50 protein-coding genes (1 of these 50 running past the window's edge) are annotated in these 57,671 nt (G+C 65.0%); 20 read left to right on the forward strand and 30 right to left on the reverse strand.

Translation table 11 applies throughout. The features are described from left to right. The first annotated feature begins 481 nt into the window (after positions 1-481). The 6 genes from CH296_RS27245 (at position 482) to CH296_RS27265 (ending at position 3,641) form a co-directional block, all read left to right on the forward strand. The gene (locus tag CH296_RS27245; RefSeq protein ID WP_094686133.1) at positions 482-742 is read left to right on the forward strand and encodes a hypothetical protein; all 261 of its coding nucleotides are present in this window, start codon (positions 482-484) and stop codon (positions 740-742) included. Between the two features lie 128 nt (positions 743-870). Then, positions 871-1,800, forward strand: coding sequence for a hypothetical protein (locus CH296_RS27250; RefSeq protein ID WP_094686134.1), 930 nt, complete (start codon positions 871-873; stop codon positions 1,798-1,800). Positions 1,801-2,037: 237 nt separating this feature from the next. Next, positions 2,038-2,250 (forward strand): hypothetical protein, encoded by a 213-nt coding sequence (locus CH296_RS27255; protein ID WP_094686135.1) that lies wholly within the window; start codon positions 2,038-2,040, stop codon positions 2,248-2,250. Positions 2,251-2,372: 122 nt separating this feature from the next. Further along, positions 2,373-2,537, forward strand: a complete 165-nt coding sequence (locus CH296_RS29145) for a hypothetical protein (protein WP_179277843.1) — start codon at positions 2,373-2,375, stop codon at positions 2,535-2,537. A gap of 85 nt (positions 2,538-2,622) precedes the next feature. After that, positions 2,623-3,462: a hypothetical protein gene (locus CH296_RS27260; RefSeq protein WP_094686136.1), complete on the forward strand. Its 840-nt coding sequence runs from the start codon at positions 2,623-2,625 to the stop codon at positions 3,460-3,462. Next, positions 3,459-3,641 (forward strand): hypothetical protein, encoded by a 183-nt coding sequence (locus CH296_RS27265; protein ID WP_094686137.1) that lies wholly within the window; start codon positions 3,459-3,461, stop codon positions 3,639-3,641. Before CH296_RS27260 ends, CH296_RS27265 begins: the two co-directional genes overlap by 4 nt. 155 nt (positions 3,642-3,796) lie before the next feature. Here the strand turns inward: CH296_RS27265 and CH296_RS27270 are convergent, their stop codons facing one another. Next, positions 3,797-4,756 carry a LysR family transcriptional regulator gene (locus CH296_RS27270; RefSeq protein ID WP_094686138.1) on the reverse strand — a complete coding sequence of 320 codons (960 nt, stop codon included), beginning with the start codon at positions 4,754-4,756 and terminating at the stop codon, positions 3,797-3,799. Between the two features lie 134 nt (positions 4,757-4,890). On the opposite strand from CH296_RS27270, the gene dnaE reads away from it, so the two are divergent. The 4 genes from dnaE to CH296_RS27285 all read left to right on the forward strand — a co-directional run bounded on the left by dnaE (position 4,891) and on the right by CH296_RS27285 (position 10,048). Next, the gene (gene dnaE, locus CH296_RS27275; protein ID WP_094686206.1) at positions 4,891-8,454 is read left to right on the forward strand and encodes a DNA polymerase III subunit alpha; all 3,564 of its coding nucleotides are present in this window, start codon (positions 4,891-4,893) and stop codon (positions 8,452-8,454) included. 356 nt (positions 8,455-8,810) lie between these two features. Further along, positions 8,811-8,951, forward strand: coding sequence for a hypothetical protein (locus tag CH296_RS29150; RefSeq protein WP_179277844.1), 141 nt, complete (start codon positions 8,811-8,813; stop codon positions 8,949-8,951). Positions 8,952-9,183: 232 nt separating this feature from the next. Then, entirely contained in the window at positions 9,184-9,417 is a 234-nt protein-coding gene (gene nrdH, locus CH296_RS27280; RefSeq protein ID WP_094686139.1) for a glutaredoxin-like protein NrdH, read from the forward strand. Between the two features lie 31 nt (positions 9,418-9,448). Next, positions 9,449-10,048 carry a DnaB-like helicase N-terminal domain-containing protein gene (locus CH296_RS27285; protein WP_094686140.1) on the forward strand — a complete coding sequence of 200 codons (600 nt, stop codon included), beginning with the start codon at positions 9,449-9,451 and terminating at the stop codon, positions 10,046-10,048. A gap of 131 nt (positions 10,049-10,179) precedes the next feature. Here the strand turns inward: CH296_RS27285 and CH296_RS27290 are convergent, their stop codons facing one another. The 3 genes from CH296_RS27290 to CH296_RS27300 form a co-directional block, all read right to left on the reverse strand. Further along, positions 10,180-10,515, reverse strand: a complete 336-nt coding sequence (locus tag CH296_RS27290; RefSeq protein WP_094686141.1) for a hypothetical protein — start codon at positions 10,513-10,515, stop codon at positions 10,180-10,182. Beyond that, positions 10,512-10,988, reverse strand: a complete 477-nt coding sequence (locus CH296_RS27295) for a hypothetical protein (RefSeq protein WP_256980598.1) — start codon at positions 10,986-10,988, stop codon at positions 10,512-10,514. The genes CH296_RS27290 and CH296_RS27295 overlap by 4 nt, the downstream gene beginning before the upstream one ends. An 84-nt stretch (positions 10,989-11,072) precedes the next feature. Then, entirely contained in the window at positions 11,073-12,011 is a 939-nt protein-coding gene (locus CH296_RS27300; protein ID WP_094686142.1) for a hypothetical protein, read from the reverse strand. A gap of 27 nt (positions 12,012-12,038) precedes the next feature. Here CH296_RS27300 and CH296_RS28685 point away from each other — a divergent pair, with 27 nt between their 5' ends. Continuing rightward, positions 12,039-12,416, forward strand: a complete 378-nt coding sequence (locus tag CH296_RS28685) for a hypothetical protein (protein WP_143546442.1) — start codon at positions 12,039-12,041, stop codon at positions 12,414-12,416. 20 nt (positions 12,417-12,436) lie between these two features. Here the strand turns inward: CH296_RS28685 and CH296_RS27310 are convergent, their stop codons facing one another. Next, the gene (locus CH296_RS27310) at positions 12,437-12,943 is read right to left on the reverse strand and encodes a hypothetical protein (protein WP_256980599.1); all 507 of its coding nucleotides are present in this window, start codon (positions 12,941-12,943) and stop codon (positions 12,437-12,439) included. A gap of 128 nt (positions 12,944-13,071) precedes the next feature. Beyond that, entirely contained in the window at positions 13,072-13,608 is a 537-nt protein-coding gene (locus CH296_RS27315; protein WP_094686145.1) for a hypothetical protein, read from the reverse strand. A 272-nt stretch (positions 13,609-13,880) separates the two neighbouring features. Here CH296_RS27315 and CH296_RS27320 point away from each other — a divergent pair, with 272 nt between their 5' ends. Beyond that, positions 13,881-15,155 (forward strand): hypothetical protein, encoded by a 1,275-nt coding sequence (locus CH296_RS27320; RefSeq protein ID WP_094686146.1) that lies wholly within the window; start codon positions 13,881-13,883, stop codon positions 15,153-15,155. A 73-nt stretch (positions 15,156-15,228) separates the two neighbouring features. Here the strand turns inward: CH296_RS27320 and CH296_RS27325 are convergent, their stop codons facing one another. Together CH296_RS27325 and CH296_RS27330 are read right to left on the reverse strand one after the other, a co-directional pair. Beyond that, on the reverse strand, positions 15,229-15,879 hold the full coding sequence (locus CH296_RS27325; protein ID WP_143546443.1) for a M48 family metalloprotease: 651 nt from the start codon (positions 15,877-15,879) through the stop codon (positions 15,229-15,231). Beyond that, positions 15,879-16,166, reverse strand: a complete 288-nt coding sequence (locus CH296_RS27330) for a hypothetical protein (RefSeq protein WP_143546444.1) — start codon at positions 16,164-16,166, stop codon at positions 15,879-15,881. The genes CH296_RS27325 and CH296_RS27330 overlap by 1 nt, the downstream gene beginning before the upstream one ends. A gap of 175 nt (positions 16,167-16,341) precedes the next feature. Between CH296_RS27330 and mobF the strand changes: the two genes are divergently transcribed. From mobF to CH296_RS27355, 6 genes are all read left to right on the forward strand, one after another. Beyond that, positions 16,342-22,074 carry a MobF family relaxase gene (mobF, locus tag CH296_RS27335; RefSeq protein ID WP_179277845.1) on the forward strand — a complete coding sequence of 1,911 codons (5,733 nt, stop codon included), beginning with the start codon at positions 16,342-16,344 and terminating at the stop codon, positions 22,072-22,074. A 180-nt stretch (positions 22,075-22,254) separates the two neighbouring features. Further along, entirely contained in the window at positions 22,255-22,893 is a 639-nt protein-coding gene (locus tag CH296_RS29730; RefSeq protein ID WP_256980600.1) for a hypothetical protein, read from the forward strand. Between the two features lie 3,212 nt (positions 22,894-26,105). Further along, positions 26,106-30,107 carry a helicase-related protein gene (locus CH296_RS29735; RefSeq protein WP_256980607.1) on the forward strand — a complete coding sequence of 1,334 codons (4,002 nt, stop codon included), beginning with the start codon at positions 26,106-26,108 and terminating at the stop codon, positions 30,105-30,107. A gap of 112 nt (positions 30,108-30,219) precedes the next feature. Beyond that, a complete protein-coding gene (locus CH296_RS27345; protein WP_094686151.1) occupies positions 30,220-30,678 on the forward strand; it encodes a hypothetical protein in 459 nt (152 codons plus the stop codon). Positions 30,679-30,724: 46 nt separating this feature from the next. Continuing rightward, a complete protein-coding gene (locus CH296_RS27350; protein ID WP_143546445.1) occupies positions 30,725-31,597 on the forward strand; it encodes a zeta toxin family protein in 873 nt (290 codons plus the stop codon). A gap of 276 nt (positions 31,598-31,873) precedes the next feature. After that, positions 31,874-32,389 carry a hypothetical protein gene (locus CH296_RS27355; RefSeq protein ID WP_143546446.1) on the forward strand — a complete coding sequence of 172 codons (516 nt, stop codon included), beginning with the start codon at positions 31,874-31,876 and terminating at the stop codon, positions 32,387-32,389. Positions 32,390-32,450: 61 nt separating this feature from the next. On the opposite strand, the gene CH296_RS27360 is transcribed toward CH296_RS27355, so the two are convergent. Further along, the gene (locus CH296_RS27360) at positions 32,451-33,296 is read right to left on the reverse strand and encodes a hypothetical protein (protein ID WP_094686154.1); all 846 of its coding nucleotides are present in this window, start codon (positions 33,294-33,296) and stop codon (positions 32,451-32,453) included. A gap of 32 nt (positions 33,297-33,328) precedes the next feature. On the opposite strand from CH296_RS27360, the gene CH296_RS27365 reads away from it, so the two are divergent. Together CH296_RS27365 and CH296_RS27370 are read left to right on the forward strand one after the other, a co-directional pair. Further along, the gene (locus tag CH296_RS27365; protein WP_143546447.1) at positions 33,329-34,258 is read left to right on the forward strand and encodes a hypothetical protein; all 930 of its coding nucleotides are present in this window, start codon (positions 33,329-33,331) and stop codon (positions 34,256-34,258) included. A gap of 198 nt (positions 34,259-34,456) precedes the next feature. Beyond that, positions 34,457-36,139, forward strand: coding sequence for a hypothetical protein (locus tag CH296_RS27370; protein WP_143546448.1), 1,683 nt, complete (start codon positions 34,457-34,459; stop codon positions 36,137-36,139). Between the two features lie 123 nt (positions 36,140-36,262). On the opposite strand, the gene CH296_RS27375 is transcribed toward CH296_RS27370, so the two are convergent. The 21 genes from CH296_RS27375 to CH296_RS27470 all read right to left on the reverse strand — a co-directional run. Further along, on the reverse strand, positions 36,263-38,833 hold the full coding sequence (locus CH296_RS27375; RefSeq protein WP_179277846.1) for a DEAD/DEAH box helicase family protein: 2,571 nt from the start codon (positions 38,831-38,833) through the stop codon (positions 36,263-36,265). A 160-nt stretch (positions 38,834-38,993) separates the two neighbouring features. Continuing rightward, on the reverse strand, positions 38,994-39,500 hold the full coding sequence (locus CH296_RS27380) for a thermonuclease family protein (RefSeq protein ID WP_218830278.1): 507 nt from the start codon (positions 39,498-39,500) through the stop codon (positions 38,994-38,996). Positions 39,501-39,553: 53 nt separating this feature from the next. Beyond that, positions 39,554-39,952 (reverse strand): hypothetical protein, encoded by a 399-nt coding sequence (locus CH296_RS29155; RefSeq protein WP_179277848.1) that lies wholly within the window; start codon positions 39,950-39,952, stop codon positions 39,554-39,556. A gap of 30 nt (positions 39,953-39,982) precedes the next feature. Then, positions 39,983-40,822, reverse strand: coding sequence for a DUF4913 domain-containing protein (locus CH296_RS29160; RefSeq protein WP_179277849.1), 840 nt, complete (start codon positions 40,820-40,822; stop codon positions 39,983-39,985). Continuing rightward, positions 40,812-42,776, reverse strand: a complete 1,965-nt coding sequence (locus CH296_RS27390; RefSeq protein ID WP_094686159.1) for a type IV secretory system conjugative DNA transfer family protein — start codon at positions 42,774-42,776, stop codon at positions 40,812-40,814. Before CH296_RS27390 ends, CH296_RS29160 begins: the two co-directional genes overlap by 11 nt. Further along, positions 42,776-43,183 (reverse strand): hypothetical protein, encoded by a 408-nt coding sequence (locus tag CH296_RS27395; RefSeq protein ID WP_143546449.1) that lies wholly within the window; start codon positions 43,181-43,183, stop codon positions 42,776-42,778. Before CH296_RS27395 ends, CH296_RS27390 begins: the two co-directional genes overlap by 1 nt. Positions 43,184-43,194: 11 nt before the next feature. Further along, a complete protein-coding gene (locus CH296_RS27400; RefSeq protein ID WP_094686161.1) occupies positions 43,195-43,743 on the reverse strand; it encodes a hypothetical protein in 549 nt (182 codons plus the stop codon). Continuing rightward, positions 43,740-44,423 (reverse strand): hypothetical protein, encoded by a 684-nt coding sequence (locus CH296_RS27405; RefSeq protein WP_094686162.1) that lies wholly within the window; start codon positions 44,421-44,423, stop codon positions 43,740-43,742. Before CH296_RS27405 ends, CH296_RS27400 begins: the two co-directional genes overlap by 4 nt. A 44-nt stretch (positions 44,424-44,467) precedes the next feature. After that, positions 44,468-46,090, reverse strand: a complete 1,623-nt coding sequence (locus CH296_RS27410; protein WP_094686163.1) for a M23 family metallopeptidase — start codon at positions 46,088-46,090, stop codon at positions 44,468-44,470. Positions 46,091-46,094: 4 nt separating this feature from the next. Next, positions 46,095-46,364 (reverse strand): hypothetical protein, encoded by a 270-nt coding sequence (locus CH296_RS27415; protein ID WP_094658377.1) that lies wholly within the window; start codon positions 46,362-46,364, stop codon positions 46,095-46,097. Position 46,365: 1 nt separating this feature from the next. After that, positions 46,366-48,141, reverse strand: coding sequence for a hypothetical protein (locus tag CH296_RS27420; RefSeq protein WP_094686164.1), 1,776 nt, complete (start codon positions 48,139-48,141; stop codon positions 46,366-46,368). A gap of 1 nt (position 48,142) precedes the next feature. After that, on the reverse strand, positions 48,143-49,660 hold the full coding sequence (locus CH296_RS27425; RefSeq protein WP_094686165.1) for an SCO6880 family protein: 1,518 nt from the start codon (positions 49,658-49,660) through the stop codon (positions 48,143-48,145). Next, on the reverse strand, positions 49,657-51,456 hold the full coding sequence (locus CH296_RS27430) for a hypothetical protein (protein WP_143546450.1): 1,800 nt from the start codon (positions 51,454-51,456) through the stop codon (positions 49,657-49,659). The genes CH296_RS27425 and CH296_RS27430 overlap by 4 nt, the downstream gene beginning before the upstream one ends. Continuing rightward, positions 51,450-52,331 (reverse strand): hypothetical protein, encoded by an 882-nt coding sequence (locus CH296_RS27435; RefSeq protein WP_094686167.1) that lies wholly within the window; start codon positions 52,329-52,331, stop codon positions 51,450-51,452. The genes CH296_RS27430 and CH296_RS27435 overlap by 7 nt, the downstream gene beginning before the upstream one ends. Further along, positions 52,328-52,957, reverse strand: coding sequence for a hypothetical protein (locus CH296_RS27440; protein WP_094686168.1), 630 nt, complete (start codon positions 52,955-52,957; stop codon positions 52,328-52,330). Before CH296_RS27440 ends, CH296_RS27435 begins: the two co-directional genes overlap by 4 nt. Positions 52,958-52,983: 26 nt before the next feature. Continuing rightward, positions 52,984-53,259: a hypothetical protein gene (locus CH296_RS27445; RefSeq protein WP_094686169.1), complete on the reverse strand. Its 276-nt coding sequence runs from the start codon at positions 53,257-53,259 to the stop codon at positions 52,984-52,986. Next, positions 53,259-53,552 carry a hypothetical protein gene (locus CH296_RS27450; protein ID WP_094659256.1) on the reverse strand — a complete coding sequence of 98 codons (294 nt, stop codon included), beginning with the start codon at positions 53,550-53,552 and terminating at the stop codon, positions 53,259-53,261. The genes CH296_RS27445 and CH296_RS27450 overlap by 1 nt, the downstream gene beginning before the upstream one ends. A 12-nt stretch (positions 53,553-53,564) precedes the next feature. Continuing rightward, positions 53,565-54,206 (reverse strand): hypothetical protein, encoded by a 642-nt coding sequence (locus tag CH296_RS27455; RefSeq protein ID WP_094659255.1) that lies wholly within the window; start codon positions 54,204-54,206, stop codon positions 53,565-53,567. After that, on the reverse strand, positions 54,203-55,342 hold the full coding sequence (locus tag CH296_RS27460; RefSeq protein ID WP_094686170.1) for a MinD/ParA family protein: 1,140 nt from the start codon (positions 55,340-55,342) through the stop codon (positions 54,203-54,205). The genes CH296_RS27455 and CH296_RS27460 overlap by 4 nt, the downstream gene beginning before the upstream one ends. Before the next feature lie 25 nt (positions 55,343-55,367). Then, on the reverse strand, positions 55,368-57,104 hold the full coding sequence (locus CH296_RS27465; RefSeq protein WP_094686171.1) for a cutinase family protein: 1,737 nt from the start codon (positions 57,102-57,104) through the stop codon (positions 55,368-55,370). Continuing rightward, positions 57,104-57,671, reverse strand: partial view of a hypothetical protein gene (locus tag CH296_RS27470; protein ID WP_143546451.1) — the 3' portion only. The gene runs 263 nt beyond the window's last position; only the last 568 of its 831 coding nucleotides appear in the window; its start codon lies beyond the right edge, outside the window; its stop codon occupies positions 57,104-57,106. The genes CH296_RS27465 and CH296_RS27470 overlap by 1 nt, the downstream gene beginning before the upstream one ends.

A 57,671-nucleotide genomic window follows, 5' to 3' on the forward strand; every position in this document is an offset into this window, starting at 1 on the left:
TCGTCGTCGATGACCGACCCGTCGATATCGTCCACCAATTGGGTTGTCACTCGTTTGGCCACAGCCGGAAAACCTTTCATCGACACATTCGCAATGCGCAACCGCATTCGTCTTCTCGAGGATAACCAGCGTCGATATCCGCATTCTTCATCGACATGGTAAATCGAGCGGCATTCGATTTCCCGGAAACGGACATACAGGCTGCGAGAAAGTAATACAGCTGGGCCCGCTGGTGAGCTATTGAAGCAGCCACAGACTTTGCAGTGCAACAGTATTCGGTCGCGTGAACGCGTCCGCACGTCCCCTTCGGGGCCGCCCCATATGGGTCACCATTTTGGTCGTACGAGTCGCCCGAGTCTGACATGCCGGGGACCCCGACCAGTCAACCCACGGTCGCAAGCTCCCTCTTCGGGGTTGACAGGCCACCCTCGTCATGTCGATCGGGGACGTCTCATCCGAACCTTTGGAAGGTGTCCCTGACATGAAGAACTGCGAACTGCTCAACGATCACCAGATCATCACCGGCCTCATTGGCGAAGCCGCTCAGCTCCCCGCCGAAGATCCGCGCGCGGCCCGGTGGGCCACCGAAGCGCTCGCGCTCGCCAGCGCAGCAGAGCTGCCCCTCCTCATCGAGGAGGCCGAAGGAGTGCTCGGACGGATCGAGCACGACACCACCTGCCGGTGGTGCGCCGGGCAGCCGGGAGCAGCCATCCCGGTCGGGTCCTTCTGGTGCACCCACTGAGCCAGCCCCCACGGGGGTCCCGGTCCCACCATGGGGCCGGGACCCCCCCTTTTTTTTGCTCCTATTCCGTTATCGCAACGTAATGAAATGAAACGTAACGATATGAAATGAAATGGTAGAGTTCGGTCATGACCGCAGCCGAGCCGCCCCGCAAGCCAGGCCGACCCCGCATCCACGCCAGCGCGTCCGACCGGGTGCGGGCACACCGAGCCCGAGCAGCAGAAAAGGCCGGCAAAGGCGCGGCAGTTGCCGGTGTCGACGAAGCCGACACCGCAACCCCCGAACTCGCCGTCGCCTCCCTCGCCGCTGTTCTGCCGGCCCTGGCCACGCAGGCCGAACAGATCACCGCACTGGTCCAGCGGGTCGAATCCGCGATCGGCACCGTCTCGGACCCCAAAGCCCTCGACCAGCGTCTTGAGCTGATGCGCGCCGAAACCGCACGCACCGTCTCCGCCGCCGAAGAGCGCGCCGCGGCCGCCGAAGCGGCCGCGCATGCTGCGACCGTCCGCGCCGACGCCCTCGACGTCGAGAACGACGAGCTCCGCTCCGATGCCGCCGACGCATGGGAGCAGACCGAAGCAGCGGAGCAGGCAGCAGCGCAGGCCCGTACCGACCTTGAGGAGCAGAAGGCCGCACACCGGCGCACTCTCGACGAGCTCGATGCTCGCCAACGCGCCGAAATTGGCGCCCTGGAGGACACCCACGACTCCATCGTGGCTTCGCTCAACACCAGCCACCGCGAGGTGATCGACCGGTACGACGAGAAGGCTCGCCGCCTTGAGGCCGAGCTGGCCGAGCTGCGCGCCGAAGCGAAAAGCTTGCGTGCCGATCTCGCCGCCGAACGCTCCGCACACCAGGACGACAACCGCAGTAACGCAGCAACACTCGCCCAGCAGCGCACCGACGCCACCAAACGCGAGGTCGAGCTGCGCCGCGACTACACCGAACGCATCGACGAACAGAAGACGATCGCCGCAGACCTACGCGAAGAAATCTCTCTGCAGCGCGCCGAACTCGACCGACTCCGTGGCCTTGAGGAAGACCGCCGCCACAACTGAAAGACCCGGGTGTCGGGGACGGTCACGCGGGGGGAGTGGACGTCCACTGCATTACCTCGCCGCCTCCGGCGTCGCCCCATATGGGTCACCAAGGGGGTCGTACGAGGACGCCGAGTCTGACATGCCGGGGACCCCGACCAGTCAACCCACGGTCGCAAGCTCCCTCTTCGGGGTTGACAGGCCACCCTCGTCACGTCCGATCGCTGCGTCTCATCCGAACCTCGAAAGGATCTCGCCATGCTTCCAGATCGCCTCTCCGCCATCGCATCCGCCGCTCACAACCGCGGCGCAACGATGGCCACCCACAACCTAGGCGGACTGCACGCGGACGTGCACCACGCCACGATGTGCGGACAGCGGGTCGCACCCGAGCAACTCGACACCCGCACCTGGGAATGCCTACTCGGCAAACACCGCACCGACGAACCGATCCAGCCCCTCAAGCTCTAGGCCGGACGGCCCCGCCCACACCGGGCGGGGCCACCACCGGTCCCTCGTTCGGCGCTCGTCCAGTCATTCACGCGAATGACTGTTGCCGGAACCAACTCGAGCCCAGCTGCGTCCAAGCATGTATGGACCACGACGAACGAGCCGCCAGCCTAGACGAGGGCCACGACCCCGACCACCCGGCCGTCGTCACAGCCCTCGACCAGGTCAAACGAACGCTGCATCTGTACCGGCACCTCGCGTGGACCTTCACTGCGTCCGACCTGGACGGCCACCGCCTACCCCGCTGAACTGTCTCACCAGCGCATTCGACAGTCGAACACCCGTTCGATACTCTGGCGGTAGTTCCTACCGGCACGGCGAAAGGTCGATCCCATGGCCACCGTCGACGCCGTCGCCGACCTCACTGGACTCGACAAGAGCGCCCAGCTCGACGTCCTCCGTCGCCGGATGGCCTCCGTACCCGGTGGCCGTCGCGACCACGCACCCGCCGACCTGCCCACCATCACAGCTGCCGGACCGGCGGAATCGGTCGCGCCCATCATCGACGACGATCCAGAACCACTCACCGCCGCTGTACGCGGCAAAACCCTCCGCACCATTCCCGTACCCCCACCACTCGCCGCTCTGCTCCCACGCGGGGCTCTGGCCCGCGGAACCGCCATCACCGTCACCGGTGCCGGGTCCATACTCATCGCTCTGATCGCCGAAGCATCCGCAGCCGGCCACCACGTCGCCCTCATCGGCCAACCCCGCCTGAGCCTGCTCGCCGTCCACGAACACGGCGGCGATCTCGCAAAAGTGCATCTTGTGGATCCAGGATCGACAGACCCTCTCGACGCCGCCTCGATCTGCCTCGACGGCCTCGATCTTGTCGTGACCACCGTGCACGGCCGCGACGTACCACCCACGCGCGCAAGAGCTTTGCTCGCACGCAACCGCAGGCACGGCAGCATCCTGGTCATCACGGACGGCCGAATGCCCGGTATCGATCTCACGATCGCATCGACCGTCCACAGCTACGGCGGCATCGAGCAGGGGAGAGGCCGAATCCGGTCCATCACCCTCGAGACCACAGTCCACGGACGCGGAACGCAACAACGCACCGGCCGCCACACCCTCACCGCCCCGAGCTTCGGCGAGCAAGGCCTGCGCTGGACACCCGCACCCGCCGACGACCTCGCCGGCCACCGCCCCGTCGCGGTCGCGCAATGACCACCGACAACGAGGCCGGCATCTTCGATGCCTGGCCCACCACCTTCGAGCCACCCACCCGACGCATCGTCGACCCACCGAGGTCAGTGAAAGTGAACGTGGCGCTCGCCATCGGACGATCCGGAGGCGGACGATTCCGCGACACCACTGCGTTGAAAGTCCGGGCCGAGGGTCTCTAGCCAGTGGAGTGTTGTTGTTGCGATCGCTTTGACTGATTGCGGGTCGCGGGCGTGGTGCTTACCGATACGGTCGTTCATTGTCGATAGCGTTGTAACGCAACGGCTTTCGGTTGAACACCGTGAGGGTAATGCGCACGTGCGAAGTGCGGCGGTCGTCATTTTCGGAACAATGCGCGATCTGGTTCTGGTAGCCATATTGAGCTGGTTTCGTTGCTGCGGTAGCTGTCGGCGACGAAGTCGGTGAGCGAGTTGAGTGCAGGATGGGAGCTTGCTGTCTCTCGCCACAGCAGTGCCATGGGGTAGGCGGGCGTGGGGTTCACTATGGGTACACGACGAATATTGGGGTGCCACGGCGTTGTGGTTCCTTCGCCGCCGAAAGTGACCAACGCCTGGGAGTCCGCGATGCGGTCGAGAATGTTGGTGAAACCTATCCCGCCGGGGTGCCGATCGGAGTTGATTGTGACGCCGCAACTGGCGCTCAGCTGGCGGTAGAAGTCGCCTACTTCGGAGTCGAATCCGGCTCCGGGCACCCATGCGGTGAGGTCTACGAGGTCGTCGAACTCGATGTGGTCACGCCCTGCGAGTGGATGGCCGCTACCGACCAACAGATGCAGAGCGTCGAGGTAGGCCGGCGCAGCATTGACATAGGTCGGCAAACGATGAGCACTCCAGTTATGGCGGGCGAATGCAACATCCACTCGGCCGGCGACCACCGCGTCTCGCGATGTCTTCGACGGTCCCATCATGATGAGCTCGATCTGGGCGTCCGGGTGCCTCTCCAAGTAGAACCTCATCAGGTTTCCGTCGACGATCTGGGCACCATGCACCGCGACACGGAGTACCTGCAGTTCTCGCACCGCTGCGATTGCAGTGTCGGCCGATGTGAGGACTGTGCGCGCGTGCGGCAGAAAGCGGGCACCGTGAACGGTCAGCGCGACGTTGCCGGTCTGCCGCTCGAACAAACGAGTGCCGAGTTGGCCCTCGAGCTTGGCGATTCGCTTGGACACCGCCTGCTGACTTACGCCCAACAGAGACGCAGCCAGACTGAACTGACCCTCATCGGCAATAGCGACCATCGCGCGTAGCGCGGACAGATCCAGATCCAACTTCGCCACCTGCTCTACTTCCAACAGTTGTTCGACTACGCGTGTCGATTGTTCGACTCGGTGTGACTCTAGCTGGTCATATGGCTGCTGGGGACGAGGTGATCCCGACAACCAGTAGGCGTTTACAACTGATCGGGGTGACCATGGGTCGAACGTCGTTCGTGCATTTGCACAACCACACCGAATATTCGATGCTCGACGGTGCCGCCAAGATCGGGGCCATGTTCGCCGAGGCGGCGCGGTTGGAGATGACGGCGGTCGGGATGACCGACCACGGCAACATGTACGGAGCAAGCGAGTTCTACAACGAGGCCAAGAAGGCCGGTATCAAGCCGATCCTCGGCATCGAGGCCTACATCGCCCCGGAGTCTCGGTTCAACAAGAAGCGCGTGCTGTGGGGCGATCGTAGCCAGAAGTCCGACGACGTCTCCGGTAGCGGTGCGTACACGCACATGACGATGGTGGCGGAGAACGCCACCGGCGTCCGGAACCTGTTCAAGTTGTCGTCACTTGCGTCGATCGAGGGTCAGCTCGGCAAGTGGGCCCGCATGGACGAGGAGATCATCGCTCACCACGCGGAAGGCATCATCGCCACCACCGGCTGTCCGTCCGGAGAGGTACAGACTCGCCTGCGACTCGGCCAGGATCGTGAGGCACTGGAGGCGGCCGCGAAGTGGCGCGAAATCTGGGGGCCGGACAACTTCTTCCTCGAGTTGATGGATCACGGCCTGTCCATCGAACGTCGCGTCCGAGAGGGCCTGCTGGACATCGGCAAGAAGCTGTCGATCCCGCCGCTGGCGACCAACGACTGCCACTACGTCACCAAGGACGCTGCCGAGAACCACGAGGCGTTGCTGTGTATTCAGACCGGTAAGACGCTCAGTGATCCCACCCGATTCAAGTTCGACGGGGACGGCTACTACCTCAAGTCCGCCGCCGAGATGCGCGAGCTCTGGGACGATCAGGTGCCCGGCGCCTGCGACAGCACGCTCCTCATCGCCGAGCGAGTCCAGCCCTACGACGAGGTGTGGGCACCCCGCGACCGGATGCCCATCTTCCCGGTTCCCGAGGGCGACACCCAAGGCAGCTGGCTGACGAAAGAGGTCGACAGAGGCCTCGAATGGCGTTTCCCCAGCGGTGTGCCGCAGGAGTACCGCGACCGCGCCAAGTACGAGATCAGCGTCATCCTCGAAATGGGGTTTCCGGCCTACTTCCTCGTCGTCGGTGACCTCATCAACTACGCCCGTTCCGTCGGTATCCGGGTCGGCCCGGGCCGAGGATCCGCGGCCGGATCGCTGGTGGCCTACGCCATGGGCATCACCAACATCGATCCGCTGCCCCACGGTCTGCTGTTCGAGCGATTCCTCAACCCCGAGCGCGTGTCGATGCCCGATATCGATATCGACTTCGACGATCGTCGCCGCGGCGAAATGGTCCGCTACGCCACCGAGAAGTGGGGCAGCGACCGCGTTGCTCAGGTGATTACCTTCGGCACCATCAAGACCAAGGCGGCCATCAAGGACTCCGCGAGGGTGCAGTTCGGCCAGCCGGGCTTCGGCATCGCCGATCAGATCACCAAGGCGCTGCCGCCGCCCATCATGGCCAAGGACATCTCGGTGGCCGGCATCACCGATCCGTCGCACGAGCGCTACAAGGAAGCCACCGAGGTTCGAGCGCTCATCGACTCCAACCCCGACGTAGCGACGATCTACAAGACGGCCAAGGGCCTCGAAGGCCTGATCCGTAACGCCGGCGTGCATGCCTGCGCGGTCATCATGTCCTCGGAGCCGCTCACCGACGCAATTCCGGTGTGGAAGCGCGCGCAGGACGGTGCGATCATCACCGGCTGGGACTACCCGTCGTGCGAGGCCATCGGCCTGCTCAAGATGGACTTCCTCGGCCTGCGCAACCTCACCGTCATCGGCGACGCGATCGACAACATCAAGGCCAACCGCGGAATCGACCTCGACCTCGACACCCTTGCACTGGACGACGCGGCTACCTACGAGATGCTCGCCAGAGGAGACAACCTCGGTGTCTTCCAGATGGATTCGGCTGGTATGCGAGAGCTCCTACTTCGCATGGCACCGACCGAATTCAACGACCTCATTGCATCGAACGCCCTGTATCGACCAGGTCCGATGGGGGTCGGAGCACACTGGGCGTACGCGGACCGCAAGAACGGCCGCGAGGCAGTAACCCCGATCCATCGGGAACTCGAGGAACCACTCCGCGAAATATTGGGAGAGACATATGCCCTGATCGTCTATCAGGAGCAGATCATGCAGCTCGCGCAGAAGGTGGCCGGCTACACGCTCGGGCAGGCCGACCTTCTCCGGCGAGCGATGGGTAAGAAAAAGCCCGAAGTTCTCGCCGCCGAGTTCGAGAACTTCCGAAACGGCATGCGCAGCAACGGATACAGCGACGATGCTGTTACCGCACTGTGGGAGGCCGTTCTGCCGTTCGCAGGCTACGCCTACAACAAATCACATGCCGCCGGATACAGCCTGGTCATGTACTGGACCGCCTACCTCAAAGCCAACTACCCAGCCGAGTACATGGCGGGCCTACTCACCTCGGTCGGCGATGACAAGGACAAAATCGCCGTCTACCTAGCGGACTGCCGCACCAGAGGCATCGTCGTGCTGCCCCCCGACGTCAACGCCTCTCGCGTCGACTTCGCCTCGGTGGGCAAAGACATCCGATTCGGCCTCGGTGCGGTCCGCAACGTAGGAACCAACGTGGTCGCGTCGATCATCAGGGCACGCGAGCATAAGAGCAAGTACGCCGACTTCTCGGACTACCTCGGCAAGATCGACGCCACTGCCTGCAGTAAGAAAGTCACCGAATCCCTCATCAAGGCCGGTGCGTTCGACTCACTCGACCATCCACGCAAGGGCCTGATGCTCATTCACGCCGACGCGATCGACGCGGTGATGGGCACCAAGAAGGCCGAGGCAATAGGTCAATTCGATCTGTTCGGCGGCGAGGACGCCGACGAGTCCATCTCCGCAGTGTTCAACGTCCGAGTGCCGGACGAGGAATGGGACACCAAGCACAAGCTCGCACTGGAACGAGAGATGTTGGGACTCTACGTGTCCGGCCACCCGCTCGACGGCATCGCCACTTCGCTCAGATCGATGACGGACACCTCCATCGCGGCTGTGCATGCCGGAAAGGTTCGTCACGGCCAGAAGATCAAGATCGGCGGCATCGTCGCCGCTGTCGACCGTCGCGTGAACAAGAAAGGTGAGTCGTGGGCCATCGTCGAGATTGCTGATCTCGACGCTGCCACCGAGATACTGGTGTTCTCGACGACCTACGCCGGCTCCCAGCATGCGCTCACCGAGGACTCCGTCTTACTTGTTACCGCAAACGTCAGTATTCGCGAAGGTAGAACGTCAGTCGTTGCAGTCGACATCTGCGCACCTGAGCTGGGGAATGCCGACCCATCACTCTCCCCGATGACCCTCACCCTCGCGGTGCACTCCTGTACACGACCGAACATCGAAGCCCTCCGTGAAACTCTGCAACGCCATCCCGGGAACACCGACGTCCACATCGCCCTGACCGGCACTACGACGACACGGTGGGCAACCGATCCGAAGTTTCGAGTACACAAGACACCAGCCCTATACGGCGATCTCAAAGCCCTGTTCGGAGCCAACTGTCTGACAACCTCCCCGGCCAGCGCAGCGAATGCGTAGATCCCCGGACGACGATTTTATTCCTGAACGGACACGCTTCCCCTACGGGCTGCACCGAATCGAACTCCGCTGCGCTCCGCACTCAAAAGAGCGAAAAGAATCAAATTTTCTTTCGACGTAGGTGGCTTCTCCGAGCATCCATCACCCGTGCCCGCCGGCTCAACCCCCCGCTCCGCTGCGCTACGGCCAAGGCTCCGAACACTTTTCGTCCCGTACTCGCTGCGCTCCCACGAAAACTGTCCGAGACGAGGGGTTGCCCCGTCGTTCCCGTGCGCTGGTTTCTCTCCCCAGCCACCACGGCGAAAGAAATTCGGCAGGGCAGAAGGTCCGGCCACGTTTCCGAGGAAGAGGTCACCATGCGCGCACAACACCCCACCACCGCCGACGAAATCGACATAATCGTCCACCGACGCGGCCATCGCAAAGTCCGGCGCACCGTCAAACGCGCCAGCGCACGCCGCGACCGCCGCACCGCACGCCGCGAACTACGCCACTGAAAACCATACGCAGATCGACCCGAAGGAACGGGGCGAAATAAGCCCCGAAAGTCGTACGTCAACAGCAATTCCCGAGATCCGATAAAACCCAGTTCAGAAGGTTCGGTTGATGTGCGAATAGGTAAGTAAGACAATAGAAATAGAGAGAATTTCGAGTCGAATTAGTCTGGCAAAGCCACCGTAAATGCCCTAGGATAGTAGCCAACAGAACAATTCCCACAAGGAGAGAACTATGTCCATCACCGTCTACACGAAACCGAATTGCGGACAATGCGACGCAACGAAACGACGACTCGATAAACACGGCCTCGACTACCGGACCATCGACATCACGCAAGACGACACCGCCCGCCACTTCGTCACCTGCGAACTCGGCTACCTCCAAGCCCCCGTGGTGGTCGTCGACGGCGGGGAGCACTGGTCTGGGTTCCGGATTGACGCCCTCGACCAGCTCGCTGCAGCCTGAGACCCACCCGAGACGAACAGGAGGGTCCGCGATGACACCGCTACGCGCAGTTCCCACACCCGGCGATGACGTCGAAGCGCAGGCCCGCGCAGACCTCGCGCCCGTCGAAGATCTTGAGACGCTCACCGTCGAGCATGGCTACGACCCGGCCACAGACCCCGAAGCAATGCTCCTGTGCGCACTGATGGATGTCCGCAACCAGTCCACGGACGGCGCGGACGTCGAGCGGATCACCGCCACGCTCACCGCGACGGACTTCGAGGACCCCGCGCACGCACGCATGTACAGCCACATCGTCGACCTCATCACCGCCGGCCAACCCCACGACTTCGCCTCCGTCACCGGCGCACTCATCCGATCCGGAGCAGACGGAGCCAAAGACGCACCGCTACGCAAACGCCTCATGGGCATCGTCACCGCCGGCGCGCACTCCGTCGCGGCCGTGCACTACGCCGACAACGTCCTGTCCCAGTCCTACCGCCGCAGCTTCCACATCGCCGGCCAACGACTGACCCAGGCCGCCGAAGAAGCACCCGAAGCCGACCTGTTCGACTACATGGTCGAACTCGGCATCCGACAGCGCGCAGCCTTCAACCGGCTCAACAGTTTTCGGCAACCACCTACATCCTGAACCGCCCGGGTTCCAGTGGACGCAACGACGACCTCGAAATCCCATAGGCCACAAAGATGCGGTAGCCAGACGAAGAAACCCCCGACCACGCGCGCTGGCCGGGGGTTTCACCACGTCGGGAGGAGCCGTTGTCAGTCCTGGTGGATGGTCCGCAGGAGCTGCGCGAGAGCGAGCGCGGTGATCGGATCGTCGAGCGTAGGCGCGGCCCCGACGACCAACGCGAGGTCGGTCGAATTGTCGACCGCCGCGAGCAGATCCAACGATGCGGCAACGGCGAAGTCCGGCCCGGAAAGTTCGTTGATGATCGCCAATAGCTCGACGAACCGCGCAGCGGTCTCCGGCCGAATGCTGCTGTGCAGCATCTCGAACGCGGCAACCGCTTCCGGCGATCGGAGCTCGGCGAGGGCCGCCAACTCCAGTGTGTCGACTTCGGTGAGAACAGCGGTGGCGTACTCGGGTGTGCTCATGGTCGGAGTCCTTCGGTCGAGGGCGCGTCGATGTCACTGGGCTGCACGTCAGGGTGCGCGAGGGGTAGTCGGGTCACGTCGTGATCGGGGATTCCGAGACGATGCGCGACGGTGGACACGGAGCCGGTTGCCACCATGCCCGTGACCAGATCCACGCGGATCCGGGCAGCGACACGGTGCTGGTGCGCGAGGTAGGCGAGTAGCTCGGAGACGAGCAGCGCGGCACCGGCAGGTCCGCCGTATTGCTGCGCCCACTGCTCACCATCGCGATCAGGGGAATGCAACAGTCGGTTCGGATCGGTGAGAACCTCGTCGAGAATCTCCGCCGTGATACCGCACACCCGAAGCCGCTCGACAATCTCGGGAATCTCCTCGGCCGTGCGGTGTCCGGCCAGTCCGATAGACCAGCCGGCCTCGATCACGTCGCCGTGTGCGGCCGGCGGAGTGATCGAGCGAGGATCAACGGTGCCCATGATTGGTCCTCACGGTGGGGAAGCAGGTCACAGAGCTGGCGTAGGGGATGGAGACGACGTTGGCCCGGACGAGGCTTCGATCGGTCAACGTCCGAGATCCTGTGTGGTGCGCGCTTGAGGTGATGGCACCGGTGGGGTTGCCTCGCGGGGGTGATTCGGTTGTCGGTTGAGCACCGTTCGCAACGAGGGGGGCATTGATGTTGTCGCGTTCTCACCGGTCAGTTGCCCGCGTAACTGAGCGTGCGCCGCCGGGTCGTCCATCGGCACGCCGTCCGGACGTGGCTCGAACGACTGTGTGTGCTTCCGCAGATCGTCCAATTCACCATTGAGCGCGGCGACGTGGTCGCGGTCCCGCACTGCGTCCAGAGTTGCGATGTTCGCCCGAAGCGATCCAATGCGATGACGTCGTTCGACTGCCTCACTCTCGTGCACGGTGATCGGTGCCGCATGGCTGACGGTCAATCTCCGGCTCTCGGGATCCGCAGTGACCGAACCGCCGACCCGTTCGGCGATCGCGGAGGCAATGCGCGCCGCGTCCGCGGTCGAGTACACCCCGACCACGGTCCGGGAATCGGGAATCGGCTCGGGACGGGTCGATTGAACCCGCACCTCACTCACGTCTGGCTCGGTCGGGGCGGCGTCGATGCGCGACGGAGCCGAGTCCGCGAATCGAGAGATCACCTCGGCCACCGCAGGCGGGGCCGGCACCTGTGCCCTGCGTACCCCCGATGCGTACCCCGGCTCGCTACTGAGCACCACCGCAAGTTCGTTGGGCGTGCCGATGAAGGGCAGCTCGGTGTGCGCTCCGTCGCCCGCCCGGACACTGACAGTGGCCGCGATACGGTCGACCTCCCGGCCGGCGGACAGCATCGCGGCCTGACCGACAGCGAAGGTCGCAGCCGCTGTCCGGGAAAGGAATTCGGCGCGGGCGAACACGTGCCCCGGATCGTTGTGCTGATCGAGGGATGCGACCTCGACCGTGATGCGCTCGGAATGGGTGGGACGATTTCGTGCAGAAGTCATGACGGTTGATCCTTTTTCGTCGTGCGCGTGAGGATCTCCCAGAGAGAGATGACACGCGCGGAGGAAGAGCGAAAGGGCGTCGGTTCAGAGGGCGTCGACGCGCCGGCTGTAGCCGCGTGCCTCGAAACCTGTCGGTGCCGTGGTGTCTACTGGCCGCCACACAGGGCGACCCCCAGAACGAGAAGCGAGGTGATGATCGTGGTGATGGCGATAGTGGTCGGCATCGTTTTCGTCGTTGCGGTGTTGCGCGCCGGCGTCACCGACGACGGCGGCTGGCGATTTGCACCGATGCGCGCGACCGGAATGGTGTTCGGCATGGGTTTCCGGCTCGTGAGCGTGGTGGTCGGCGTCCTGTTCGCGATGGCCGTGGCGGTCGTAGCCAGTGCCTTCAGCAGCTCCCTATGACCTTGCGTCCAGCCGTGGTCTCAGAACAAGGTCGGCGTAGCGCTCTCCAATAGGGCTGCCTGTACCGCTGCGTCGTCCCAACCATGGCGTACCGCCGCACGAAGCCGTCGCGAGCGAGCAGCACGTGCGGCTCGATCCGGCCCGTACCAAAGCCCGGGTTGGCGACGTCCACCGCCGCGACCTTTCGCTGCCATGTCGCGCAGATTCTGCGACTGGTTCCCGTCGACCACGTGCAGTGGCTGTTGCTGCGCCTCGTCCAGCGTCACTCGTACGCAGATCGGGTTGTCGCACATATGCAACGCGTTCACCGACTCGTCGATCGACCCACCGAGCGCGATCGCCAACGCGTAGCGATGCGGGCGAACCACCCGCGGTCGTCCACCGCGGGAGACCCAGAATCTGCCGTACCCGTCGTCGGCAATAGCCCCGATCCAGATCGCACACGACGACCGACGCGGCCCATGCACGACGTAGCTGCGAAACCGAGCTCGCTCGTCGGCGTCGCCCACTACCAACGGTTTCGGCACCGACTCCCAACCCACCTAACGCTTCCCGGCCGGTCGGCCTGTCGTGAACACGACGGCCGCTGTGCGCCAACGGCTTCTCGCCGCGAACACGGCCCACTGTCGAGGATCTCATCGACCCGTCTCCCGCGCTATCCGGTGTGCGCCAGTGACTGTACGTCGGGAGCGTTGTCGATGCGCCCGTGTTCGTTCTGCGGCTGATGATCCGAGGGAGCAGTCGTCTCGGTTGAGCTTCGCTCACCGGCGCTGCTCGACGCGGCGTCCTCGCTCGCGTTCAGGCTGATCCGCGGGCGCTTCGGTGTGGTGCTCGCACTGCGTTTGCGTGACTCCGTCGACTTACTGCCGACAGCGGAGGAGATGACCGACGTCGGCACTGCGAGCCCGATATCGCGCAGTTCAGCTGCAGTCCACCCGCCCACCAATGCTTCTCGCATCGCGGCGTGAACGGCCTTCTTGCTGGCGTCGACCGATTTCGCTGCTGCGCGTTTGGTGGCCTCGGCCGCTTTGATCGCGGCGTCGGCTTCGGCTCGTTGCTTGGCGGCGTTCTCCTCGGCAGTTCCGACTGCTTGCTGTGCGGTCACGATGGCTTCTGCCAAGGCGACACGTCCACGAACAGCGGCCTCCGCGGCGGCGTAGATGGCTTCTGTATTGACTGGGGTGACACTCATGAGTTGCGGGCCTTTCAAGTCGCCCGAACCGCCGGCACCAACAGCGCGACGAGTTCGGTGGGTACACGAATCTGCGCTTGAAGGATCGACCCGCAACGGCATCCTCAGCGCCGCCGAGTCTACCCGGTCGCTGCCGTACGCACACGGGTCGAACGCCAGGCATTCCTCCCCGATCGAGAACGACAGAACGCCGCATCGATATGCCGAGGTGCGCGCCGGCAGATAGCTACGCTCGCGGGTGCCCCGTTGTTCGAGATCGGAAGGCCCCGTAGATGACGCGCAAGGACGAGACGTGGTTCCGCCTCCGAGAGTGGACGCAAGGACAGACCCCATCGGAACGCCTCGCGGCGCACGTCCTCCACGCGGAGGGGTACGAGAACATCGACCCCTCACACCCGCTCGGCGGCAAGGACAGCGGCAAAGACGCCGTCGCCACCAAGGACGGAAAGAGCTGGATCATGGGTGTCTACTTTCCCCGAGGTCAGCAGAAGTTCGCCGCGACCATCAAGAAGAAGTTCACCGACGATTTGGCCGCTGCCAAGAATCACGCCCCGCATGGCTTTGTCTTCGTTACCAACCAGGAAATACTGTTGGCTGAACGAAAGGATCTAGAAGATCTGGGAGACGGAACCGAGATCGAGATCTACCATCTCGAGCGAACCATGGGTGTCATTGATCGGCCCAACATGGCTCAGATCCGCAAGCAGTACCTCGACATCGAAGCCGGCCCACCTCCCATCGACGTAGCACTGTCCATCGACGGTTCTGCCCGCTACTTTTCCGACGGTGACGCTGCGAGCTCTACGTTGATCGCCGCGATCAGTGATCAGCAAAGACGGGAATTCGACGAGGCAGCCGAGGCGGCACGAAAGGAATCACCGTTCGGTGTCCGACCCCTGAACCTCCCGAACCTCTCAAGCTTGTTGGGAGTCGAGTCCGACCCGCAGCCGCGAACGAGAACAGACCTCGACACCCTTCTGGACGAGTGGTCGCAGGACGTGCAAGAAGGCTGGGACGACAGTGAGCAGTACCTGGCAGCCATTGCGTGGCCAGGCACGCGACTGCGGCTACGAAACATCGAACGCGTCTTCCTCAACGACGTCCAAGTCAAGATCACGATCAAGGGTGCGCAAGGTCTCGACTGGGAAGAGCGCGACGCCTTCGACTTCGACGAGTTCATTCCCCCCGTCACGCCACCGAGCACGCCTCTGTTCGACCCATACATTCCGCCCCCAGCAATGGACTACAGCACAAGATTGCAATTCGCGGGCGCTCCCCTTGCATGGGAGAACGTCGACGACGAGACGATCGTCATCACAATCGATCTGCAACACCTGCGCCCCGACGAGACATGGACCAGCGATGACGAACTGCTGGTCCTGCGCGCGGTCGACCACACCGCGTCTTCTTTATCCGCCGAGTGGACCGTGACCGCGCAAACCTACGGTGAGTCCTACAGCGGAGAGCCCATCCAGATCCCGGTCGAGGCCGAGTCCGTCAGGGATAACGTTCGTGCGGTGGCTCAAGCTGCACTCGATCGGACCTGACCGAGACAAACTCACCCGACCGGATGCTCTCGGAAGCGAAGCGGGAACGGGTCAATTCGGGTCCGCCGGCCACCTAACGTCTCTGGGCTTCGCGGCGGCGTTGCCGTGCGATCCGCATGCGGTGTGAGGGGTGCGTGTGTGACGGCCACACGGTCGAACGGGAACCGTTCGCGGCGTACACGGCCAAGCACGCCACAACGCCCCTACTGCCGAACAGGCGCGCCGCCACACCGTCGGCGTAGTACTCACGCGGCCAACTCGTCACCATCATCGACACCACGACGGCAACTCCCACGGCCGAGACGAACAGCGGGAACCATACCGACGCATCCAACCCGCCGTCCGACTCACGCGTCCACGACACGAACGCGGCGACGCAGCCACCGAGCAGAAGTGCCACCAGAGCGAAGTACGCGAGATAGTAGAGCCGGCGAGCGCGACGAATGTTGGTCAACTCCTCACGGTGACCCAGTTCGTGCGCCAGCAACGCCGACGACGGCAACGACCAAGGATCCGGCTCTGCGCTGATCCACCCGTCCGTCACACCCAACGTGTCGGTCCCATGGTGATAGCGCGCACCCATACCCAACGGCCCGGGCAGGAACTCGACGGACGGGGGAGTGGACTGCCCGAGTAACGCGGCGATTTCACCGATACGGGCCACCCACGCCCGGCGATGCTCGTCGGTCGTCGTCGACTGCGGCACCGGTCGACGCGCGGCCATCACCCGCCCTCACTCCCCACGCCGCTGGCGGCCACGCGCGAGACCAAGGCACGGGCGGACTCGTCATCGAGCCCCACCATCTCCGCCGCCACGTCGAGACCGCCGACATACGACTGCAACTCGATCAACGCCGCCACCATCGCCTGCTCCGCTGCGACGACTTGAGCTTGCGCAGCCAGAAACGATGCCACCGCCGGTCGAGCCGAGCTCGCCGCATCGGCCACCTTCGCTGCCGCTGCCGCGCGGAGCTGAGTCCGCGTAGAGATCCGATCACCCGACCTACTCATCGCAACACCCACCTCCAACCCAGACGCCAGTCAGACCTCGCCACGGCCCCACAGGCCCTCGCCTGCAGCTCCGTGCCTGTCGCCACACCATTCCACCTCACAAACCCAAGATCAAGCCCTACAGACCTCTTGCATTAAGGATAACGAAAAGATAACAGCAGCTATGATGTGTTTCGTGACCGCGACGATGCACAAGCTGACCGCCGGGGACGGGTACATGTACCTGATCCGGCAGGTCGCTGCGCACGACGCCACCGCACGTGGACGCGACACCCTCGCGGACTACTACTCCTCGAAAGGCGAGTCACCCGGCCTCTGGATGGGCTCGGGGCTGCCCACGCTGCGCACCATCGGCGCAGGCGACGAGGTCACCGAAGCGCACATGCTCGCGCTGTTCGGCGAAGGCAAACACCCCGACGCCACCGCCATCGAAGGCAGGCACGCCACCGCCCTGGTCGCCGACGGTGCCAGCAAGAAAGACGCCGCCGCGCTCGCGCTGCGAGAGAGCAAGCTGGGCAACCCCTTTCGGATTCACTCCGGCGTCACCGAGTTCCGCAAGGCGGTCGGCGAAGCGTTCACCGAACACAACGCCGCCCTCGGTCTGCCCTCCCACGCGCCGGTCGACGACGACGTCCGTGCGCAGATCCGCACCCGAATCGCCCGCGAGATGTTCGAGACCGAACTCGGCCGCGCACCGCTCGACGACCGAGAACTCAGCGGCTGGGTCGCCAAGAACTCCCGCGCCAAGACCACCGCCGTCGCCGGATACGACGTCACCTTCAGCCCGGTGAAATCGGTCAGTGCCCTCTGGGCGCTGGCCCCGCGAGAGATGTCCGAAACGATCGAAGCCGCCCACCACGACGCGGTCAAAGACGCGCTCGACTGGTTCGAGAACAACGCCCTACTGACTCGGCTCGGCACCGACGGTGTGCAGCAGGTCGACACCGAAGGAATGCTCGCCGCCGCCTTCACCCATCGCGACTCCCGCGCGGGCGAGCCCGATCTGCACACCCACGTCGCGATCTCGAACAAGGTGAAAGTCAAAGGGCAGAACAAGTGGCTCGCCATCGACGGCCGGCCACTGCACAAAGCGATGGTCGCGATCTCCGAGACCTACAACACCCGCCTCGAGGGATACCTGCGCGAACGCCTCGGCGTCGACTTCGCCGAACGCGCCGGCACCGACCCCGGCAAACGCCCGATCCGCGAAATCGTCGGCGTCGACGCCGATCTGGCCGCCCGCTGGTCGTCCCGCGCCGGGATGATCGACCTGCGCCGCGGAGAGCTCGCCGCCGAGTTCCAACGCGAACTCGGCCGCGAACCCACACCCGCCGAAGCCCGCAAACTCAACCAACGCGCCAACCTCGAAACCCGCGAAGCCAAACACGAACCACGCTCGCTGGCAGAACAACGCACCGCCTGGCGGGCCGAAGCAATCGAAGTCCTCGGAAACGAACGCGCACTCTCGGAAATGATCCGACGCACCACCCACGACCACGGGCCCGTACGCGAACCCGTCACCGTGGACGCACAGTGGATCGCCGAGAGCGCCGACCACGCCCTGTCGGTGGTCGGGCAGAGCCGCGCCCGCTGGCAGGAATGGCATGTGCGCGCCGAAGCGGCCCGCATCGTGCGCGCGTGCTCGGTCCCGAGCGAGCAGATGGAATACGCCATCACCGCCATCACCGATGCTGCTCTGGATCCGCAGCGAGCGGTCGCGTTAGGACCGGACGACGACCTGGACGAGCCGGGGGTATTGCGCCGCAGCAACGGGGCGAGCGTCTACACCACCGAAGGCACCCGCCTCTACACCTGCGAGTCCATCCTCGCCGCCGAAGACCGCCTCGTACAGGCCGCGCACCTCGGTGGGGGACGCAGCGTCGACCCGCTCACCGTCGACCTCGCCCTGCTCGAACACGCCGCCAACAAATTCGACCTCAACGTCTCGCAAGCGCAGATGGTCCGCGAGCTCGCCACCTCCGGGCAACGCCTCCAGCTCGCTCTCGCACCCGCCGGCACCGGCAAGACCACCGCCATGGCCGTATTGCGGAGCAGCTGGGAAGCGGAAGGGGGTCACGTTCTCGGTCTGGCACCGACCGCCGCCGCAGCCTCCGCCCTCGAAGAAGACCTCGACGCGACGACCGACACCCTCGGCAAACTCGTCCACACCCTGCGCGAGCTCGACGACGCCGCATCCGGCGAGGTCGTGACAGTCCCCGACTGGTTCGACAGCATCGACCACCGTTCCCTCGTCGTCATCGACGAAGCCGGCATGGCCTCGACCGCCGACCTCGACCTGGCCGTGCAGTTCGTTCTCGACCGGGGCGGCAGCGTCCGTCTGGTCGGAGACGATCAACAGCTCGCCTCCGTCGCCGCCGGCGGAGTTCTCCGCGACATCGCCACCACCACTGGGGCGATCACCCTCACCGACGTCGTCCGATTCAAGGACAACGCCGAAGGCCTCGCCTCCCTGGACCTGCGAGCCGGAAACGCCGAAGCGATCGGCTTCTACATCGACAACAACCGAGTCCACGTCGGAGATCTCGTCGCCGCCGAAGACCAGGCCTACTCGGCGTGGCAACGCGACATCGACAACGGCCTCGACGCGGTCATGCTCGCCCCCACCCGTGACACGGTCCGCACCCTCAACGAACGTGCCCGCATCGACCGCCTCGCAGCGACGCGCAAGACCATCATCGGCCGCGAGGTCACCTTGGCCGACGGACTGCACGCCTCGGTCGGGGATGTCATCACCACCCGCCGCAACGATCGACGACTCGTCGTCGGTGCCACCGACTTCGTCCGCAACGGCAACCGGTGGACCGTCGAGGAGACGAACGCCGACGGCAGCCTGAAAGTCCGCCGCATCGGAGACAGCCGCGTGGTGACCCTGCCCGCCGACTACGTCAGCGACAAGGTCACCCTCGGATACGCCCGCACCATCCACGGCGCACAGGGCATCACCGCCGACACCTGCCACACCGTCCTGAGCGGACACGAGACCCGACAGCTCGCCTACGTCGCCGCCACCCGTGGCCGCCACGAGAACCACCTGTACTTCGGGTCCGCCCTCGACGGCGACGAACACTCGGTCATCACCCCCGAAGCCGTCACGCCTCAAACGGCGGTGGACCTGTTCACCCGCATCCTCGGCCGAGACGGCGCGCAGGAATCGGCCACCACCGCCGCCCGCCGACTCGCAGACCCCGCCGAACGACTCCCGATCGCCGCAGCGGCCTACGACGATGCCGTCGGCACCGCAGCAGAACAGGTCCTCGGCAACGACGAGATGGAGCGGATAGACACCGAAGCGGGCAAGATCGTCCCCGGCGTCACCGACGCCGCAGCATGGCCCGTGCTGCGCAAGCACCTGGCCATCCGCGCCGTCGGGGGAACCGACCCGATCGCCGCCCTCACCCGCGCCGCCCGCCACCGCGAACTCGACACCGCCGTCGACGTCGCCGCCGTGCTGGACTGGAGGCTCGACCCGAGCGGGGAGCACTCCGCCGGCAGCGGACCCCTACCGTGGCTGCCCGCCATCCCCCCAGCCCTGCGCACAGACCCGACGTGGAGCAACTACCTCACCGCACGCGCCCACCTGGTCGACTCGCTCTCGACAGCGGTCGACGAACGCGCCCGCGACTGGACCAGCGAGACCGCGCCGGTCTGGGCCCGCCCCTTCCTCGAACACCCCGACCTGCTCGCGGATCTCGCCGTGTGGCGCGCTGCCCGCACGATCGATGACATCGACCTCCGGCCCACCGGTCCCGCGCAGTTCGCGGCCGCACACAAGCGGCAGCAGAACAGGCTCGACAAGAGGGCAGCAGCGGTCATCGGCTCACCCGATGCCGCCACCAACGCCTGGAGAGCGCTCGCCCAGAAGATCGAGCCGCGGATCCTCACCGACCCGTTCTGGCCGGTGCTCGCACTCCGGCTGACCACCGCCCGCCGCGCCGGTCTCGACGTCCCCGCTCTGCTGCGCTCGGTCACCGGGGACCGCCCACTTCCCGACGAGATGCCCGCCGCAGCCCTGTGGTGGCGGCTCTCGCGCACCCTGAGCCCGGCAGCTCTGGACTCCACGACACCGTCCAAGCACCTCGCACCGCACTGGACGCCGGCGCTCGACGTCGTGTTCGGCGAGGAAACGGCTCGCACGATCCGCAGCGATCACGCATGGCCCTCCCTCGTCGCCGCGGTCGACAACGCGCCCATCGACTGGGAGCCGCAGCAGATCCTGGCCTTCACCGACGAGTTGCTCACCCAGGCCCGCGAGGTCGACGACGAACTACGCCCCGACGAGCTCACCCAAGCGTTGGCGTGGCGGATCACCGCGCTGAGCCACCACGAGTTCACCCACCACGACTTTCCTGCCGTCGAACATGCACTGGTCGACCCTGCTGAGGACGAGGCGGCAGCAACGGTCGCCGGAAAGACCGACCCGTACGAGTCGACCCCCGCCGCCGCACAGAGCCACGCCCCCGAGACCACCACTGCAACCGTCACCGGGACCGGCCCGGTGTTCGACGTCGGCTTCGACGACTACTACCCCGAGCTGAGCGACGCGGACCTACCTCCCGACCCGGAGTCCGACCTGCCCCCACCGGACTTCGAGTACGACACCGGAGCCGACTGGGACATGCTCGCGGAGTCGATGGACTCCCTGCGCATGGTCCGCCCCGAACACGAAGACATCGCACCCGCCGCACGGGTAGCCGCGCTGCACGCCGAGCTCGCCGACGCACGCAACCGCAGCAACGATCTGTGGCGCGCGTACCTCGACGAACGAGGCCCGGCGATGACCGCCGCGATCCCCATGATCATCGAGATCCGCAGCCGCGCCGACGCCCTGCGCCCGCTGTACTTCGCCGCACAGGACGCGCACGCCCGGTGGCTCGACACGACCCACGAACTCGAAACCACCGACGCTCGATGCCGAGACCTGGCGCGAGCTGCAGCAGCCGCGACCAAGGACGGCCGCGACGACGACGCACTCCACGCCCAGGCCGACCTCGCCCTGGTCGAGATCCTGCGCGAGCACGCTCACGCCACCGAACGTGACGCACACCAGCTCTGGAAGCGGGCCCAGACCGACCTCGAGACCGCCGCCGGGGGACCCGCCAACATCGTCACCACAGCCGACGCCGACGTCATCCGCGACACGGCAGCCAGCATCGACCAGATGTCCGTCGACGACGCCCGCGCCACCGTCCGCGCACTCGAAGGCGAGATCATGCGCGCGGAAATGCACGAGGCCCACCACGATGCCCCTACCGTCGCCGAACACACCCCACTGCCGCCCGCACGCTCACCCGAGCCGGATGCACGCGGCCGAGTCTCGACCCTGCCCAGACCGGACATCGAACACACCACGCCGCGGCTCGCCCTCGACGCCGAGCACACCCGCTCACCGCACGCCGACCTCGAACCCATCGCCGCCGAGCCGATCACCGCTGATCGTGCGGTGCCCGAGGTCCAGACCTCCGAACGCCGGCAACCGGAACCGACCCGGGAAGAACCCACCGCTGCCCGCACCACCAGCTCTGCCGTCGACGAGACGCCCCAGCCCGACAGCGCCCGCACCGAGGCCACGCAGCACGACCTCGACCCGCACGCGATCGACCAGCGCATCTCAGAAGGAACCAAGGCCATGAAGACCGCAACACCCGAGCTCAAGGCCAAGATCAAACAGACCACCCTCAGTCAACGGCTCAATCCCAGCGAGAGCGGAGCCGCGACGCTGGCTCGCTACCGCGCGGAACTCGAACGCCGCGCCGCCCTCACGCAGGACGAACGCACCGCCGAGGACGCGGTACGCGAGCGACTACGCAAACAGCAGGCGAAGGGAAGCAAGGGCCCGCACCGAGAACCCGAGAGCGGCCCACGAAAGGACCGTGGCCATGAACTGTGAGCACCGAATGAAGGACGGACCACGATGGACGAGCCCGACCAGCCGAACGGCCGCACCGATCCGGTGTGCCGCATGGGTAGATTTTTCGCTTTCACCACACACCGAGCGGGGGCGCAGCGACCATGGCGCGTAACGACCAGGACCAACCGTCCCTGTTTTCGATCGGAGAGGGGACCGACGATGTCGGAACCGGAGATGACCGTGGATCTGCGGATCCGCGACGAAGTGCGCAGGATCTGGGGGGAGTGGATCGGACTCGATCCGGACCTGCCCGAGGCCGCACGCGAGGAACAGATCGAACGCGAAGCGGCGCGACTGACCCAACTGGTGGAGGAAACGGTGGGGGACAGCGCTCACGGCTTCCTGATGGATCGGTGGCGGGCCGAGAACCCGGGAGTGACACCGGACTACCCCACGACCGTGGCGTTGATGACCACGGCCTGGCAGTCGGCACGGTCGAAGATCCTCGAGGAACACCTCTACCCGCAGGTGACCGAGGAGATCTACCAACGGGTGATCTCCACGGACGCAGTGATCGAGGGGGAGCGCCGAGCGCACCTGCAGACCGCACAGGACAATCGCGACGAGATGCGTTGGACGACACTGTCGGTGGACATCTCGCCGCTGGCGAGCCGGATCGTGGACCGGGTGTGGATGGACCGGCCGGGCCGATTCCTGTTGCTCGCCCAGGCGCTGATCCAACAACGACTCGACGACGACCAGCCGACGCCGACCACAGCGAACGATCCGATCGCCGCGGAGCTCGAAACACTGATCCTCGACGAGATGGACCGGACACCGGGCACGACTCCCTTCTGACCCTGCGGGCGCAGTGGGTCGACGCCCACACGGCCACCGCCGACATCCTGCACCGAGGAGGCCGGCTCAGGCAGCACCTCGACAACGCCGAGAGGGCGCTCGAACGCGCACGCCAGCAAGGCAACCGCGACGGCATCGAGGCACTGACACAGCGGATCTCGGACCTGTCCTACCGCCGCACCCGACTGCTCGCCGACTACGAGCGCGCCCGCGCGGCCGAGGGGCAGCTCGGCAACGCCCTGCGCGCGGCCGGAATCGATCCCGCCTCGATCAACCACAGCGCCGTCGCCCGCGCCGATGCCGCGCAACGCCGCACCCCACCGACCTGGGCGAACGATCCCGCCACCGGACGCCAACTCGACACCCTGCGCACGCTGCTCGCCCGATCCGGACTGCCCGACGACACCGTCGACGCGCGCCTGACCAAAGCCGAAGCAGACCGCTCCATCAAAGCCATCCTCGCCGGCGAGCTGCCACTGCTGCGCAGCACCGACGAGGCGACCCAGCCGGCACCCCCGCAGGCGTCTGCACACGAGGCACTCACCGAGCGGATCCGTGCCGCCGTCCTCGCCGACGCAGATCTGACCGTCTCGGCCCAGGCGTCGTCGAACACCTACGCCCAGTTCCAGTCCTGGGCACTGGCCCGGACGAAAACGGTCATGCTCGACGCCGTCGTGGCCATCGACGACACCGACACCGCGCTCACCGCTGCCGCACAATCGCTACTGGCCGACCCTGCCCGCCTCGACGCACTTCCCCACGAGCTGGTCGACCTGCTCTGGCAGGCCCACCACCGGGCACCCGAGGCCGACCCCACCGAGCCAGAGACCACCGACGAAGCAGCACGTCAGCACCGCGCCCAGAACGAGCTCGACAAAGCAGCCACTGCTGAGATCGTGGACTTCGACGATCGCGGACGTCGCGCCTACGACCCACGCGCACCCTTCGCTGCGCCCGACCCCTCCGCCGACCCCGTCGTCGGCGCAGCACTCGAATCACTGCCCGCCGTCAGCGCCGACGCCACACAGATCCGCGCCGACTTCATCCACGGCTATACCACCGCCGCCAGTACCGATGCTGCCAGGGAAGCCGCTGCGGGAACCGAAACATCCTTTCCCGCAGGCGATCTCACCGATACCGCGACACCCCGCGAGGTACCCGACGCGCCGGTCGAAGTACCCCAGTACGAGACCGGAGAACCCCTCACCAGCCCGTTGTGGCGCAGCAACAGCCTCATCGCCGCCCAACGCCCCGATGGCTCCACCGTCTACATCAGCGCCGACACCGCCCGCCGCTATGCCGACGTCTCCGATACCGTCACGCCAGAACCCGAACCCCAGACCACGACCGAACCGGAAGCGACACCCGAACCCGAGACCGCCACCGACCGCGTTGGCGTCGACGCAGGCGACCGGGGCCCGGAACCGTTAGGTAGCGGGGGCCAGGCAACCGCCGATCCAGTCAGAACTGCCTCTCCCGCAGTCGATTTCACTCTCGGCACGGACGTTCTCGTCCCGTCCGGAGCCAAAGCCCGAGCCCGCGCCAACCTCGACGCCCTCGCCGTCGTCCAGCGGTTGGCCGCTGACCCTCGCCCCGCCACCGCTGCCGAGCAGGACACCCTGGCTCGCTGGTCCGGATGGGGCGGCGTGCCGCAGATATTCGATACCGCCAAGGCCGAATGGGAGCCCGAGCGCGAGGAACTGCGCACCCTGCTCAGCGCCCCGGACTACGCCGCGGCCCGCCTGAGCACCGTCAACGCCCACTACACCGACCCCGCCATCGCCTCTGCCCTGTGGCGCGCCGTCGAACGCGCCGGTCTGCCCGAGGGTGCCCGCGTCCTCGAACCGGGCTGCGGCAGTGGACACTTCGTCGGTCTCGCCCCCGCCGGAACCAAGATGGTCGGCGTCGAGCTCGACCCGATCACCGCGGCGATCGCCCATCACCTCTATCCGAACCAGCACATCCGCAATCACGGATTCGAGGCCGCGTTCGCCGCCGACGGCACCTTCACCGCAACGATCGGCAACGTCCCGTTCGGTGACTATCCGGTCTACGACGACATCCACAACCCCAACAGTCGCTCGATCCACAACCACTTCATCATCAAATCCCTGCACCTGACCGCGCCCGGCGGGTACGTCGCGGTCATCACCAGCACGTTCACCTCCGATTCGGTGCGCCCGGCCGCGCGGCGCGAGATAGCAGCCCTGGGCGACCTCGTCGGCGGCGTCCGGCTCCCGTCGGCCGCGCATCGCCGCCAGGCCGCCACCGACGTGCTCACCGACGTTCTGATCTTCCGCCGGCGAGAGCCGGGCCGCGAGGCCACCGAACAGACCACGCTGTGGACCGAGGTCGCCCAAGTCACCCTTCCCACCGGGAACGGAGACAGCACCGCACCGGCCCACCTGAACCGGTACTTCAACCGGCACCGGGACCGCATCCTGGGCACCGTCGAGGTCGGTTCCGGAATGTACGGCTCGACCACGATGAAAGTCGTTGCCCCGCAATCGCAATCCGTGCCGGCACTGCTGACCCGGGCGCTGGAGACCATCGTCGACGACGCCCTGGATTCAGGCCTGGCCATGACCGCGGCGGCTCCGGATCGAACCCAGCATCACGAGCTCGATACCGCCGGTCTGGACACCGACTCCGGGAGCGATACCGGAACCATCCCCGGCACACTGCGATTCGACGCCCACAGCTCCCGATGGGAGCAGTACCAAGTCGGTGCCGGATGGGTCCTCACCCCCGCCAAGGGCCGCGAGATCAACGATCAGTGGCAACGACTGCTCGCCATGGGCGACACCGTCCTGGACATCGGTGACAGCGCGCGCACCGCGGACTCGACACCCGAACACCGACAGGATCTGCGCGAGAAGCTCGATCGGCAATACACCGACTACACCAGCCGGTACGGCTTCATCAACCGGTTCAAGTGGACCAACCACGCCACCGAGAACAGTCCCGAGAAGACCGCCGAGAACTTCACCGCCCTCGAAGCGCAGTGGCGTATCGACGCAGCCCAACAGGCTGCTCTCGACCGGGGAGTGGACCCCGACGACCTCGTGGATCTCGATCTACCCCCTTACCGGGGTGAGATGCCCGCCGAGGTCACCGAAGCACTGTTGGAGAAGGCACGCACCCCGGCGCAGGGGCCCCGTAAGAGCCGCCACCACCTGCAAGGGGCCATCAGCTTCGACCCCCGCATGGCGATGGTCCGATCGCTCGAACTCTTCGACGACGAGACCGAGCAGGCCTCCAAGACCTCGATCTTCGATACCGACGTCACCTTCACCACCGAACGCGCCACCAGCGCCGCCGGCATCGACGAAGCGATCGCCATCGCCTTCGACGAAAGCGGCCGCATCGACCCCGAACGGGTGGCCGAGCTCCTCGATACCGACGTCGAGGACGTACTCGACCGAGCGCGAGGCAAGATCTACCCCTCGCTCACCGATCCGAGCACCTACGAGGTCGCCGGCCAATTCCTCGCCGGCGATGTCCGCAGCAAGCTCGCACGCGCACGCGTCGCCGAAGCGGAGAACCCCGACGTCTACACCGGCGTCGTCGACGCTCTCGAAGCCGTCGTGCCACCCGACGCCGACCCGGCCCGTATCGGGGTGCGCCCCGGCGCGGAATGGGTCGGAGTCGACAACCACAAGCAGTTCCTGGTCCAGGAGTTCGGGATCGACCCCGACGAGCTGACCGTCTCGTACGCCGCAGTCAACGCGACCTGGCAGTTCGAGACCAGCTCGGCACCGAACTGGGACGACCCGCAAGGCTACGAGGACCCGTGGGGCATCGCCGGCCGCTACTCCGGGCTCGAGCTGTTCACCGCGATCGCCAACAACAAGCCCGTCGAAGTGCTCAAGACCGAGAGCGAGCTCGACCGCGAGCCCAAACCGCGATTCCACCCCAAACACACCACCGACCTGCGCAACCGCGCCGTTCGGCTGGAAGAGAAGTTCGTGCAGTGGCTCTGGTCCGATCCGGCCCGCTACGAGCACCTCACCGAGGTCTACAACGGCCGGTTCAACCGGTTCGTCAAACCCCAGTTCTCCACCGAACACAAGCAGTACCCGGGCCTGAACCCCAACTACATTCCGTACTACTACCAGCGCCAAGCCGAACAACGATTGACCCACGGTGAAACGATCCTGCTCGATCACTGCGTCGGATCGGGCAAAACCCTCACCATCACCATCAGCTGCATGGAGATGCGCCGACTCGGACACAAACGCCAGCCGTGGGTGGTCGTGCCGAACCATCTCGTCGACCAGTGGGCCGCGGAAGTTCGCGATGCCTACCCGGCCGCGAAAGTGCTCGTCGGCGGCGACCTGTCCGGCCCCCGTGACCGGCAACGCTTCATCGGCCAAACAGCGGTGACCGACTGGGACATGGTCATCGTCCCCGAATCGGTGATGAAGCTGATCGCCGTCAGCAAGGACACCGAACTCGCCTACATCGACACCCGCATGATGGAACTGCGCGAAGGCCTCGAACGCGCCAAGGAGAGCGGCGGCGAGCACACCGTCAAACAGATCGAACGCGTCCTCAAACGCGAACAGGCCAAACAGCAGAAACTGGTGTCCTCCAAGGCATCCGACACCGGACTGACGTTCGAGCAGTCCGGCTGCGACTTCCTCTGGGTCGACGAGGCGCACTACTACAAGAACCTCGCTCGCACCTCCAACTCCGCCGACCTGTCCCTGCCCGAGGGATCGCAACGAGCCTCCGACCTGGAGATGAAAGCGCGCTGGCTGCGCGACCGGGCCATCCTGCGCAACATCGAATCCGGACAGCCCGACGCGCCGGCGAAAGCGATCGCCTTCGCCACCGGAACACCGGTGAGCAACTCCCTGTCCGAGCTGTGGGTGATGAACCGCTACCTGCGCCCCGATCTGCTCGACGCCGCCGGCATCGGCCACATCGACGCCTGGGCACAAACATTCGCCAAACAACGCACCACCGTCGAAATGAACATCACCGGCACCTCACTGCGGCCGATCTCCCGGATGGCCGAGTACCAGAACCTGCGGCAACTGATCGCCATGGTCGACCAGTTCCGCGACGTGGTCACCGAGGACCAGATCCCCGTCGAGCTACCCCGGATGCGCACCGGCAAGCCGCTGGTCGTCGAATTCGACCTCGCGCCGCAGGTCCGCGACTTCATGTTCGACCTCGACGAACGCATGGCCGCAACCTCCGGACGCAGCATGGACGTCGACAACGCGTTGAAGATCTCCAACGACGGACGCAACGCCTCCCTGCACCCGACGCTCGCGAAACTGCCCGAACCCGAACCCGAACACGACCGGGTCGCCGTCGCAGCGGATCTGCTCTGGAAGACCCACCTCGAGCACCGCGACCTGTTCACCCCCGCCGACCGGCACGGCCCCGACGCGCGCGGGGTGTTCCAGATGGTCTTCTGTGACCGCGGCACTCCGAAAGCCGGTGGAGCGGGGGAGAAGAGTCTCTACGCTCGACTGCGAGAAGCGTTGGTGGACAGAGGAATGGAGCGATCGGAGGTCGTGTTCATTCACGACTACCCGACACCGAAACAGAAACAGCAGCTCTTCGCCGACTGCCGCGCCGGCAAGGTACGCGTGCTGATTGGCTCGACACCCAAGCTCGGCACCGGGGTCAACGCCCAACGCCTGCTCAAACAGCTCATCTCCCTCGATCCCGCGTGGACCGCAGCGGACATGCAGCAGCGGTTCGGGCGCATCATCCGGCAGGGCAACGTCCACCGCGAGGTCGACGTGGTCAACATCGTCGCCCGACGCTCCTACGACGCCACCATGTGGCAGATCATCGAACGCAAAGCCCACTCCGTGCAGCAGCTACGCGGAGGCGAGATCCCCGACACGATGGAAGACGTCGGCGGCGACATCGCCCTGTCGGCCGCGCAGACCAAGGCCGCCGCCACCGGCGACCCCGTCTACGTCCGGGCGATCGAGCAGCAGGCGTACGTCGACGCGCTCGAATCCGAACAGACCATGATCGCCAACGCGAACGCCTCACGCCGCGCGGCCATCGACCGCCTCGACCGCGCCGCCCAGCGCCTCGACGCCGACATGCCGACGATCGAGGCCAATGCCGACCGCGCTGCAGCGTGGCTCGACATCGACGACCGCGCCGAGAAGATGATCACTATCGATCACCGGACCGCGGCCGACGACGACACCGAATCGCTCGTCGACGCGCTGCAGAACGTCCTGCAGACCACCTACATCGACATGCGGGCGGTCAAGAGCGGACGGCCGAGCGAGTTCGCGGAGATCGCCGGCGTCGCGATCGCCGGCACCTACCGCCCGGTCAACGACCAGCTCGAACTGTCCATCGATGCAGGGCCTAAGCGGTACGTCGAGCACCGCAAACTCACCGAAGCGATGTCCAGTGCCACCGCCGCACGTGGGATCCTCCAGCAGATGCGCAACATGATCAGGGAGCTGCCCGTGCGCGCGACCGCAGCGCACGCCGACCGCGCGCACATCGCCGGGAGACTGACCGAACTCACCGCGCAGGAGGACCGAATCTTCACGCGCACCAACGAACTCGCCCAGGCACGCTACGCGCTCGCCGAACTCAAAGCGGACGTCAATGCCCGAGAGAACTCACCCGAAGCGCTCACCGAACGCGGACGCGACCTCGACCGGCGCCGATCGCAAGGGCTGTACCCGAAATGGAGCCTCGACCTCAACCCCACCCCCGCGCACGCCGACGCTCAACACAGCAGCCGTGCAGCGCTTGTCGAGTCCGTTCCTGAGCGGATGCAGGCCTTCGCCGAGAAGTGGGCTGCAGCCCAATCCGAGCGAGACGCGCGCCGCGCCGACGACCCGTGGAAGCCGAAATCGCCTGATGGGTCACGCTTTCAACGCGGAGCGGACCGCGACAGCGGGGCACCGGGAGCGGCGATCCAGTGGACCGACCGCACCTGGCACTGGACGGCATGGACCGGCCCCGACAGCTCGACCTCCGGATTCGAGGAACGCCGCGACGCCGCCCGCTACGCCGCAGACGAGGGGATACGACAGCTCGAGGCAGAGCCAGACGCGGAGACGTCACCTGACTATGGACACGCTCCCGGTGCGTCCCCCAGCGCACCGTCGTTGAAGTCCATGCTGAACCGACAGGCGACCAGACGCCGCGACGTCGATCGACCACCGCCGTCTGCAGCCGATCGGGACCGTGACCTCGGAAACGAGCGGTAGACAGGTGTGGCCCGTGTTGTGCATATAGAGATAGAGATTGAAGACAGGAATAGTTTCTATTTGCAGCCGTTGAACAGCAGGTATAAGATTATTTATATCGAAGGAGGTAGTCATGTCCGATGTATTGGAACGCGAGCTAGAGACCTCCATGACGGCCGCCAGGGCTCGTGTCGTACTGGCTCGCATCGAGCAGCTCCGCAAGGTGCGGCAAGCCAACGAGCGTGGAGTGAATCAATTAGACCTGGCCAAAGCCAACAAGGTCAGCCAGCCGGCTATCTCGCAGTGGTTGAAGATGGCACGCATCGATGCACCGGACATCCGGCCAGGTACGGCTGGTGGAACTCCCTACGAGATCGCGGCACGCTGCGCAGCGGGACTGCTCACTCGCGAGCTGATGATCAAACAGCTGTCGGAATGGGTCTACGAATCAGTCGACCGGATACCAGCCAGCGAGGGTGAAGTGCCGCCGCTGAACCTGGCGGGATTCAACCTCCAGGTCGGCAGAGCATTGGATGATCGATTCATCGACGACTCCGACTACGACCGGGTCCTTGAGGCGGTAGCAGGCTGACGTGTCTCACGAAGCTGTAGAGGACCGTCGGGCGCGACTGGAAAGCATGTCGCTGACCGACGGTCCACTTGACACGTACGCTCCAAACGCGACCGTCATGGACGAGCTCGAGTTCCGATCGGTGGGCGGTGAGTGGATTCCCACGGCAGCGCGCAGGAGACGTCACACCGCTCTCCTAGATACGTGGCGCGCCGATTCCTCGAATCCACCCCGGGATCGTCAAGCGATACTCTTCGCCGGTCCGCCAGCAGCTGGCAAGAGCACTCTCATGGACGGGCACCTTACAGAGCGGCGTCGCGTCGACGCCGACGACTTCAAAGAACTACTTCTCCGATCTGCAAGAGCCAGCGGTACGTTGGAGATGTTGCTTCCAGAGCCGCTGCGGCACACGCTGTCCGAGGATTTTCACCCTCTCGAACTCTCCGCCCTGGTTCACCACGAGTCGATGATTCTCTATCAGCGTGCGTTGAACGACGCGATCCGAGCAGGCGAGAACATCGCCATCGACGGAACCCTGGGGCACAAGCCATGGGCAAGAAAGCTGACCGAACAGCTGAGGACATTCGGGTACAAGATCCACGTCATCGACGTCGAGGCCACGCAGGAACTATCGCTCACGCGCATCGTCGCGCGGTGGAGAGCGGGCTACGAGAATGCTGTGGCTGATCCGCACGATCCGGAGGCGGCAATGGGTGGGCGCTGGCTGCCTGCCTCGGCCGTGACCCGACACTTCACGGCTGGACAGGACTATTCGGACTGCGAAGTGAACGCCCGCGACATCGCTAACGGGCTCCGGGAGGTCGTGAGGTACGACCTGTACAGGGCGTCTGTTGATGCAATCGCCCCTAAGCACGAACAGTCTTACGCAAAAAACAGCAGCGGGGAGTGGACGGACAAGCTTGTAGGCCCGGATCGCTAAACGCATTTAGGCAATATGCCTAAATGCATTGACATGCGGCACGGCAGGTGTGAGGGTCGACGTATGACGACTTCCGCAGAGACCTCTCCTCGATATCTATCGCGCGCGAATCTTCAGGAGTTTTACGGCCTCTCCCGAGCCTCCGTCGATGGGTATCTCCGTCGAGGACTCATACCGCCTCCCGACGCAGCGGGTTCACGGGGACATCTCTGGTCTCGGCAAGCGTTGATCGACGCCCGCAGCACGATGATTCCAACGCTGGCCGCAGCAGTCCCGATGAACGCCCTCGGGGCAGGCGACCTCGACGAAAAGCACGCGTACATGTGCCCCGCCCGATCCGGACACTTCATCGGCTGGACCAGCCCCAGCATCATCGGTCTCGTGCAGACTGGCCTTGCGCTGTGGTACCGAGTGCATGCATTCGCACGCTACGACGGTTCCGACGTGTACGAAACATCGACCACGGACCGGGTGCTGCAGACGAAGCTCCGCGAAGTTCGCGAACGGCGGCCGGAAGAGAGAGACATGGCGGTTTTCCTACTCGAGGAAGAAGCGCTGGGGATCGGGCAGATCAAAGTCAGCTCTGAGTCGACGACTGCAGGCCTGCAACACGGGCGTCTTCTGCGCCGCGATGGCAACCGTGTCGGTGCTCCCGGTTCCTGGCTTGATCTCCCATCGGGGCCGACTTCTACGCCCCTGCGTCCTTACTCGTTACCTGGCTACTCGCTACCCCTGTTGGAATCCGCATTTCCGTCAACTCGGGTATCGGAGCACATCATCTCGGCGACGTGAGTCTGCTGATTGGTCCAGGACGCTGCTTGCACAGCTCAAGGGGGCGGTGAGGCAACGGTTCTCATCGGAAGTTTCGGGCGTAGATGAATACGATCTGACGGTGCTCATCGGAGCCTCCGCTGGTATCCGAGTCCTCACCCTCCTGAAAGTCATCCAATTCAGAAGCGCGAGCGAAACCTTCTCTGTCCATACTCTCGAAGGTGGTCAACGACTCCGCCGAAGCGTTGTTGTCGTTCGCGGCAGCGAGTTGAAGTAGGTCGAGCATCTCATTGTGGTTGTAAAACCACTCGCCGACGAGGTGCGTGGGCAGTCGCACGAGTTGCGGCCAATCCGGTCGACCGCACCGGCCGAGGACATCCCAGAAATCTGGGAAGTCGACGGGTGCGGGCGTGATGCCACCAGCATTGGGCCATGTCACATGCGGTACTCCGTATGGGCCCGGTTGCACTCTGGCCAGCACCTTCTTTTCGGGGTCACCGAGGCGGGGATTGATTGCGGCGTAGACCTGTTGCGTGGTCAGGACGACCATCCAATGTCCGAACCACCGTGGCGACCCGCTGCGTTTGAATCCCCCTTCGGTCACTTCATCGCCGCGACGGTGAGCGTCCTCTCGCAGGGTCCCTTGCCAAAAGGGGAGCGGGAATACGTAAAAGGGTTGTAGCGCAAAACGTTTGCGCAGATACTTCTCAAGCTGTTCGAGGTTAATCAGGACTTCATGACCGGTGGTAGTGACGGTGGACGTCTTCACTTCGAGCTGAATTGCCTTTCCGGAGCGCGCGGGAAGCGAGCCGACATTGATGTCTTCACCTTGTGTCGGCCACCAGAGCGCCGCGTGGCGCGCATACCGGTTGGCGATGTACTGGCTGATCCAGTGCTCGAGCGTCTTCTCTGGAACGGTTACGACCATTGCGCGACGCTAACAGCCAGTAAGGAAGCTGATTGGGAAACGACCACGGCGCAACGGATGCAGGCGATACTTCGATGATGGCGGCCAATACCGGGATCGGATTGAAGTGCCGGCGGATCGTGCAAAGCCTGCTCGCTGTCGTCGCGCAACATATGGGGCCTTTGGCGATCGCTGCAGGTGCTGCAGGCGTCGTGCTGTGCGTTGTGGCCGTTTTCTGGGGCTGGTCGGTCGGCGCGGTGGGGTCGGCCGCGGCGTGGGTAGGTGCAATCCTTACCGCAGCGGCAGTGTCGGTAGCACTGTTCACGAACAGAACGGACCGAACATTCACGGTCAATCGCCAAGCGGCCCGGGCCGTGGCCGATCTCTGGGCGGCAGTAGTTGCAGTCCGCCGACCACTGTCGGCATTCGACGCCGTCGCTCGGCATCAGGGAGGGCTCGACAGAGGAATCCCGTCCTCCGAGCTCGAGCTGCTGTCCAAAGACGTGCAGCAAGCTCTTACCGACGTCGAAGCTGCAGCCTTCTACGCACGCCTCGTTCTCGACGAAGGGCACATGCTCAGCTACGTCGAGTCTGTTGCCGGCCTGCTGAATCAGCTGCGCACGTACTTCGAGGAAGGGGGTGATCGACCTCCCAGTGCGTACACCCCGCGTCCACCGGGCTTTCCCGATATCAAATTCAGTGTCGAAGACTGGCTTGACGAGCTCGACAGACAACTCAGGCTGGTCATGGCTGTAGAACAAACCTTCGTCGACGGGGTACGTCACTACTACCCAGTGAGCTCTGGTCAGGTGGCAGCGGCCCGGAAGGGAAGCCCCGAAGACCTCGGTATGAACGCCTACATCCGGGTCAAAGGAGAGCGGCACGCCCAGTCCTATCGGAAGTTCGAGACACCACCGCAGTCGTGGCGGACACGATGGAGAAAGAAACCGCCACAGCATCCGTGGCGGACGCGTCGGCGGTAGATGCGTATAAAAGGCAACCATTTGCGATACCGCAAGCGTTGACCTTCATGAACGCATCCGCTGTGTTAGCGTTCGGCTATGTCGTCTACTCTTATCTCGACTGCGCAAGCCGCGGACATTCTCGGCGTGAGCTCGGCTCGAATCCGCCAGCTCACCCTCGATGGAGCGATCACCGGCCGGGTCATCGGCCCGCGAACCATGCTCTACGACGTCGGCGAGATCGAGGTGTACAAAAGGGCTACTCGCGGCCACGACTCTGCGTCAGGGGTGGCAACCACCGCCACGCCCGCTACATCACCGCTGCCGCTCGTCGTCGACATCGTCACCACGATCGGCGCGGGCCGCGGCAATGACTCGGAGCAAGTGCACCTACGGATCTGGCGCTCGTCGACGCGGACCGTTGTCCTGACCGGCCCCGTAGCGGGCTCGAGTGGTTTCTCAGGATGGCGATTCGAGAGTTACGTACTGCCGGCCGTGGCAGCGACCTACCTCGACGGGGACTACCTGGGGGCCTACTGGATCAACACATACTGCAACGACATCACCGGGATCAAGGCGTACAACCACGTGTTCGTCACCCGGGCGGATGAGCATACGCCTCGACCGTCGTGGTGGGACTCGTTGCGGGGCAGAGCCGCTCGCGATCTCGATCAGACGGTCGACACGACGCTGATCGAACTGGATGAGCCGATGGCAACTATCGACGCCCTCGTAGGTCAGACAGTCCGGCATTTCCCGGCCGACGAGCTCGCCACACCGGAGAACATCGCCCAACTTGCCGCCACGAATGCACCCGTCCCGGTCGTTGTCGATGCTCCGGAAATCCGCCCACTTGCTGAAGCGATGGTCACCCTGCGGCGGTCTCAGCAACACCCTTGCTACGACGATTCCATCAGCGAAATCGCCTTGCGCACGATGTGGGAACGCCTCGACATGATCCTGGAAAGCGATGAAACCCATCGTGAGCCGCAATGGCTGAGCGCGATGCGCTTCGGGGGCAGTGCGCTCGACACCGACCACTGCGCGATCGACCCTACTGTGGACAACCTCGACGACCTCGACTGGCGACCGCTGTCAGGCCCACCTGACCCGGCCACGGACGAGTTACGGTCCTGCTGGTCAGGTCTGGCTGTCTGGCTTGACGCGGTCGGCGAATATGCCGTCGACGGCGAGCACCGAAACAAGGAGCTCGCGAAAGCGCTCGGCACCGCGATGAACACCGTCTACAACGTCTATCGGCTCCGGTCCTACCAAAGCGAAGAACCAGTGCAGCCGCTCCCTCCCTACCCAGCGACCGAACCCACCAGGTTCGACGTCTCCCCAGTGCTCGACGAGTACTGGCGTCACGGGACCGAAGGTGTCCAAGACAGCGCGGAGCTCCGCAGACTCAGTAAGGCAGTCAATCTCCTGGAAGCAGAACCGCGGTTTCGTACCGCAGCCGACGGCACCTTGATGGCGCGCTACCGGGGTTCCCGCAACGACCTCGACTCCATGATCATCATGTGGCCATGGTTCGCTCATGCCGTCGATCGGATTCCAGACGGTACCCACATCGTCGCCAGCAGTACCGGCTCCGGGCATACGGCAGTGTTTCTACGCGAGCCAAACCAGCCGTTGAAACCCATGCCAAGACCCGAAGAGAACCGCTTCAACGGATGGAGCTTCGGCCATGGAAGCGGGCCGACCAAGCTTGGTCGTGACATAGGCCGGCTTCTCGAAGCCAGCGACGGCATCACTATCGAAACCTTCACGTACGGGGTACGTGCCCGATTGATCGATCATGCGATCACCACGAGCGGCGAGACCTCCCTGGATATCTCGGTCGATCAGTTGCGAACTCTGATTGCCGCCACCCCCGCGGATGTCGACGACACGATCTGACCAAATGCGCCACAAGCACGTCCGGTGGACATGTCCGGATATCGCCGAGCGTGGGCACTCGACGGGCGCGCTGTGCCCTAGACGTGGTCATGCCCGCTCAATCTGCAAGAGGCTCAACGGCATCTAGTTCGGAAAGCGATCATCTAGATCGGTCTTCGTGAGCAGCTTTCCGTGCGTCGGGCTCAAAAGTTCGCCGAGCCAGCGTCCGCCCGGTAGTCGAGCCTCCACCTGGGTACGGGCTTCTCCACGAGAAGCTGCACTGTCGTCTCCACACAGCGCGTCGTACTGCTGTATTCGTTCGGCAAGAAGGTCATACAGGTGCAGAGCCGCCGCATGGTTGACCAGCGCGATGCTGTCTCGTGAAGCTTCTTGCGCATCTTTCCTCACCTCCGTCGCGGGAGTCAACAGACAGCCGTAGACACGGGTCTTGGGTGCGCGTGTCCTCTCGACCTGTATCTGCCCGAGAAGCTGGTTGACGTCGCCACGATCCAACGGGGGTGGGTCATCGGCCTCCACTGTTTTGACCTCCCAGGCACGGCGTTCGGATCGCTTGGTGGTCGACCAGGTCCATCGGCAGTCTGTGGCGCTCTGTTCCTTAGCTGGTGGTCGTTCACCGCTGGCACCAGCTAGACGGGCAAGCACGAGTAGGCCCGCGCATTGCTCGTCGTGATCCCCGGCCAGCAAGACACGTCCGGCCGATAGCTCCTTGGCGAGTCTGGAGCCGACCTCCCTACGCCATTCATCCCACAGAAGAAAGAGCTGGTCAGTGTCATCGGCGGGATTCGTGTAGCCGTCGAGGTCCGCAATCGTGCGACTGAGCCTCTTGAACCAGGTGGTTCGCGGTCCATGTCGGGTGGCGTCTTCCAGCGCGTTCCGGGCAGCTGCGAGGTCTGTCGGTGTTCCTCCGGTGAAGTGTGCGTGGGCTTCGACGTACCGCCAGAACGCCGCGTGCTCGGTCTCTCCCGCAGCCGCGAGCATGTCCGAGGCCTCCCGGGCATGTCGTGCCGCTTCCCTGTGGTCGCCGATCCACATATCGGCGACAGCGGTCACTTCGAGGTCAGCACTCGACACCGTGCTGCTACCGCCCGTCTGTCTCCCGGGTCGCCGCCGACGGGCTGGCGTGCCGGGCGACCCTGCTGCCGGCGACCCTGCGGCCCAGAACGTGTCACAGGTGTCTCGCGTCCCAGGCCAGCCGGTGTCGTAGATTTCCAGTGCTCGCTTGACGGAGTCTTGGGTGCCCGCGGGAATGGATTGTCGAACAGCCGAGTCGGCCAGCACGCGAGCGAACAGTGGGTCCAGGCCCAGGTACATCGACCGGTCCGTGGGCTCGCGGTTCGCGCGGCCGAGGGCCTGCGTTACACGCTGGCCGACGCGGTGGCGCATGAAACTTGCGTCACCCAGATAGGCGACGACGAATCGCTCGAACTCGCTGCTTGCTTGAGGTACCGATGTGATGATGACGAGCTTGCACAGGTCTCCTGCCAGATCGAGGCCGTCGTAGCGGCCGGCCGCAATGAGATGGCCAGATGGGGCTTGAGTCCAACTGTCGAACATGGAGTCGTCTCTCGGCTTGAGCCTGAACACCGGGAGCCCCTCCGCCGTCAACTTGGCTTGTAGGTCGTTGGCTTCGGCGTGGCTCGAGCACAGCCACGCCGTTCTGCCGCCAGCCTTGGTCGACTGATCAAGTGCCCAGGCAAGGGTGTTCGGGCCGAGAGCGTCTTCTGGGCTGGGGTTGAGTACGAACAGACGCTCACCCGTCGAAGCTGCATCCAACGGATCCGCGGTTGACAAGGACACAATCTGACGGCCGCCCACTCGTCGCTGCAGGTCATCCATGGTGCCGAGCGTTGCGGACAGGTAAATGCGCTGTTTGGCACGTGAGTACCACTTGTTGAGGGTCGTCGGAGGATGATACGGGCGGATCTCGATCCCAGAGGGCCCGATCAGCACCCCGCAATGTCCAAGATGGTCCCGGATGGTGGGCCAGACATATTTAGCCTCATTGGTCTGAACGTATGGCGACGCTTCGATGGCGTTGCGTACACGTTCCTCGAGAGTGTCCCAGTCCTTGAAGGACAGTAACTCGGGGGGAGTGCCGGGTCGTGCTGTTCCGTCCTCCATAGCGTGCAGCCCCGGATACGACGTTGTATGTGCGATCACGAAGCCACAAATCATTCGGTAAAGCGTTCTGGCGTCGCCACTATCGTCTGGGATGCGGAACGTCTGCCTGGCGCTCAACGGTTGCTCGGCTAGGTGCGCATCGTCGAAGATGACGAGGTCAGCGGGCTCGGGGACTGGGCTGGAGTTGAAGTAGACCCAGTAGTTCATCACGCCAACGAGATGGCCTTGGTTGTAGTCGTCGAGCGAGGTCCCGCCGTAGGACTTGCTAGCGAAAAGAGCCACCTCCAACCCGAGTTGCTCCGCCTCCGCCTTCACACGTTCTGCGAGTTGACGCGTTCCGGCCAGATAGGCGACCGACCGGCCTTGATCAAGCGCGTAATCGGCAATGAGCAGAGCAAGTAAGGTCTTTCCCTCACCAGTGGCCATTTCGATTGCCAGATCCGACGTCTCCAGGTGTTCTGCGGCGTATGCGCTGAGAACTTGACTCTGGCCGGGTCGTAACTGGGTGAATCGTGAGGATCCCAACGCAGTCAGGCGGTCGGCGAAGTCCGGCACAGCACCAGCGATAGTCAACGTCGGACACCCTTCGTCAAGGCCATTAGCTTTCGACTGTACTTGCGAATGGCGATGGGGCTTCAGGCTTTCCAGGATCCGCGAGACCCGGACTGGAGTCGACTGCCGCTGCGGCGGCACCGACAGGTCGATGCCCGTCCGGATCAATCGACTTGGGCTGTCAGCTGTGAGCGGTTTGCCCGTAGCACGGTGGACCCCAGAGGCCGGTACCTCTGTGTTGCGCTGTCGATTGTGCAGCAACGATATTCGTCGCTTCGGAGAGCTGTTGGCCCTTGTACGTGTAGGCCCGGGCCATTCCCGCCTCAGCGGCAACGGTGCTGTAATTGCTCCTGTCCGGGAGGATTACGTACCGCAGGGCGCGACCGTACCGGTCGGTGGCGTCCGCCACCGGGTCGGAGATGAGCGTGACGGCCGTGTGCTCGAGCTGTTGGTGCGCCCAGACGCTTGCTTCCGGCCCCCAGCACTGCACGTCGGTGTCGGGGTCGACTGTCTCGGGAGTGTCGATCCCGAGAATGCGGACCCGTATCGGTTCGCCACCGGTGGATAGGCGCACCTCGATCGTGTCCCCGTCGATCACTCGCTCGACCAACCCAGAAGATTCCGATCCGGACGCGGTGGTCGACCGTGCGGCATCAGGGATACAGCCCGTCAGGATGGCCACCGACATGCAAACTGTGACCACGCGAAAGGCCACCGATGAGCGTCCGGTTTCGGTCGCGTTCACAGGGTCTGCACTCCGCCGGCGGCGAGGACGCTCACGGTCCAGATCGCCCACATCAGGACGAGGGTGCTCGCCAGGCGCACGGCGTTCTTCCATGCGGTGACAGCCCAGCGGCGTCCGTTCGTGTAGTCGATGGCCACGACGATGAAGCTTCCGATCGACAGCGCTACGACGACGGTGATGATCGCCCACCATCCCTGCGCCACAGCATCGTTGGCGGCGTCACGTCTGCCGCTATTGGTCGAGACACTCGCCGCCGAGGACAGCACCCACTCGGCGACGGGTATCGACCAGGCGAGCCACCAGATGATCGCCGTCAAGGCGATCGATGCCCGTAGTCGGTGCCGGTCGCCAGACGTACCTGGGCGCTCGAACGCGGGTGCAGGTGCTGTTCTCATGGGGAAGCCTTCGGTGTCAGGTATTGCTCGTCAGGGGGTCAGATGTTTCGGTGCCTGCCAGCCCTCCGGTGGGTAGGCGATGAGCAGAGTGCCATGGCCAGGCCAGCTCCCGCCGACGTCGGCGTTGCTCATCGGTCCCGATTCACCGTCGAGGAGCACCCGCATCTGCGGGTCACAGTGCCGAAGCCACCAGCTCGACATCGCCGCGGGATCGTCGGGTGAACTGCGTGCTTCCTCGAACGCCCACCACAAGGCCCTGAGCCGCGACACGACCTCCTGGTGTTGCCACCAGCGCCGATCCCAGGACAGTCCGCGGCCGGGCTTGTCGTCGATCTTGCGGTTGATGACGTGGCTGAGGTACTTCTCCACGAAGTCCTCGAGCCGCAGAAACGCCGGGGCCGGTAGCTCGTCGGCGTCCTCCCCGATCGGCACCGGATGCTCATGAGGAAGGTCTGCCAGATCGTCCGCGACCCAGCCTGCGGGAATCGGTTCGCACGTCAGAGGTCCGTGGCCGCCCCAGGTGCCGGTGTCGTCGGCACCGCTCATCGGCCCGGTGACGCCGTCGAGGAGCATCCGCAGGTGAGGTTCGCAGTGCTCGACCCACCATCCCGACATCGCCGACCGGTCCTCGACAGAACGCCGGGCAGATTCCCAGGCCCACCACAGTGCGGTCAGGCGGGCGACTGCTTCGCCATGCCGCCACCACCGGGCATCCCAGGTGAGCCCGTGGCCAGGTCGGTCACTGATCCGACGCTGAATCACCCGTGCGAGGTAGTGCTGAACCCAGTCCTCGACCGACTCGTACGCGGGCTCGACCTCCGGTTCGGCGTCGAGATCCAGTTCCTCGTCGAGGTCGAATTCATCGTCCATCGATGCTCACCGCCGATCGGTTCCAGTCCTCGAGCTCGTATTCGTCGATGTCGTCGTGGCCCGGTTCGTAGTCGATGTTGAACGGACCGTCGAGCAGTTCTTTCGCCTGCTCGGCGGATCCGCTGTAGTCGATGATGGACTGGGTGATCATCTCGGCGTCGTCGGTGTCGGTCCACCAGACTTTCTTGATCAGAACGGGCGGATTCTCCGGAAAGACCACGATGGCACGGTATTTCGAGAGGGATGCTAATTCGTTGATAGGGAGTATGGGCCGTTCCTGCCAGCTTTGCGACGTACTGCGGCTTCCTTGGCCGTTGCTGCGGGTGGTCGATTGCACCTCGTGCGAACCGATCTGCTCGGACAGATCGCTGAGGTACTGCTTGTCCTTGATGTTGCCGCCGTAGAAATGCACTGCACCGGCAATCATCGAATCGAACTCGTCGCGGCCCCACACCCGCGCACCCTGCTGTGGCGACTGCAGAATCGCGATCGGGATGATTCCACGGCCACCGAAATGCGAGTACTGGTCAGGCAACTGACGGAGCAGCACGGTGTTCGCGGCCTCGTCGAGTACGGCAACCAGCGGAACGTCGAGCCGGCCTCCCTGAGTGCGAATGGTGGGCTGCCACATCCTGGTCGGCCACCACCGCGGCATCTGCTTGTCGTAGGTGCGAGCCGGGGTCCGTGAGGCCAGCGCGGTCGCTTCGTCGAAGATCTGCCCCACCAAAGCGGTGGTGAGCGGTGCCGCCGAATCCGGACCCTCGAGCGAGAGTGCATAGAGGGTGTCGGTACTGGCCACGAACGCCCGCGGATCGAACTCGAGGCGATCGTGCAGCGGCTCCTCGTACCGCGTGTTCACGCGCGGGGCCACGGTCTTGTCCGTCGCGTCTACCTCGATGATCGCCCGCGCAGGCGGTGTGACGGCCTGGGCGTACTCGTCGTCGGACAGGATGTCGAGGAATCTGCGCGCCATGTCGAACAGGCCGTCGCGCTGGCGATCGGTCAGGCCCTGCGCCTCACGGACTCGGGCCGCGGCGCGTTTCTTGTCGAACGCATCGAGGATCTGTGCGGGGGTGCTGTCCTGATCGCGGCCGAGCCAACTCACCGCGTGCAGAAGATCACCGCCGGCCGACGCCGCAGCCAGGCAGTAGAGGGCGAGCAACTCTTGAGCTCCACCGTCGAAGTAACCGTCGGTCTTGGCGTCCTTCTTCGTCGACGCGGACACGAAGAAGGAGGCGAGCTTGCGGGCCTGAGCAAGGGTGGTGACGTGCTTGAGCGGGTTCCACCAGAACGTGAGCTGCACCGATCCGCTGACCGCCTGCAGATCGAACACCCAAACCCGCCCGTACTGTTCGCGCCCGAGGCGCGTCGCGGCGTACAGGTCGGGCTTGTTGCTGGTCACGATCGTGGCCCCCGGTGCTGCCAAGGTCGCGCGCACCGCAAGAGCGACGGTTTTTCCCATTCGGGTGCCGGCCAGGGCGACCATGACCATTTCCCACGACAGGTACACCGGCTTGTTCCCCAACACCGTCACACCGATCAGAAATCCCCACGACCGGGGGTCGGTCCTGTCGAACTGGGGGGTCAGACGGTGCGATTCCTTCGGGGAGACGCCGCGAAGCCTGTTCGGTGCCACCATCGTGCGCGCGGCTCGGTCGACATCGGCGCGTCCCTTCGTCCGTCGGACCGCGATAGGCAGGGAGACTGCGATGATCGCCACCACCAGTGCCACGGCGATGGCCGTCGACTGCCACGGCCAGGGGCGTTGGCCGGTGAAGGACTCGAATACCCCCTGAATGGGATTGCCGCTGGGGTCGCCGCCGGCGAGGAACGTTCCTGCCCACCAGGACAAGACGAGGGTGACCACCACGGCCAGGCCGATGCAGAGCAGCACCGCCTGCAGAAGGTTCTCCTGCGATCGTGCGCCGGTTCCGGATCTACGTGTCTGCGCCATCAGAGCGCCTTCCCTGCGATTGGGTCCTGGATGAGGGTGTCGGCTTTCCGTTCGCGGGATGCAGGGCCGAAAGGAACACCTTTGCGAAGTCCGATCACACCGACCATTCCCACCGTGAAGAGCGGAGTCAGGTACGCCATCGATGCCCAATAGCCGGGCGCGTCGAGGACTGTCCGTGCCGTGGCCGTCGCACCGGTGAGAACCGCGAGTGTGAACGACGTCGCCACGATCCGTGCCCCCGGACGACGGAGCAACCAGAGAGGAGCAGCGAGGGCCCAGATCGACAGCGCCGCAACCAGTGTGATCACGGCGAGCGTCATGCAGGAGATCAACGAATGAAATAGTGCGATGTGATCGGTTCCGGAAAACACGATGCTCGGATCCGAATGAATGATGTCTCTTGTCATGACCCACGTCCTCATTTCGGTGCCAAGTTGTATTCGGTCAGTTGCCATGTGTCGGAGTTCTTTTCGACGACGGCCCGGACACGGTAGTTGCTGTATGGGGTGGTGCTTCCGTCGCGGTGCAGGACGGTCTGGGTGAGAGCAACCTCGAGTACCTGCCGAGTGTCGGTGGCGGTGATCGAATCGCCTGATTGTGCTGTGGCAGTGACGATGTCCCCGGAGTTGCGCCATCCCGCCCACTGCGGCAGCGGCCTGATCCCGGTTGCGGTCGGTTGCGTGGCGTCGGCGGCAAGCTGACCGCCGAGCCAGCGCTGAGCTCGTCCGACGGCGGCAGCGGGGGACGGGTCGATGGCCGGTTGCCACGAGAACATCGCCGCCAGTGCCGCTTCGGCGACTGCGTCCGGATCGGAACTACGGTCGTCGTCGAGGTGCACGTGGGCGTCGGTCGCCGGGTCGTGGCTCTCGTCGGTGTTGCTGAATTTGACGAGGGTGATCACGGCGGCGGCGACGGCCACGACGAGGATCAGCACCGCACTGACCGCGATGAGCTGCCCGCGTTTCATCCTGCGATCCGTTCGTCGTCGACGACGAGGGTTGTCAGATTCGTCTCTCGCCACGACTTGTAGCCGTTCTCGCGGCACCACTCCGCCGCTGGGTTTTCCTGGTCGATTTGGACGCTCACGTGCACGCGGCCTCGCAGCGCCGTTCGCTCCAGGGCAGGGTCGTCGGCCCCGACCTCGTGATTGAGCACGTGCAGGATCAGCCGGACTGCCTCGACGTCGAGCTCCTCGCGGGCCTGGCCTGCTACGAACACCGCATGCTGCGCCACCGAACGATCGGCCGAGACCTGGTCGCCGTTGCGGTAGATCTTGTCCTCGGGGTGAAAGGTGTTGTAGGTGACGACGATTCCTTCGGGTCCGCAGATCGCGAACGAGGACACCTCGTCGTCGGCGGCGGTCCACATCTCGAGTACCGGCCCATCCGCGGCGGCCGCGGTGATCTGCTCTCTACGCTGGGCGTAGGCCTGCTCGCGCAGTGCGTCGTAGTCGATCCCGAGCTGTTTGGACAGTTCGGTCTTGAACTTCGGGAACAGGCCTGGGACGGCGAGGGTGTGCTCTTTCGCCCATGTGTAGAGCTCGCCATGGGTCTCGAGAGCACGGAGGTCGTCGAGGTGTTCCTTGACGGCCTTCTTCGCGGTCTCCCATTCGGCTACCGAGTTGTGGGTGCTGCGTCGTTTGGCCATGTCGGGTATCTCCTTAGGTCGTGATCTCGGATGGGGTAGGTCAGTTATGCGATCGAGGCGTATTCGGTGGCGTACTGCTGGATCAGGTCGGCGTAGGGGCGGGTCTGGTTGACGTAGTCCGGTGAGCCGGTGGGGAATCCGCCGGAGGACTGGACCGCGCCGAAGCCTGCGTTGTAGGCGGCGAGATACAGCTCGAGGGGTCCGTTGGGGGCCGAGATGGAGCCGTTGGCGATCCCGGCGTCGACCTGGCCGGCGATTTCGCACATGTAGCGGCCTTGGGCCATGACTGCGTCTCCGATGTCGTAGGGGGAGGCCGAGCCGTTGCCGTCGTCGTCGCGCCCGTAGCCGGGCCAGGTGCCGGGCATGAACTGCGCCGGTCCTTCGGCTCCACTCGGGCTGACCGCGCGTGGGTCGAAGCCCGATTCCTGCTTGAGCTGTCCGGCGATCACGGGTGGGCGGATCTGCGGGCAGGTGTTGCCGGCTCTGATCACCCACGGCTCGAACTCCGGGGGCACTTTCCCGGGTGCGAGATCGGCTTCGCCGCCGCTCGCCGCCGGGTTGACCCCGCAGGGGGTCGGGACGGCCCCTGGGCTGCCTGCTGCGCCCGGTGCGGAGCCGTAGGTGGTCAGAGCGTCGGGCATCCCGCCGCCGGCGGTGGTGACGTGGACGTGGTCGAAGTGATTCTGGGTGGGGGAGCCGCGGTCCTCCATCTGGTTCGAGGAGCCTTCGGCGGGGATGTAGGTCTGGCGCCAGATGATGTACTCGATGTGCAGCTCGGTCTTGTTGGCCATCAGGTACTCGACGACCCGATCTCCGAGTTCCTTGCCGGCACCGGTGTCGTAGTCCGGGATCATGATGTCCGCGGCGCGGCCACTGGGGTGATCGTCGTAGGCGTCGTACGGCCGCCACCCGCCGATGGTTTTGATCTCGGGGAACTTCTGCGCAACCGATCGGGCTACGCGAACGGTGTCGACCTGCCAGTGCTCCTCGGACCCGACTGACGGCGGTAGAGGGGGGAGGTCGCCGCCGGGGGTCGGTACTGCGGGCGAGGGCGACGGAGGGGCTGGGCTCGCGGCGGGAGCGTCGGGCTCGGAGGCTGCGGCGATCCACGGGGCCGGGTCGACGGCTTCGCCGGCGTCGTGGCCGCCTTGCCAGATCTCGAAGTGCAGGTGCGCACCTCCTGGTCCAGGTGGTGAGACTTCGCCGTTGTAGCCGACTTTGGCGATTTCCTGGCCTGCGTGGACCTGTTGGCCGGGGGTCACCTCGAGATCGTCGGGAAACATGTGTCCGTAGACGCTGGAGATGATTTGTCCGTCGATGTTGTGGTCGATGACGATCCACTGCCCGAACCCCGTTGCCGGTCCGGCCTTGGACACCACACCGTCGGCGGTGGCGTAGATCGGTTCGCCTGCAGCGGATCCGAAGTCCTGCCCCTTGTGCATGGTGCCCCAACGCGGACCGAATCCGGACGTCAACTGGTAGGTGCCGGCCTTCATCGGCTTGACCTTGGTGCCGGCGGGGAACGTCGCGGTCGGTGCACCGCCGGGCAGGCAATCCCCGACTTTAGGTTCGTCGTCGTCGGGGAAGATCAGCAGCACCAGCGCCAGGATCAGGGCAAGAAACAGGGCGACGCCGACCAATGTCCCCTTGCCGGCGGTGCTTTTCACCGGTTCAGATCCTTTCGCGGCCGAGAGCGCGTTGCAGGATGGCCACTTGGTCACGAAGTTCGCGGACGGCCAGTTCGGTATCCGCGGGGAACTGGGTGACGCGTGCTGCACCGCGTTCGGTGCGCACCCAGTTACGCAGGGTGGTGACCGGGATTTGCAGTGCCGCAGCGACAGCGACGACGGCCTCTTCGCGTGAGGAGGCGGTCTTCATCTGCTCACCGACGAGCGCGAGGCACTTGTCCCGAAACTCGCTGGTATAGAACCGTTTCGCCATCTCACGCGACCTCGTCGTAGTCGTCGTCGAGGTCGTCGCCGACAAAGGTGAATCGGTGGTTGGTGTCGTGGACACCGGATTCGATCTCGGAGGGCATGAGCACGGTCCGGAACGGAATACCCGGTGCGCCTTGCTCACCGAGTTTGACGATGAACTTGCCCTGCCCGGGTGGAGCGCTCAGAGCGCCGGCCTCACCGGTCAACGCCTTCGGCGACGACCAGGAGGTGATGTCTGCGACTTCGGTGTCGGTGAACGGTTTGATGTCGGACAGTCGTGTCATCTCCTTGCGCGGCAATGCGCCCACCACCAGCACTCCGGCGCGTTCGACCAGTCCTTTGGCGGTCGCGACGTCTTCGGGGTTGGGTAGGGATTCGAGGTCGCTGATGGTGTGGGTGCACATCAACAGTGCGGTCCCCCAGGCCCTGTTCAGGCGGGTCAGTTCGTCGACGCGGTCGACCATGCCGACGCCCGCGCGCAGCACCTGCCACATCTCGTCGAGGACGACCAGAAAGTTGCGGCGAGGCCCGCATCCGGCGTCGGCGAGGTAGTGCGCGGCGTCGGTAGCTGCGAAGCCGTGCTCCCAGCAGGCCAGTAGCACTGCACCTTTGAGGGTCTTGTCGGCGGTACCAATGCCGGAGACGTCGACGCAGACCGCAGCGGCGTTGATGTCGATCGGCACGGTGGTCTGACCGCAGAACACCTCGCCGAATTCTCCGTCGATCAGGGCGTTGAGGGTACGGCGCAGTGTCATCGAGCCGGTTCGGTAGTCGGAGTCGGTGTCGGCTTTGAATGCGCGCCGTACCGGGTCTGGGCCTTCCTCGAGGACGTCCGCGAGGTCGGAGAGCAGCGGTTGGACGGCACCGGTGAAGCGTTCTTCGAGTAGGCGGATCGCGGCCCCGAGGGCGGAGATCTCGAAGTCGTCGATCGGGGCGTTGCCGCGGGTGACCTGCAGCAATGTCTTGACTCGGCGGACGCGGTCTCCGGCGATGCGTTTGCGAACCAGGGCCGCGGTCTTGTCGGCGGCGTCGGTGTCGGCGGCATCGAGGGTGGGCAGAATTTGGGCCAGCGGTCCCATGTCGAGGGGGTTGATCTGTCCGCGGCCCAGGCCGAGGTCGATGATCTGGCCTCGATCGCCGAGGGCTTCGACGAGTTTGCGGTAGTCGGGCCGCATGTCGCCCATGATCAGGGTGGACACTCCGGCGTAGATCAGGCCGAGGATGATTTTGCGGGCCAGCGTCGATTTACCGAATCCGGGCAGGCCGAGCAGCATCATCGAGGGCTGCTGGAGGAATCGGGCGCGGGTCATCCACGAGAGCGGGTCGAAGCACACCGGTGCGCCGGTGTAGAGGTGCACACCGAGCGGAACGCCGACGATCGGTGCACCGGCTCCGACCGGGAAGGGCCACATACCGGCTGCTTGGAGTGTGGTGGCACGAAATTCGGTCAGGGGCAGCACGGGTCCGGCTTTGCCGCCGCCGCGTCCTGAGAGCCCCATATGGTTGCCGCGCAGTGTCTCCGCGTCGCGGCTGTGGCCTACGGTCTTCGATCGAGCTGCAGCGTCGCGCCCGAGATGCAGGCGTGCCCGCCAGGAGACGGCGATGTTCTTCGATTCGGCGGCGCGTTCGAGCTCGCGGCGCTCGTTGTCGTCGAGGACGGCCACCGGGGCGGAATCGACGCTTCCGCAGTGCTGTTCACGCTGACGTTGTGCTGCGGTGCGGTCGAGGTCGCGGTGCGAGGCAGCGCTGGCAGCCCGTCGCCAGGGGCGTTTGATGCTCATCTCACGCTCCCAGTTTCTTTGCGACGTTCTTGGTGTGCGAGGGCATGAGGACGCCGATCCCCAGGGTTGCGGCGAATCCGGTGTCCTGGGTGAACCACAAGCGCTGCAAGCGAAGTGAAGATCGAGTGCCGAGATCCTTGGTGACCGAGTCGGCTTTCGGGCGGTCCTCCCCGTCCGGAGTCGTCACCGTCACCAACACCCCGATCATGGTGAGCCCGTGTCCGTGGCCCTGTTCTTCGAGCTGGTCCTCGACGCTCTTCAAGCGTTGTTGCGCCTCGAAACTGGGGCCGTTCTTGCCCAGTCGGTTCACGCCGCTGTTGGCGTGTTTGAGGTCGCGGCCGATGATGGTCGCGGCTTCGGCCGGCGAATGGGGGCGGTAGCAGATGGCCACGCGCTTGCGCAGCACGTCGGGGTTGGGGTCGAGCAGTGGTCGCAGCACGGTCTCGACAAAGGCGTTCTTCGGGCGCTCGGCCATTTCCCATGTCGTGGAGTAGCAGCCGTCGTGGAAGAGGTTCGAGATGTTCGCCTTCTGGGCTTGCGGGCCGGCGTCCTCCCATCCCAGGTCGTGCCCGCCCTTCATTTCCGACAGCTCGAGATCGTTCAATGCGGCTGGGGTGTAGGAGTGTTTGACGAACGAGACGATTTCTTCCGATGCGAGAAGTCGCGGGTTGAGCTGTGCTTCGTTGAGCACTGTCAGCACGCCGCCGATCCGGCGAGCCAGTTCCTTGATCTGCTCGCCCGGGTCTTTGCGTCGACTCGCAGTGGCGGCTCGGTAGGTGATGGCCACCCGTGCCCACAAACGCGGTGTGCCGGTGGCCAGGTACTCCGCGGACTCGAGCATCATCCGTGCCGGCAGCTCTCCGCCGTAGAAGCCGTCGCCGTGCGCCATCGATCGCACTTCACGTCGGAGCCGATTGCCGGACTCGGGGCCGTTCTCGATCACGACGGTGATCCCGTCGACGTCGCCGGTCTGGGAGATGAAGTTGACTGCCGCGCCCCAGGAAAACACCGAGGTATCGACTGCGTCCTGGTCGATGGCCTCGTTGCCCTGCGGCCAGCACTCGATGACGATGGTGAACTGATGAGTCTTGGGCATCTCGATCACGCCGAACTTCTGGCGGGACTGATGCTGGACCCATCCGTCGTGCAGCACGCTGTCGTAGAGCACGCCGGGTAGGCGGTTGGTGCCGCCGGGAACGCGGGAGAAACGTCCGGAGAGGTACAAGTTCTCGCCTTTCGACATGTGGATCAGCCACTGCGAGTACAGGACGACCCACTGGTAGATGGTTTTGCGCTGGAACCGCAGGATCAGCGGTAACGCGGTAACGCCCATGACTCCGATGAAGGCGAGGGCATAGAGCTTGTTGTCGGCGATCGACAGTGCGAACACGCCCACGATCGCGCAGGCGAAGAGATAGACGCTTGCGGCGATGTTCAGCCCGAAGAGGAACGATTCCCTCGGTGCGGGGCCGATCATGTACGTCTGGCGGTGACGCATGGGCGTGGTGGTCGTGCTCACTTCATGACCTCGTTCGTTGCGAAGGGGCGGCCCGGCACATCGCCGGCGATGTCCTGTGCCATGGAGTCGAGAGAGTGACTGCCGCGCGAGATCCCGGCGCGGGCGGACTGAACGCCTCCCGAGATCGACGGGACCCGCCGCCCGCTGCTGCGTCCACCGACGTTGCCTCGTGCGGGTCCTGTATTACCGCTGGATGTCCGGCTGCGAGCACCACCACCACCGCCGCCACCGCCGCGACCGCCACCGCCTCCGCCACCGCCACCGCCACCGCCGGTGCCGGGGGCCTGGCCGCCGTAGCCGCCCTGGCTGCGGGTGACCACGCCGCCGGTCGACTTGGCTGCCCGGGCCGCGCCCATGACTGCGGCGCTGGTGCCGCCGCTCATGGCGGCCATGCCCAGGGCTGCTCCACCTGCGGCCATTCCGGCCAGTGCCATCGGGCTACCGGAGGACGCGGTCGAGACGTTCAGTACCCGTAGTAGGGCCGGAAGTGCCACTGCCGCAACGGTGAGCAGGATCAGTCCTTGGAGCTTGGTGACGTCGGAGCTGGGGTCGGCGGCCCAGAACGCGGTGGCCATGATCGCCGCCGACGCCGGCTTGAAGAGGATGAACGCGATCGCCCAGTTGCGCATCTTCTCGTAGGACTGAGAACCCATCTCGGTTCCTGATGCCGCCGCGGCGACGGGCAGGACACCGACGATGACCATCAGGAACGCCATGCGGACCACCAGCAGCACGACCTGGACCAGCGCGCCGAGCATTCCGAACAAGGCAATCAGCAGAACCCAGCCCGGACCCCAGGTCGAGGTGTCGTCGATCATCATCGCTTGAACTTTGGTGCCGAGGTCGTTGCCGCCCGATTCGCTGAGCAACCACAAGCTGATGCCGTCCGAGACCTGGATGGCCAGGCCGATGGCGACACCGAACAGCGACATCGAGGTGATCGTCCGGACGAAGGTACGCACGAGATCCATTGCCGCGGCATTCTCGTTTCCGGACTGAGCCAGGGCGACGCGGATGCAGGCCACGAAGATCGAAATCACCAGTACCGCACCCTGAATGGGGAGCATGTACGTCTGGAGCACCGTGAGGTAGTTCGCATCCGACAACGCCGGTGAAGGCGTGGTGAACCACCAGTTGATCATCGTGCCCCAGCCGTCGGCGACGCCGGCAATGAGAGATTTCACGTTCTTACCGAACGCCGAGTCCCACATCTTCTGTAGCGCATCACCGGGATGAGAAACGACGTTGGCGAGCTTGCAGACCTGCTCTGACGGGTTGGCGAAGATCTTTCGCAGTGCGCCCGAGACGCTGGCCCACGATCCGGTGTTCTGCGTCATCGACTCGCATTGCTGGTCGAACCCGAACGTTCCTTCTCCCGGTGCGCCGCCGCCGATTTCGGGCAATGCAGGTGCCTGGGGTGCTTCGGTGGGTCCACCTTCGGGCACGGCGTAGGTCACCGTGGGGCACGACTGCGTCGATTGCCCGCCGCCCAGTGGAACCGTGATGCAGGTCAGCTCTCGTTGGACCATCGTGTAGCCCGGGGGCAGTGGCTTCGGTGTCGTACCTCCGAGACCACCGAGGGTGATCGAACCTGCGGGAAGGTTGTTCGCCTTCAGATCGTCCGCGCCGACGAGCTCGTAGCCCTGCGGTGCGGCCGGGATCACAGGGGCGGTGGTGTCCTGAGCGGATGCCGGCTGAGCCAACGCGCCTATCAGGGACGCGCTTGCGATGAGTACGACCAGCGCGGCGAGGAGCGCGTGCACGATCCGTCCGGCGCGTAGTCGCATCGTCACCATGGAGTCCACCCGCTCAGAGAGGTCGCGGTCCCGGAGAGGTCACCGAGCTGCTCGGGGAAGGTCAGCTTCCAGTCGCCGTCGACCCAGGTGGCCGTCAACCTGGTGGTCAACCACTGGGCGGTGCCGTTGTCCGCTTTCTCTGCGGGACTGGCGGTTTCGATGACGGCGAGATCCGGGGCGTAGTCGAGGATCCGGAAGGCGTCGGACTTGGTCTGGTAGCTCAGAGCGGCGTCGGTGGCACCGCGATGGAACGGGCCTTCGGCGTCGAGCTGCGTGTACAGCTCGCTGCGTTGAGCCGCGGTCATGACGGTCTGGTTGTCGTAGATTCCGCGTGCGGTCTCGTTGTTCGCCGACCCGAGGCGCAGTGCGATCTGTACGGCGGCCAGAGCAGCCCCTTGTGGAGTGTGGGCGAATCCGGTTGCAGTCAGTCCTTTCACGATGGACGGGCCGTCCGAGGTGGAGAACGGGACGATCGCTCCGTCGTTGACCTTCTGCCAGCTCACTCCAGCAGGAGCGGGCACCGAGACGGCGGGGTTGTAGGGGCCGTAGTCGACCGGCGACTGCGGCAATGCCCACCCGCCGGGCCAGTTCGGGACGTCGACCCGTCGTCCCAGACGGTCGACGGTCGGGGTTGCGAGCCCCTGCATCGCGCTGTCGGTGTTCGGAACCGCTGTAGGGCCGGTGGAGGGCAGCGCGGTGACCGTCGAACGAGGCGTCTCGTCGGCCGGTGACTCGTCGGAGTCACCGCTGAATCGCAGGACGACCGCCACGACGGCGCAGATCACGATGATCGCCACGACGAGCATCGCCGCGCCGGTCAACACCGGGTTGCGTTCCTTGACGGGCTTGCCGCCCTCGCCCTGGCCGGTGCTCATGATGCCGCCGTGAACTCGGTGAAACCGGCAGTATCGGTCAGTGTTTCGGGCTCGGGAATGTCGTCGGGTGCAGGCAGCAGCAGCTTCCAGTCCTCTCCCGACCAGACGAGGGTGTGGGTGGTGGCCATCAGCGCGCCGTCCGGGCGCTCGACGGCCAGCCGAACCACGGCCCGGGCGTCGGTGAAGTCGGTGACCTCGAAGCCCTCGAGACGTGCTTCGGTTCCTTCCGGCGCCGGATCGGTGATGGAGACCTGAGCGCGGTTGACGGCGTAGGTGTCTCGGCCGACGCCGGGCGCTGCGACCGCATTGACGACATCGGGCCACGAATTGTCCGGTGCCAGACGCAGTCTGGTGATTCCCTGCGCTGCGGCCAGCACTGCGCCCTGCGGCGTGGGGGTGTATCCGGACGCGACGTCGCCCACCACCTCACGCGGACCGTCCGTGCTCGAGGTCGGCAGGGAAGCGCCCCGCCAGCTCTGCCACTGCACGTCCGCCGGAGCGGCCGAGGTATCGACGGCTGCGCTCGTCGAGGTGGTCGTGGTGTCGGCTGTGGGTTCGGTGGATCCGCATCCGGACAAGGCCAGGACCGCGGCGACTGTAGCTGCGGCGATGAGGTGGCGTTTCATATGAAGGTTCTCCGATTCGAATTGCGTTATGAGAGAGCGAATCCCGCGAGTGCGCCCGCTGAGCTGGCGGCGATCGCGGCCGCGCAGATCCACAGGATCTTTCGCATGGTGCGGGTGAAGGGTGTCGAGGTGGCGAAATGCCACCACAACATGCCGCCGGCGGCGATCAGTGACGCCACCAGCACTGCTCCGACGACCCACATCCCGTAGCCCAGAAGCTGGTCGAGCGGTTCGGTGACCTCTGAGGGCAATGGTTGCGATGGGGGAGCAGGCTGGTTGTGCAGCACGATTGGTGTCGACATCACGACATCGCGAAGGTGACCAACGAGGCGGCGATCGACATGATCAGTGCACCGATCAGAGAACCGAGGAGGACCTTGATTCCTTTGCCGCCCATCGCGCCCTGGCCGTTGAGGTGATCGAAGCCCATCATCCCGCCGCCGAGCATGACTCCTACGAGAGCCCCGATGGTCAAAATCCAGAGAAAGACGCCGACCCCCTTCCATATTTTGTCTCCGCCAGGCGGGGTGACGGCATCGGGCTGCGGGATCGCCAGGATGGTGGTGTGGACTGCGTCGAATGCGGTGGTCAACATAGTTTTCGGCTCCTAAGGGTTGGTGTTGAGAATCGAGACGATGGTGGTGCGGATGGCTTCGGCGACGTCCGCGACCTCGCGCGGTACGGCCTGATCGGGCGGTTCTCGTTTGCGGCCGGTGGCGACGGGATCTCCGGGAGTCCAGAACGGCAGTTCGTCGGGTGTCAGCTCGTTCCAGGCGTCGATCCACGGGATTCGCCAGTGATGGTCGTCGACGAGCCCGGCAACCACCTCGAGGCGTTGGCGCAGATCGTTCTTGAGTCGGCTCGGCGATGCTGCGACGGTGACGAGCCCGACCAGAGTCGTTGCGCCGCCGTATCCGGACAGATGCTGAGTGAGCAGATCGTGAGCTCGGGTGATTCCCCAGGCGGACTCACGGGCGACCACCACGACGAAGGGTGATTCCTGCTCGAAGCCCGCCGGGAACGCACCCATCGCGTCGCCGACGATCGACCACGACGCAGTCAGCATCGACACCCCGGCACCTCCGTGAGCACCGACGAGCCACCACGAGGGCACAGCCCGATCAGCGGGGGCGAAGACCGGCTCGGGCCAAATGTCGATGCACCGGGCCGCCGGCGGCGGGGTGATCAACCCGTGTGAGCGCCCCGGCTCACGGGAGTCGTCAGCGGACGCCCACGCCGTGGCGCTCACAACGTCGACCCTTCCACTCGGTTGTTGCTCTGCCATCCGGCGGCGAAGTCGGTCGCAATCAGTTGTGCGAGATCGCGATACGCCGACCGAGTCGCTGGGAGAAGTCGATCCCAGTGGATCTCTGCGCCCTCGTCCAGATGCGGATCGAACGGGATGGTCACCACCGCGCGGACACGGTCGCCGAAGTACTCCTGCAGCTGGTTGTCGGTCAACGGTGTCTTCGAGCTGCTCGACATGCGCGAGACGACGATCACGCACCGCCGCACCAGGTGCGAGTAGTGATGGGCGTCCAACCAATCCAACAGCGCGTTGGTTCTGGTGACCGCCGAGACGTCGAGCTTGGTGGGCGCGATCAGCGAGTCGGTCAGATCGAGTACTCCCGCCATCGCGGGGTGGGTGATGCCGGTGCCGCAATCGGAGAGCAGCACCTGGAAGTGGTCTTGGAGGATCTCGATCACGCGTCGATAGTCGTTCTCGCTCAGCGCTTCCGACCGCTCAGGATCATCGTGTGAGGCAAGAACTTGCAGGCCGGTCTCGGCTTCTAGCGTGTGCTCACGCACGTCCGCGTAGCGGTCTGTGTGTGGGGCAGCGAGCAGGTCGTAGATCGTCGGCGGATGTTCGGTGCGGGGCGCGATCGCGGCGATCCGTTCGGCGAGGACACCGGCATCAGGGTTTGCGTCGATGGCCAACACCCGATCGGTGCGCACGTCCGCGAACGCGTGGCCCAGCACGACAGAGACAGTCGACTTCCCTACGCCGCCTTTGAGCCCTGCCACGGTGATCTTGTGATCGGTGCGCACCGGTGCGGCGATCTGCGCGTCGAGGGCGCGTGCACGCTTGTCCGCGGGCGATTCGCCGGCGTTGATCGTGCGCAGAGACAACGCATACAGGGCGCGCCGCCACCCCGATGCCGGAGCAGCGCGGACACCGTCGATCTCCAGTGCGGACGCCGAGGGCGGGCGCGGCGGCTGTGTTCTGTCGCCGCGCCCCAACATCACCACTGCGGTGGTGTTGCGGTCCAGATCTATCTGCCCGAACGCCGGTCGTGGCCCGACCGGTGTAGTGACCGTCTCGACGTCGTGGATGTCGGGACTCGTCCGATCGGCCATCAGGCCGTCTTTCCAGTCGGTGCTCATCGGGTGGTCCTTACTGGGTTCGCCATCAGTTGGACGGGGTCAGCCACGAGGAGTCGTCCGGAGCGGCGGCGGGCGGCTCCATCGGGAACGCATCGCCTGCCGGGGCCGCCGATGTGGTTGCAGTGCTCGTGCTGTCGGCGTCGTTGACCGGCTGCGGGGTGTACGTCGGCGTCGACAGCGTCGACGAGGACTCGGCCCAGGGATCGAAGGCGGTGGAAGTCGAGGACGGTTGTGCGCCGACCTGGAACTGAAGACCGGGAAGGCCTTGGTAGGAGCCCTGCCCGTCGACGGGAACGGTTCGGGTGAAGGCGTCCTTGTCTGCTGTGGGAGCGGTCGATCCGTCCTCAAGATCTTTGACGAGCGCGGTGATCCAGTCCGACGCAAAGCTCAGCCACGTTCCACCCGACGGTGTGACCGCATCACGTTGGTAGGACTCGTGATTGGCGCGTACAGCCCAGTATTTGACGTCGGTGGCCATCTTGATCAGACCCTTGTTGTCGGTCAGTTCGTTCTGCACGATCTTCGACACGGCGGTGGTCGTCTTGTCGGTGATGTTCGCCGGAATGAGCTGCAGGGCAGCCTCTGTCGCTTTGGCTCCGAGCAGAGCCAGTGCTGCCGGCGGATTGGTCAGGCCGACGGTGGCCAGTTGCGCGATGTTGTCCATCGTGAGGACCTTCTTCGCAAACGTCACCGCCGTGTTGATTCCGATTCCGAGGACTTTGTCGATCGCGGCGAATGCATCGACCTGGTGTGTCGGGTTGGAGGCGTCGGCGGCGCGGTTGCTCAGGGAGTCTCCCGGGCGGTAATCCAGACCGCGGGTGGTGCCATCGCTGCTGGTGATGTCTTCGTTGACAACGTCCACGCCCATCTTGAGCGCGGTGGTGCCCATGACCTGCGCGGCCGACCACAGGACCCCGACGGGGTCTTGAGCGTTGAGGTTCATCTGGCCGCTGACGTTGGTCACCAGACGGGCCAGCGGGGCGTCGGCGGGTGTGTCACAGGCGATGTCGCCGCTGGCGCACGCCGATGCGACTCGGCCGGTCAGGGAGCCGAACGAGGCCGGGGTCTGCGCGGCCAGAGGGGCGATGCCGCCTCCGTCGGACGGCGGTGTCGGCAGCGTTTCGAGCTTGGTCACCTCCGCACCGCGAGTACCGGGGGCGGGTGCGGGGTGTTCCTGGGAGGGCGCGCCGGGGAAGATGCCGTCGCCCTGCTTGCGGGTGGGATCGGAGTAGAGCATTCCCATCGCAACCCGTGCTGGCGGGATCGGGCCTTGGCCTGCGCCGATCAGCCGCAGCAGCTCAGAGGCAACTCCTGCGCCCTGCGAGTACCCCAGCAGACCGAACTTGGTGTTCGGGCACCGGGCGGCTTCGTCGGCGATGATCTTCGAGGCGTTCTCGACTCCACGTGCGGCCGAGTCCTTGTACGAGGTTCCGGTGAAGCCGTAATCGGCCGGGTACGGCACGTAGGTGCGGTCGAACTTGTCCGAGCTGGTTCCGCCGAACTCGGCCAGGACCGGCAGAATCGCTGCGGACAGCGTGCCCGAGTCCTGCTTCGGCATGGACCCTTCGGTGGACTCGGTGGTGCCCTGCGTGACGACGACGTGCAACAGCGCGCACGGTGCAGTGCTCGAATCGGTTGCTGCGGGAGTGGTGTCGGGGGGCGTGGTGCTCGGTTGCGCTGCAGCCTGGGTCCCTGCACTCACTGTGATCGCGGCGGACCCCAGTACGGCCATGGCGGCGTAGGTGAATCGGTTGGCCTTCATCAGTTCTCCGTTTCGGTGATGTCGACGATCGAGGTGATGAGGGTCCGATCACCGTCGGTTCGTGTCCGTACGATCTGGGTCCACGTCACCGGCTCTGCCCCCGGTACGGCATGGGTGAGGTAGACGGTGTATTCGTCGGGGCCTCTCGGGGTGATGCGCAGGCAGTGCGTGGTCTCGGACGGGAAGGTGTCGATTCCCGCGCTCTGCAACAGTTCTGGGCTGCCGACTGCGGCGTCGGGGGTGGTGAATGCGCGCGCTGCGGCTCCGCTGCGCGTGACGTAGTAGGCGTAGTCGAATCCGAGGATCGCGTCCGGGCCTGAACCGAACCCGCCTGGCCCGGCACCGGTGACTTCGCCACTGGTCCTGGACTCGACACACGCCGGTGGCGCGGCCGGGGCTGGGGTGGTGGACGCGGGCTGCTCGGTTGTGGTCGCGGGTGCCTCCGGTGTGGTGAGCATCGACGACATTCCGGCCGCGAACGATTCCTGGTCGGTGTTGTCTGGGGACAACGCCAACGACACGGCACCGATGGCCGCACCTGCGACCAGACTGGCCGCTGCGAGTGAG

Source organism: Rhodococcus sp. 14-2496-1d (genome assembly GCF_002259365.1).
Lineage (GTDB): Bacteria > Actinomycetota > Actinomycetes > Mycobacteriales > Mycobacteriaceae > Rhodococcoides.

Excerpts from the sequence above, each read along its gene's own strand:
- CH296_RS27245 (WP_094686133.1), top strand. The coding sequence starts at position 482 with ATGAAGAACTGCGAACTGCTCAACGATCACCAGATCATCACCGGCCTC.
- CH296_RS27250 (WP_094686134.1), top strand. The coding sequence starts at position 871 with ATGACCGCAGCCGAGCCGCCCCGCAAGCCAGGCCGACCCCGCATCCAC.
- CH296_RS27255 (WP_094686135.1), top strand. The coding sequence starts at position 2,038 with ATGCTTCCAGATCGCCTCTCCGCCATCGCATCCGCCGCTCACAACCGC.
- CH296_RS29145 (WP_179277843.1), top strand. The coding sequence starts at position 2,373 with ATGGACCACGACGAACGAGCCGCCAGCCTAGACGAGGGCCACGACCCC.
- CH296_RS27260 (WP_094686136.1), top strand. The coding sequence starts at position 2,623 with ATGGCCACCGTCGACGCCGTCGCCGACCTCACTGGACTCGACAAGAGC.
- CH296_RS27265 (WP_094686137.1), top strand. The coding sequence starts at position 3,459 with ATGACCACCGACAACGAGGCCGGCATCTTCGATGCCTGGCCCACCACC.
- dnaE (WP_094686206.1), top strand. The coding sequence starts at position 4,891 with ATGGGTCGAACGTCGTTCGTGCATTTGCACAACCACACCGAATATTCG.
- CH296_RS29150 (WP_179277844.1), top strand. The coding sequence starts at position 8,811 with ATGCGCGCACAACACCCCACCACCGCCGACGAAATCGACATAATCGTC.
- nrdH (WP_094686139.1), top strand. The coding sequence starts at position 9,184 with ATGTCCATCACCGTCTACACGAAACCGAATTGCGGACAATGCGACGCA.
- CH296_RS27285 (WP_094686140.1), top strand. The coding sequence starts at position 9,449 with ATGACACCGCTACGCGCAGTTCCCACACCCGGCGATGACGTCGAAGCG.
- CH296_RS27290 (WP_094686141.1), bottom strand. The coding sequence starts at position 10,515 with ATGAGCACACCCGAGTACGCCACCGCTGTTCTCACCGAAGTCGACACA.
- CH296_RS27295 (WP_256980598.1), bottom strand. The coding sequence starts at position 10,988 with ATGGGCACCGTTGATCCTCGCTCGATCACTCCGCCGGCCGCACACGGC.
- CH296_RS27300 (WP_094686142.1), bottom strand. The coding sequence starts at position 12,011 with ATGACTTCTGCACGAAATCGTCCCACCCATTCCGAGCGCATCACGGTC.
- CH296_RS27315 (WP_094686145.1), bottom strand. The coding sequence starts at position 13,608 with ATGAGTGTCACCCCAGTCAATACAGAAGCCATCTACGCCGCCGCGGAG.
- CH296_RS27320 (WP_094686146.1), top strand. The coding sequence starts at position 13,881 with ATGACGCGCAAGGACGAGACGTGGTTCCGCCTCCGAGAGTGGACGCAA.
- CH296_RS27325 (WP_143546443.1), bottom strand. The coding sequence starts at position 15,879 with ATGGCCGCGCGTCGACCGGTGCCGCAGTCGACGACGACCGACGAGCAT.
- CH296_RS27330 (WP_143546444.1), bottom strand. The coding sequence starts at position 16,166 with ATGAGTAGGTCGGGTGATCGGATCTCTACGCGGACTCAGCTCCGCGCG.
- CH296_RS29730 (WP_256980600.1), top strand. The coding sequence starts at position 22,255 with ATGTCGGAACCGGAGATGACCGTGGATCTGCGGATCCGCGACGAAGTG.
- CH296_RS29735 (WP_256980607.1), top strand. The coding sequence starts at position 26,106 with ATGGTCCGATCGCTCGAACTCTTCGACGACGAGACCGAGCAGGCCTCC.
- CH296_RS27345 (WP_094686151.1), top strand. The coding sequence starts at position 30,220 with ATGTCCGATGTATTGGAACGCGAGCTAGAGACCTCCATGACGGCCGCC.
- CH296_RS27350 (WP_143546445.1), top strand. The coding sequence starts at position 30,725 with ATGTCGCTGACCGACGGTCCACTTGACACGTACGCTCCAAACGCGACC.
- CH296_RS27355 (WP_143546446.1), top strand. The coding sequence starts at position 31,874 with ATGAACGCCCTCGGGGCAGGCGACCTCGACGAAAAGCACGCGTACATG.
- CH296_RS27360 (WP_094686154.1), bottom strand. The coding sequence starts at position 33,296 with ATGGTCGTAACCGTTCCAGAGAAGACGCTCGAGCACTGGATCAGCCAG.
- CH296_RS27370 (WP_143546448.1), top strand. The coding sequence starts at position 34,457 with ATGCTCTACGACGTCGGCGAGATCGAGGTGTACAAAAGGGCTACTCGC.
- CH296_RS27380 (WP_218830278.1), bottom strand. The coding sequence starts at position 39,500 with ATGTCGGTGGCCATCCTGACGGGCTGTATCCCTGATGCCGCACGGTCG.
- CH296_RS29155 (WP_179277848.1), bottom strand. The coding sequence starts at position 39,952 with ATGAGAACAGCACCTGCACCCGCGTTCGAGCGCCCAGGTACGTCTGGC.
- CH296_RS29160 (WP_179277849.1), bottom strand. The coding sequence starts at position 40,822 with ATGGACGATGAATTCGACCTCGACGAGGAACTGGATCTCGACGCCGAA.
- CH296_RS27390 (WP_094686159.1), bottom strand. The coding sequence starts at position 42,776 with ATGGCGCAGACACGTAGATCCGGAACCGGCGCACGATCGCAGGAGAAC.
- CH296_RS27395 (WP_143546449.1), bottom strand. The coding sequence starts at position 43,183 with ATGACAAGAGACATCATTCATTCGGATCCGAGCATCGTGTTTTCCGGA.
- CH296_RS27400 (WP_094686161.1), bottom strand. The coding sequence starts at position 43,743 with ATGAAACGCGGGCAGCTCATCGCGGTCAGTGCGGTGCTGATCCTCGTC.
- CH296_RS27405 (WP_094686162.1), bottom strand. The coding sequence starts at position 44,423 with ATGGCCAAACGACGCAGCACCCACAACTCGGTAGCCGAATGGGAGACC.
- CH296_RS27415 (WP_094658377.1), bottom strand. The coding sequence starts at position 46,364 with ATGGCGAAACGGTTCTATACCAGCGAGTTTCGGGACAAGTGCCTCGCG.
- CH296_RS27420 (WP_094686164.1), bottom strand. The coding sequence starts at position 48,141 with ATGAGCATCAAACGCCCCTGGCGACGGGCTGCCAGCGCTGCCTCGCAC.
- CH296_RS27430 (WP_143546450.1), bottom strand. The coding sequence starts at position 51,456 with ATGGTGACGATGCGACTACGCGCCGGACGGATCGTGCACGCGCTCCTC.
- CH296_RS27435 (WP_094686167.1), bottom strand. The coding sequence starts at position 52,331 with ATGAGCACCGGCCAGGGCGAGGGCGGCAAGCCCGTCAAGGAACGCAAC.
- CH296_RS27440 (WP_094686168.1), bottom strand. The coding sequence starts at position 52,957 with ATGAAACGCCACCTCATCGCCGCAGCTACAGTCGCCGCGGTCCTGGCC.
- CH296_RS27445 (WP_094686169.1), bottom strand. The coding sequence starts at position 53,259 with ATGTCGACACCAATCGTGCTGCACAACCAGCCTGCTCCCCCATCGCAA.
- CH296_RS27450 (WP_094659256.1), bottom strand. The coding sequence starts at position 53,552 with ATGTTGACCACCGCATTCGACGCAGTCCACACCACCATCCTGGCGATC.
- CH296_RS27460 (WP_094686170.1), bottom strand. The coding sequence starts at position 55,342 with ATGAGCACCGACTGGAAAGACGGCCTGATGGCCGATCGGACGAGTCCC.
- CH296_RS27465 (WP_094686171.1), bottom strand. The coding sequence starts at position 57,104 with ATGAAGGCCAACCGATTCACCTACGCCGCCATGGCCGTACTGGGGTCC.